26 protein-coding genes (2 of these 26 cut by a window edge) are annotated in these 57,671 nt (G+C 68.6%); 14 read left to right on the top strand and 12 right to left on the bottom strand.

The window, feature by feature from the left end:
* On the top strand, window positions 1-1,282 hold the final stretch of the coding sequence (locus FKR81_RS02130) for an AfsR/SARP family transcriptional regulator (RefSeq protein WP_186762700.1). 1,361 nt of this gene lie to the left of the window's left edge; the window shows 1,282 of its 2,643 coding nt (coding positions 1,362-2,643); its start codon lies beyond the left edge, outside the window; it ends in the stop codon at window positions 1,280-1,282.
* Window positions 1,283-1,728: 446 nt separating this feature from the next.
* The gene (locus FKR81_RS02125) at window positions 1,729-2,829 is read left to right on the top strand and encodes a DUF1835 domain-containing protein (RefSeq protein ID WP_222598139.1); all 1,101 of its coding nucleotides are present in this window, start codon (window positions 1,729-1,731) and stop codon (window positions 2,827-2,829) included.
* 292 nt (window positions 2,830-3,121) lie between these two features.
* Here the strand turns inward: FKR81_RS02125 and FKR81_RS02120 are convergent, their stop codons facing one another.
* Window positions 3,122-3,955: an SCO6745 family protein gene (locus tag FKR81_RS02120; protein WP_146349188.1), complete on the bottom strand. Its 834-nt coding sequence runs from the start codon at window positions 3,953-3,955 to the stop codon at window positions 3,122-3,124.
* Window positions 3,956-4,206: 251 nt separating this feature from the next.
* On the opposite strand from FKR81_RS02120, the gene FKR81_RS02115 reads away from it, so the two are divergent.
* On the top strand, window positions 4,207-5,193 hold the full coding sequence (locus tag FKR81_RS02115; RefSeq protein ID WP_146349147.1) for an amidohydrolase family protein: 987 nt from the start codon (window positions 4,207-4,209) through the stop codon (window positions 5,191-5,193).
* A complete protein-coding gene (locus FKR81_RS02110; protein ID WP_146349146.1) occupies window positions 5,190-5,798 on the top strand; it encodes an acyl-CoA-like ligand-binding transcription factor in 609 nt (202 codons plus the stop codon). The genes FKR81_RS02115 and FKR81_RS02110 overlap by 4 nt, the downstream gene beginning before the upstream one ends.
* A gap of 78 nt (window positions 5,799-5,876) precedes the next feature.
* On the opposite strand, the gene FKR81_RS02105 is transcribed toward FKR81_RS02110, so the two are convergent.
* The gene (locus FKR81_RS02105; RefSeq protein WP_146349145.1) at window positions 5,877-6,350 is read right to left on the bottom strand and encodes an SRPBCC family protein; all 474 of its coding nucleotides are present in this window, start codon (window positions 6,348-6,350) and stop codon (window positions 5,877-5,879) included.
* Entirely contained in the window at window positions 6,347-6,664 is a 318-nt protein-coding gene (locus FKR81_RS02100; RefSeq protein WP_146349144.1) for an ArsR/SmtB family transcription factor, read from the bottom strand. Before FKR81_RS02100 ends, FKR81_RS02105 begins: the two co-directional genes overlap by 4 nt.
* 1,256 nt (window positions 6,665-7,920) lie before the next feature.
* Between FKR81_RS02100 and FKR81_RS02095 the strand changes: the two genes are divergently transcribed.
* Window positions 7,921-9,954: a tetratricopeptide repeat protein gene (locus tag FKR81_RS02095; RefSeq protein ID WP_186762699.1), complete on the top strand. Its 2,034-nt coding sequence runs from the start codon at window positions 7,921-7,923 to the stop codon at window positions 9,952-9,954.
* A gap of 112 nt (window positions 9,955-10,066) precedes the next feature.
* Here FKR81_RS02095 and FKR81_RS02090 read toward each other — a convergent pair whose 3' ends face one another.
* Complete coding sequence (locus tag FKR81_RS02090) at window positions 10,067-11,242, bottom strand: hypothetical protein (protein WP_146349142.1); 1,176 nt, start codon at window positions 11,240-11,242, stop codon at window positions 10,067-10,069.
* A 325-nt stretch (window positions 11,243-11,567) separates the two neighbouring features.
* Between FKR81_RS02090 and FKR81_RS02085 the strand changes: the two genes are divergently transcribed.
* Window positions 11,568-14,438: a BTAD domain-containing putative transcriptional regulator gene (locus FKR81_RS02085; RefSeq protein WP_146349141.1), complete on the top strand. Its 2,871-nt coding sequence runs from the start codon at window positions 11,568-11,570 to the stop codon at window positions 14,436-14,438.
* Window positions 14,439-14,805: 367 nt separating this feature from the next.
* On the opposite strand, the gene FKR81_RS02080 is transcribed toward FKR81_RS02085, so the two are convergent.
* Window positions 14,806-15,009 carry a hypothetical protein gene (locus FKR81_RS02080; RefSeq protein WP_146349140.1) on the bottom strand — a complete coding sequence of 68 codons (204 nt, stop codon included), beginning with the start codon at window positions 15,007-15,009 and terminating at the stop codon, window positions 14,806-14,808.
* 263 nt (window positions 15,010-15,272) lie between these two features.
* Complete coding sequence (locus FKR81_RS02070; RefSeq protein ID WP_146349138.1) at window positions 15,273-15,851, bottom strand: TetR/AcrR family transcriptional regulator; 579 nt, start codon at window positions 15,849-15,851, stop codon at window positions 15,273-15,275.
* A gap of 118 nt (window positions 15,852-15,969) precedes the next feature.
* On the opposite strand from FKR81_RS02070, the gene FKR81_RS02065 reads away from it, so the two are divergent.
* Together FKR81_RS02065 and FKR81_RS02060 are read left to right on the top strand one after the other, a co-directional pair.
* The gene (locus tag FKR81_RS02065) at window positions 15,970-17,628 is read left to right on the top strand and encodes an ABC transporter transmembrane domain-containing protein (protein ID WP_146349137.1); all 1,659 of its coding nucleotides are present in this window, start codon (window positions 15,970-15,972) and stop codon (window positions 17,626-17,628) included.
* On the top strand, window positions 17,625-19,418 hold the full coding sequence (locus FKR81_RS02060) for an ABC transporter ATP-binding protein (RefSeq protein WP_146349136.1): 1,794 nt from the start codon (window positions 17,625-17,627) through the stop codon (window positions 19,416-19,418). Before FKR81_RS02065 ends, FKR81_RS02060 begins: the two co-directional genes overlap by 4 nt.
* A 609-nt stretch (window positions 19,419-20,027) precedes the next feature.
* On the opposite strand, the gene FKR81_RS02055 is transcribed toward FKR81_RS02060, so the two are convergent.
* The gene (locus FKR81_RS02055) at window positions 20,028-21,044 is read right to left on the bottom strand and encodes a YncE family protein (RefSeq protein ID WP_146349135.1); all 1,017 of its coding nucleotides are present in this window, start codon (window positions 21,042-21,044) and stop codon (window positions 20,028-20,030) included.
* 480 nt (window positions 21,045-21,524) lie between these two features.
* Between FKR81_RS02055 and FKR81_RS02050 the strand changes: the two genes are divergently transcribed.
* The 6 genes from FKR81_RS02050 to FKR81_RS02030 all read left to right on the top strand — a co-directional run bounded on the left by FKR81_RS02050 (window position 21,525) and on the right by FKR81_RS02030 (window position 30,836).
* Window positions 21,525-27,302, top strand: coding sequence for a golvesin C-terminal-like domain-containing protein (locus FKR81_RS02050; RefSeq protein ID WP_146349134.1), 5,778 nt, complete (start codon window positions 21,525-21,527; stop codon window positions 27,300-27,302).
* Window positions 27,303-27,311: 9 nt separating this feature from the next.
* Complete coding sequence (locus FKR81_RS02045; protein ID WP_146349133.1) at window positions 27,312-28,118, top strand: hypothetical protein; 807 nt, start codon at window positions 27,312-27,314, stop codon at window positions 28,116-28,118.
* Between the two features lie 633 nt (window positions 28,119-28,751).
* Window positions 28,752-29,756 (top strand): YihY/virulence factor BrkB family protein, encoded by a 1,005-nt coding sequence (locus tag FKR81_RS02040; RefSeq protein WP_235921205.1) that lies wholly within the window; start codon window positions 28,752-28,754, stop codon window positions 29,754-29,756.
* A gap of 89 nt (window positions 29,757-29,845) precedes the next feature.
* Window positions 29,846-29,983 carry a hypothetical protein gene (locus FKR81_RS43210; protein WP_186762698.1) on the top strand — a complete coding sequence of 46 codons (138 nt, stop codon included), beginning with the start codon at window positions 29,846-29,848 and terminating at the stop codon, window positions 29,981-29,983.
* Entirely contained in the window at window positions 29,980-30,519 is a 540-nt protein-coding gene (locus tag FKR81_RS02035) for a DUF3618 domain-containing protein (protein WP_146349131.1), read from the top strand. The genes FKR81_RS43210 and FKR81_RS02035 overlap by 4 nt, the downstream gene beginning before the upstream one ends.
* A gap of 131 nt (window positions 30,520-30,650) precedes the next feature.
* A complete protein-coding gene (locus FKR81_RS02030) occupies window positions 30,651-30,836 on the top strand; it encodes a YegP family protein (RefSeq protein WP_146349130.1) in 186 nt (61 codons plus the stop codon).
* Here FKR81_RS02030 and FKR81_RS02025 read toward each other — a convergent pair.
* The 5 genes from FKR81_RS02025 to FKR81_RS45555 all read right to left on the bottom strand — a co-directional run.
* Entirely contained in the window at window positions 30,787-31,338 is a 552-nt protein-coding gene (locus FKR81_RS02025; RefSeq protein ID WP_186762697.1) for a phosphatase PAP2 family protein, read from the bottom strand. The two genes, FKR81_RS02030 and FKR81_RS02025, sit on opposite strands and share 50 nt — an antisense overlap.
* A 619-nt stretch (window positions 31,339-31,957) precedes the next feature.
* Window positions 31,958-32,158 (bottom strand): MbtH family protein, encoded by a 201-nt coding sequence (locus tag FKR81_RS02015; RefSeq protein WP_146349128.1) that lies wholly within the window; start codon window positions 32,156-32,158, stop codon window positions 31,958-31,960.
* Complete coding sequence (locus FKR81_RS02010; RefSeq protein ID WP_146349127.1) at window positions 32,151-33,392, bottom strand: MFS transporter; 1,242 nt, start codon at window positions 33,390-33,392, stop codon at window positions 32,151-32,153. The genes FKR81_RS02015 and FKR81_RS02010 overlap by 8 nt, the downstream gene beginning before the upstream one ends.
* Window positions 33,389-52,153 (bottom strand): non-ribosomal peptide synthase/polyketide synthase, encoded by an 18,765-nt coding sequence (locus FKR81_RS45560; protein ID WP_146349126.1) that lies wholly within the window; start codon window positions 52,151-52,153, stop codon window positions 33,389-33,391. The genes FKR81_RS02010 and FKR81_RS45560 overlap by 4 nt, the downstream gene beginning before the upstream one ends.
* Window positions 52,154-52,166: 13 nt before the next feature.
* A protein-coding gene (locus tag FKR81_RS45555) for a non-ribosomal peptide synthase/polyketide synthase (RefSeq protein ID WP_268891514.1) crosses the window boundary here: on the bottom strand, window positions 52,167-57,671 show its final stretch. 11,778 nt of this gene lie beyond the right edge of the window; only the last 5,505 of its 17,283 coding nucleotides appear in the window; the start codon falls outside the window, past its right edge; its stop codon occupies window positions 52,167-52,169.

The following is a 57,671-nucleotide window of genomic DNA, read 5'->3' as shown; positions in this document are numbered from 1 at the left end:
GCTGCGCGCGCGGCCCGCGTGGACCATGGCCGATCTGGCGACGCGGCTGCGCGCCACCGGCGAGCTCTCCGTCGGCGGGCGTTCGGTCGACGCCGTTTTCACGCTGTCGTACGAGTCGTTGTGCGAGGTGCGCCGAAGAACCTTCCGGCTGCTGGCGCTGCACCCCGGCGAGGACTTCACCGAGGAGACCGCCGAGGTGCTGACCGGCTCGCCGGACCTCGAGTCCCTTGTGGATGAACACCTGATCGGCCAGACGACGCCGGGGCGGTACCACTTCCACGCGCTGCTGCGTCGGTACGCCCGTGACCTGGCAGGTGACGAGTCCGCGGCGGTGCTGCGCCTCGCCGCCTGGTACCTGGCGAGTGCCGCGGCCGCCGACCGGCTGATCGACCCCCACCACCGCCACCTCCCGGCGTCCGGCGACCGCACGTTCCGCGACCGCGACGACGCGCTGCGCTGGATGAAAGCCGAACAGTCGAACCTGGTCGCGACCGTGCACACCGCCGCGTCGCTCGGCGACCACGGCACGGCGTGGCGGCTGGCGGCGGCGTTGTGGAGCTTCCAGTTCCTCGGCAGGTACTGGGACGAGCTGCGCGACACCCAGCACACGGCACTCACCTCCGCCAGGCGCGCGGGCGACGCGGAGGGGCAGGCGTGGACGTTGAACAACTCCGGTGTCCTGCACTGGCAGCTGCACGAGCACGACAGGGCGCTCGACTGCTACCGCGAGGCGTTGCGGCTGCGCCGTTCGCTCGACGACCACATCGGCCAGGGCGTGGTGCTGGACAACCTCGGCAACGCCTACGACGAGGTCGGCAGGCCCGACGACGCCGTCGAGTGCTACCGCGAGGCGCTGGTACTCGCCGAGCTGACCGGGGATGAGGCAGGCCAGGCGAACGTGCTGAGCAACCTGGGGGAGACCTACCGTCGGACGCGCCGGTTCACCGAGTCGCTGGATCACCTGAACCAGGCGCTGGCGATCCAGAGGCGCATCGGCGACCGGCAGCAGCGCTACACCCTGTGCAGCCTCGGCGAGCTGCACGACGACCTCGGCGACCGGTCCACGGCGGCCGCGTACTACCGCGACGGGCTGGTGCTCGCGGACCAGGTCGGCGACCGCTGGATCTCCGCCGTGCTGCTGGACAAGCTCGGGCACGCGGTGTCGGCGGCGGGGGACCTGGTGGCGGCGCGGGAGCACTGGAAGCAGGCGACTGTCCTGTACGCGCAGGTGGGCGACCTGCAGGCAGCCGCGCGGCTGGGCCCGTTCCTCGACGGCGCCTAGCCGCACTGCGGTCGGTCATGGTCGTGCGGCACGATCGTGCAGCCAGATTGCCGCACATGGTGCGCAATGCATGCACCCGACTGTCCACAACGGACCTTGCGGTGTCCTGCGCCGGTGGCACCGTGCCGGATCCAGCGCTGGCGAAACTTGGCACGAGAGTGGCGAGGAGGAGGCGTCGTTCGCCGACGCGCTCACCGAACGTGCGCGACCTGGTGCTGCAGAGCCCCCATCCACGCCACCCTGCTCGGACTTCCCGCCACGCCAGCCGCGCGGCGTACGATGACGGGCGGCACCCGTCCGTGCCCAACCTCCGGCGATCCGCCCCAGCTGGGTCACCCCAGGAGGCAAAGGGAGGTCCACCTCTCGGCCGGAGCTTCGTCGTCGAGCGTGCGCCCGCCGCACCGGTCGCTGGGGGACACACCGCCGGCGGTGCGCGGGAGACGATCGTGACAAAGCAGGCCGACTTCAAACGACGCGTGCGCGCCCGCATGGCCAAGACAGGCGAGTCGTACGCCGCCGCCCGGCGCCACCTGCTCGGCGAGCCGGACGGCCCCGACCTCGACTGGATGGCCGAGGCGTTGCACGTCAGCAACGGCGACGCCACCGACCTGCCCGGCACCGGGCTCGCACGGCGCCTCATCTACTGGCGCGACGTACTGCACGAGGGGCCGGTGCCCGCGGTGGGTTCGGCGGAGCTGCGGCGGATCCGGGCCGCGTTCCTCATCGGAGCGGGCGCCGACGACCGCCGTGAAGGCGAGCAGATGTTCGCCGAGCGGGACCGCATCCTGGAGGCCAACCGTGAGGGCGAGTACGTCCTCTGGTTCGAGGCCGACCTCTACGACCAGCTGCAGGTCATCCAGGTCCTGTCCCGGCTGGCCGAGTTGGGGGTGCCTGCCGGGCGGATCACGCTGATCTGCATCGGCGAACATCCGGAGATCGCCCGGTTCGGTGGACTCGGCGAGCTGCGCCCCGACCAGTTGCGCGAGCTGCCTGCGACCAAGGCGTGCAAGCGGCTCACACCCGCCGCGCTGGATCTCGCCACCAGGGCGTGGGCCGCGCTGCGGGCACCCGAGCCGAGCCGCCTGGGCACCATCGCCGCCACCCGCTCAACCGATCTGCGTTTCCTCGGCGAGGCGTTCGACCGGCTCAGCAGGAAGTATCCGTCGACGCGCGACGGACTGTCGCTCACCGAACGACGGATCCTGGCCGCGGTGGCCGACGGCGCACCTGACGCGGGCACCGCGTTCACCCGCCTCTGGCGACGAGAGACCCGCCCGTACCTGGGCGACACCTTCTGCTTCGACATGATCCGGCGACTGACCGAGGCGCCAGATCCGCTGCTGCGCGCCGACGCCACCGACGACGGCCACGTCGACCGGCTCACCCGACTGCGGCTCACCGCGACCGGGGCACGAGTGCTGGCCGGCGAGGCCGATCACGTCGCGTTGAACGGTGTCGACCGCTGGATCGGCGGGGTGCACCTGCACGGCCGCCACGTGCGCTGGCGGTGGGACGAGGGCACGGAGGCCGTCACGACCACCACCTGACAGCCGACGCCGCGGTTGGCTTCTGGTCTGCCGAGAACATGCCCGACGCAGGCCGCGTCAGAGATGGCGCTCGACATCGCGCACATCCGCGCGCTGAACCGTGTTGCGACGAGGCACAGGAGGTGACGGCTGCATCCGTGATCCATACGTACTGCCCCACAACGGTCAGCCTGGTGCTGCGGTCGGTGGTCAAGCACGACGGAGGGCGGGCGTTGGACAAGCACTGGCCGGGCACCCCCGACGGGTTGCAGATGGCGTCCGGGTTCTCCCATCCTGTCGACGGTGTAGACCACTACCACGGGAAGACCGTCCGGATGGCAGCTGAGATCGGTTCGAGGTCGGCGACGAGGCGGTCGAGCTCGCTGGGGGACAGGGCGTTGTACGGCGCCTCCGCGAGCCGGTCGGTCAGCGCCTCGACTCGTTCCTTCGTGGCCCGGCCGGCGGGGGTGAGCCAGCCGTCGGTCCCGACGAGACCGCGGGCGCGCATGCCGTCGATGACCGCGGTCAGCTGCGCGGCAGGGAGATGGCCGACTCGGCCGAACTCCTGCGCGGGCATGTCGACGGACAGGGCGTGGAGCACGTGGGCCTCCGTACCGCCGATGCCCTCTGCCATCAAAGCGACGGTGTGGCCGTCGCCGCGGTGCTCGCGGAGCAGGGTGGCCGCGTGCCACAACCGGGCCACGGACTCCTGCGGTACCGGGAGCGCGCGGAGGGCGGCGAAGAGGGCGCGTCCCTCCACAGGCGCGCTGGTCGCCGCCCTCAGCAGCAGGTCGCCGGCGCGCGCGACACCGGGGTCGTCGGCGAGTTCACCGAGAATCCGCCGCATCCCCGCGACGCATCCCCGCTCGCGGGCGGCCAGCGCTGCCTCGGGCGTGGTCAGATCCCAAACCCGCGGGAGGTGGCGTGCCACCTCGCCTGGGGCGAAGTTGTAGAAGACCGCGTGGACCACCTCAGCCGGCACCGCCCGCCCGAACGGCGCCGCCCGTCCGGCGAAGTAGGCGTCCCACTGGTTGCGCAGGCCGAGCGACATCAGGGCCTCGTCCGACTCGTCGGCGAAGTAGGGCACCATGCCGATGGGCTCGACCAGGTCGAACATCCGGCGGGCTACGGGTTCCGGGTGCGACATCTCATCCCCTGTGATCATGGCGGTGCCCTCGTGGCGGGCCGCTCACCTACCCCACGAACAGCCCACACTGGATTCGACACCAAGCTTTGCCAATCTGGTCGAGCAGGGCTCGTGTCACTGCGGCGCGGCGCTGGCAGGGCCCTCCTCAGCGATGGGCTCCGATCTCTCACGACGCGCACAGTCCACCTCGTGCGAATTCTGATAGCTCACTGCATAATGACAGTCGACTGTCAGATTCTTCGGAGGTTGCGATGCGGACAATCGCGCTCGAGGAGCACTACGCGACACGGGCCTTCATGGCGGGTCCCGGACGGCAGCTCATGGCCTTGGCCGAGTCGGCCAAGGCGCATCCGTTGGTGGCTGCGGGGTTGACAACGCTCGTGGAACGGTTGTGCGACATCGGTGTCGACCGCGTGGCCGCGATGGACGCGGCTGGCGTCGACGTGCAGGTCTTGTCACTGACCGCACCGGGGCTGGAGCAGCTCGGCGTGGCCGAGGCGGTACCACTCGCCCTTGAGACGAACGATCTGCTCGCCGCAGCGGTCCGGCGCCACCCGTCCCGGCTGGCGGGGTTCGCCGCGTTGCCGACCGCCGACCCCGAAGCCGCCGCGGACGAACTGGAGCGCACGGTTCGCGAGTACGGCTTCCGTGGCGCGCTGATCAACGGGCACACCCGTGGTCGCTACCTGGACGACGAGTTCTTCTGGCCGATCCTCGAGCGGGCCGAATCGCTGGAAGTTCCGATCTACCTGCACCCCACGCCACCCGCGCGGCAGGAGATGTACGTCGGCAACTACGCACCCGAGGTGGCGGGTGCGCTCGCCACCTCGGCGTGGGGGTGGCACATCGACACCGCGACCCACGTCATCCGCGTCATCCTCAGCGGTGCCTTCGACCGCTATCCAGGCTTGCAGCTCGTGATCGGCCACCTGGGTGAGACGCTGCCGTTCATGCTGCCCAGGCTCGACTTGGCGCTGCCGCCGGAGCTCACGAAGCTGAATCGGCCAGTTGGCGCGTACCTGCGGGAGAACGTGCACTACACGATTGCCGGGTTCAACTGGACGCCGGCGTTCCTGGACCTGTTGCTCCAGGTCGGTGCCGACCGGATCATGTTCGCCACGGACCATCCCTACGGATCGATGGCGGAAGCACGTGCGTTCCTCGAGCAGCTCCCGGTGAGTGCCGGCGACAAGGCGCGGATCGCGCACGGCAATGCGGAACGGTTGCTGCGGCTGTGACGGGACTGCGCGAACGCAAGAAGGCCAAGACACGGGCGACCCTCCAGCAGCACGCGCTGCGGTTGTTCCGCGAGCAGGGCTACGAAGCGACCACGGTGAGCCAGATCGCCGAGGCCGCGGAAGTCTCGGAGAGCACGTTCTTCCGCTACTTCCGGGCCAAGGAGGACGTGGTGTTGTGGGATGACTTCGACGGTCTCATCCTCGACGCCTTTCGCGCGCAGCCTGCCGAGTCCACCCCCGTGCAGGCCATGCGCGGCGCGTTCCGCGACGTGCTCGGCGGTCTACCGGAAGCGGATCGCGGGAAACTGCGCGAGCGGGTGCTGCTCATGTTGTCCGTGCCACCGCTGCGCGCGACACTGCTCGACCAGGTCAGCGGCCCCATGCGGCTGCTGGCCGGTGTCGTCGCCGAACGCACCGGGCGGCGGCCGGATGATCCCGGTGTGCGTGCTCTGGCCGGCGCGGTGATCGGCGTGGGGCTTGCCGCGATGTTCGCCGCGGCAGAGGACCAGGACACCGACGTGGTCTCCCTGATCGACAGCATGATGGCGCGGCTGGAAGCTGGTTTCCCCTGTTTCAGCGGCCGGAGCAACGAATTGCATTCGTGACCAGCAGCACGCCCGCTTGCGCGCTGGTGGTGGTGGTGGTGGGGCCGCCGGTGCTGGACGGCCAGATCGCCGGATCCGCTAGCCGTCCACAGTAGACCGCGTCAGCTGGCGTTCGTGGCAAGACCTTGTGCATGCTGGATGGGGATCTCGCGCCAGCCACTCCGGCAGCCGGTCCAGGCAGTCCGACCATCCCTGCTCGTGAGCGTCACGCACGACGTCGTCCTCGAACCGCTCGTGTCGGATCATCAGCTCGGTTCCGGTGGCCGATGGCACGATGGTCACCGTGACGAGCGTCGTCTCGGTCTCGTTGTCCCATTGCCAGGTGAACACCAGTCGCGAAGGTGGCGTCACCTCGCGATAGACGCCGGACACCGCCATTCCCGCGCCAGGCCCGTCAATCCGGTACGAGCCACCTACGCGCAGATCCACTGACACAACCGGATCGAATCGCTGAGGCCAGAACCATGCGGCCAATGCGGCGGGATCGGTGAACGCCCGCCACACTCGGTCGGCCGGATGTGGCAGGGATCGGCGCACTTCCAGCGAGGTCATCGCTCCTCCTCGGCGAGGAACTGTTCCAGCGAGTCCGCACGAGCGTTCCAGAACGACTCGTAGCGTGACAGCCACGCCGACGCCGATGCCATCGGCTCGGGTGTGAAGGTGCACAGCTGCGCGCGGCCCACGCGCCTGCGCGACAGCAGCCCGGCTCGCTCCAGCACGGAGACGTGCTTGCTCACCGCCACCAGCGACATGGGCAACGGCGCGGCCAAGTCGGCGATCGTGTGCGGAGCGCCTGCGAGCGACGCCACGAGCGAACGTCGTGTCGGGTCGGACAGAGCACCGAACGTCAGGCTAAGGTTAACCATATGGTTTACCTTAGCGTAGAGAGGTCGCGGTGCGACAGATCCTGGTTGCTGATTTTCGGGTTTCAGGTCAGTCGCCGATCACGGTCAGGAGAAGCTCGCCGACTCGCCACGGTCCGGAGTCACGCGCAGGCGGTGAGCGGGCTGACGCGGCCGGCTTCGACTGCGACGGCTCGCAGGCTCTTGCGGCAGGCCGCGATCAGCCGGGATGTGGCAGCGCTGCCACCTCCGCCGCACCGGCGGCACATCATGGCGACGTCGCGAGACAACTCGTCGACAACGACGCTCAGCTCGGGTGAGCACGGCAGAGGAATACCGGTCTGCGGGGCGAGGTGCGCTGGGATGGCGTTGCCCGGTCCAATTGACCTTCAGCTGCCCGCGCCCCGGAACGAGTTGGTCGGCGTGCTCGAGTGTCCGGTCGAGGCTGTGCAGAAGCCGGGGCAGGAGCTGAAGGGTTCGGACTCGTATCGGCTTCGTCTGTGGCTACGGGAGCAGAACGCTCCGCCGCAGCTTCGGAAGACCTGGCCTGCCTGGGACAGCATGATCTGACAGTCGGGCTGGGGACATTTGAGCGTCCCCAGCCCAAGCGGCTACTGGCAGGTGCTCCGGGGCCAAAACAGAGTTCATGCTGGGTAGTCAGGTCTATTCTTATGTGCACTCGTCTCTGGGGTTGATCTTCGGTGATCGTGTTGTGCTTCCCTGGGAGCAGATCTGGTGCAGGGTTTTCGATATGGGTCGAGCAACCGGTCGCGGGCGGAGGCGGTGTGGGTGCGGAGCACCCGCCGCGGCGCCGCCTCCCGCACGTCGTTGGTGAGGTCGTGCAGGGCGGTGGTGGTGTAATCGCAGATCAGGGCTTGTATCGCATATCGGCAGCCCGACTATCGGGTAGGCAGCGATGCCTCCTTCGACGTGCCCAGCACCTTGCTGGTGTGCTGCACAGGTAGGTCGGTGAGACCGGCGGCAGCCGGTGGTCCGATGACGGGGTCGACACCGCCCTGATGAAGCGATTCTCAAAGATGTCCACAATGGACCAAAGGTGATCGAAGGTTCGCCGGTTCGGGTTCGTGTGTCTCACGAAGAGTGACCGTTGTTACGCGCCTCTGGGCCTGCTATGTCCCGGCAATAAGTCGTAGCGTTGTCTTTCGGGGTGATGGCGGGTGGTTGGTGCTGAGAACGAGATGTCGGGGACGGTACGTGGAAACGTGGTGCAGGCGGGCAACATCGGGGAGGTGCACTTCCATTCCAGTCGACTTGGACAGGTGGTGCCGCACCAACTGCCGTCGGCGCCACGGGTGTTCGTCAGCCGGCACGATGAGCTGACAGAGCTCGCGCGGTGGCTCGGCGAGGAGGTCGACCGCCAGTTGTTGGTGGTGGTCAGCGGTCCAGCTGGGGTGGGGAAGACGTCGTTGGCGTTGCGCTGGCTGCACGACGCCAGGACGACCTTTCCCGACGGCCAGCTGTACGTGGATCTCGGCGCCCATTCGCAGGCGGAGGCCGCGCAGCCCAACGAGGTACTGGAGTGGTTCCTCGGCGCGTTGGGTGTTGAGCCTGACCTGATTCCGCCGGGGCTCGCGCAACGCCAGGCGTTGTTCCGCTCGGTCACGGCCGACAAGTCGTTCGCGATCCTGTTCGACGACGCGGCCTCGGCCGGGCAGGTGCGGCCGTTGTTGCCTGCGTCGTCCCGTTGTGTGGTCGTGGTGACGAGCCGATGGCGACTGAGTCCGCTCGGTGTCGACGGGGCTCGGTTTATCGAGGTCGGCCCGATGGGGGTTGCGGCTTCGGTCGAATTGCTGGAGCAGATCGTGGGCGAGCAGCGGCTCTCGGACGAGGCCGAGGCCGCCGAGGAGTTGGCTGCGCTGTGCGGTGGTCTGCCGATCGCGTTGCGCGTGATCGGGGCGCGGCTGTCGCGGCGGCCTCGGCGGTCGTTGTCCCGTGAGGTCGTCGAGCTGAGAACGGAGAGTCGTCGACTGTCCAACATGGACCTCGACGGCTCGACCTCGGTGCGGACCGTGCTCGACATGTCCTATGTAGAGCTAGCGCCTCGGCAGCAGAAGCTCTACCGGCTCACCGCCTGGCATCCGGGGACGTCGTTCGGTGTGGAGGCCGCCGCGGCAATGATGAACGACGACATCGGCGAGGTCGAGGACGAGCTCGACGACCTCATCGAGAAGAACCTGCTCACCGAGCTCGGCGACGACCGGTTCCGGTTCCACGACCTGTTGCGGTTGCACGCGCGCGGACAGGACGACCCCGAACGCGAGGACGCGATCCGCCGCGTTGTCGAGTGGTACCGGGACAGGAGCGTGGCCGCCGACATCGTTGCCATTCCGGGAAGACCCAGGGTTGGGCCGAGATACCATGTCGTGCGGACTGGTGCTTTCGCCACGCGCGCCGAGGCGTTGGGCTGGCTCGAGCACGAACGGGACAACCTCGTCCACGCGCTGCGCGCCGCGCAGGACTTCGGGTGGCTCGACCTGGTGTGGCAGATGTGCGAGGCGATGTGGGCGTTGTTCCAGCGACGTCACCACTACTCGGACTGGGTGCTCACCCACGAGCTGGGCATCCGGGCGGCACAGGAGTGCGGTGAGCCGGTGGCGGAGGCGCGGCTGCGCAACCAGCTCGCCGTCGCGTTGACCAACCTCGGCCGCGTTGACGAGGCCCTTCGAGAACTTCGCGCGGTGCTCGACCACGCGGGCGAACAGGACCTCGGCAGCCGAGCGACCGCCCTCGTTCAGCTCGGGCGCGCGCACCGAACGCGTGGGCAGCTCGACGTCGCGCTCGACTGCTTCCGGCAGGCCGTCGACGTCGAGACGCGGCAGGGGCGCACCCGCGGGATCGGGCTCGCCCGGCGGCGCGTCGGAGAGGTGCTGATCGACATGGGGCGGGCCGACGACGCCGTCTGCGAGCTGCGCGAGTGCGAGGCGCTGCTGGACGACGGCGTCGACAAGGCCCGAGTGTGGATGTTCACGGCACGCGCCCACCTCGCTGCCGGGCGGCATCGCGACGCGGAGGAACTGCTCGATGCCGCCCTCGTGGCGCTGCAGGACTCTGGATCATCCGCACACCTGGCGGACGTCTTCGTGCTCAAGGCCGAGGTCGCCGAGCGGCACGGGACCGTCGAGCAGGCTCGTGACCAGTACCGATCCGCCCTGGCGTGCTACGGCGACTCCGTCGATCCTTCCGTCGAACGGATCCAGACCGCGCTCGCCGCGCTCGACTGGAATCAGGACGAGAGTGCACCCCACGTGCCGGAGCAGCAGGTCTCGGGCACGCGCGAGTGCGAGTGCCGTTGACCGTTCCGGTGAGGCCACCAGCACGTCCGCCAGGGAGTGCCAACGGGGTTCGGCTCGCGCGCAGAGCGCGATCAGCACCCCGTCCGATCTCCTGAGGACACCGGAAGCCTGGTCAGTGAACATCGCCGACCGGCCTCGGCACGGGGACCGGCGACACCGGGACCGCTCGTGCGGGCTCGGACAGTCCCATGAGCTGGTACATGGTCCGGCGCAGGATCTGGCCAGCCTGGTCGAGGCGTGAGCTGATCGCTTGGGCGAACTCCGGTGCACGTGCCGCTGCGGCCAACTGATCAGCGGCCGGGCGAGTGCAGTCCAGGTGTGGCACCGCCTTGGCGAGCGCGTCCGCCAGGCTGCCCTCGCGCACGTCGGGACGGCAGGCGAGAAGTGTCGGCGCGCCAACGGCGGCGGCGTACTGGGTGGTCGAACCGTGGTCTCCGACGACCACGTCGCTGGCGATCATCGTGGCCCGCCAGCCCTCTTCCGGAGGGATCACCAGCAGGCCCCGGCAGTCAGCCAGCCACGACCGCACCTGCCACGCGCTGTGCGTGGACCAGATGTTCGGGTGCAGCACCGCGGCCACTCGGACGTCGTCGATCCCGAGCAGCTCGCGGTAGATGCTGGGCCACGTGGCGAAGGTGGACTCCGGGGTCCACGTCGAGCTCACCGTGACCAGCTGCTCGTCCGGCCGCACGCCGAGTGCGCGGCGGTAGTGCTCGCGGTACGGCAGGCTCGCCCGCATCCGGTCCAAGCAGATGTCTCCGCCGACAACGGCCGCGGGCAGTGCCTCGGGGCAGGTCTCGGCCAACACCGCCAGCTCGTGGTCGTGCGACAAGACGATCGCCGCCGCGCGGACCCGGCCGTCGCGCACGAGCAGCTCCCGGTCCAGCCCGTGCACGGGGGCCGCCGAGCCACCTGCAGCGCGAACCCGCTGCCGGGACTTCATCGTGCTCGCGCCGTGCGGCAGCACGAGAACCGGACCCGACACGAGCTCGATGCAGCGGTAGCTGGCGGCCAGCACCAGGTCGAAGTCGTGCTGCAGCGCTTGGTGCCACGGAACGGCTAGGCCACCGATCGAGCTGATGAACTCAGCTGTCGTGACGCACGGTTCCGGCTGCGTGAAGTAGATCTGGAGCCGGTGGTCGCCGTCGAGCAGCGGAAGCAGGTCGAGCAACCTCGTGGCCGCGACCACGTGCGGCACGACGACCAGCACCCTGTGGCAACCCGGCACGGTGACCCGCCGCGCGCCGCCCACCCCGAGTGGACTGCTGAACCATCCTCGTTCCTGCATCTGCGCCCCTCCATCGACCAATGTGATGAGAAAGACCGTCTCCGCTCGATCGGTCAGCTGGCTTTCACCGATGCGTTCTCCCAGCTCACCGATCGTTTCCCAATGGGGGAGCCAATGGGTTTTGGCCAATTCATGTCCTGTTGTCGCCGGTCTGTCATCGAACTGTCACGTTGTTCGTTCGGGTGAGCGGATTGCGCCTCAGCTGTGATCTGGAGCACACTTCTTGGCAAGGGTGCGAGGGGTGGCGCTGGTGGATGCGCGATTCACTGTTCTTGGGTCGACAGGAATATGTCTCGGCGGTGCGGTCGACACGCGGTGGGGGCCGTTGAAGCAGCGCGCCATGCTCGCTGCACTGCTGGTGCGGCCCGGTCTGGCGGCCACGTCAGCGGAGCTGGTCGACTGGGTCTGGGGTGCTGACGACGATCTTCCGAAAAACCCCAAAGGCGCATTGCACCTTTATTCCTCGCGCCTGCGACAGGTCCTGGAAAACTTGCCCGACCAGGTGGAATTGATTGTCGCCAACGGCACTTATCGCCTGGATGTCGACCGCAAAACGATAGACTATTTTCAGTTCAAGGCCCGGTTGGAACGAGCGCGTGATCTCGCTCGGCGCGGTGACCACCAGCAGGCCCTCGACTCGGTCAGGAACGCGTTCGCCGTATGGCGCCACCAGCGTCCGCTCGATGACCTGCGCAGCGATCTCGCAGAAGCCTGGCGGCGGCGGGCGGTCGTGAACGTGCAGGTTCCTGCGCTCGACCTGTTGTGCGGTGAATACCTGGTGCTGGGGGAGTGCGACGCGGTGCTGGCCGAGCTCGACGACTTCGCGTTCGACCTCTTCGCCCACCCGGCGCTGCTGAAGCGCAGGCTCGAGGCACTGCACCGGCTGTCGCGCACCGGCGAGGCTACAGAGCTGTTCCTCCAGGCGCACAAGGCGTTCCGGTCCGACTTCGACGACGTCTGTGCGCGAGACCTGCGCGAGTTCCACGAGCGACTCTCCGAACACGGCGTCGCTCCGGTCCAGCCGCCAGCCGCACCGGTCGGCGTGCTGATGCCGCGCCAACTTCCGCCCGACGTCCGGAGCTTCGTCGGCCACGACGCCGCCTTCGCGGCGCTGGACGAGGTAGCAGTGCGGCCGTGCGTTGCGCTGATCGACGGCACCGGTGGTGTCGGCAAGACCGCCTTCGTCGTGCACTGGGCGCACACCCGCACTGAGAGGTTTCCCGGCGGCGTGCTCTTCGCCGACATGCAGGGCTTCTCCAACGGGTCCATTGTGGACGCCGGCATCGTCGTCGACGGATTCCTGCAAGCGCTCGGTGTTCCGCCGGACCGGATCGCGAACCTAGAACACCGCGCGGCGCGGCTCCAGTCGCTGCTGTCCGGCCGGGATGTGCTGGCGGTGCTCGACAACGTGCGCAACACGAACCACGTCCAGTCGCTGCTCCCGTTGCTGTCGAGCTGCGTCGTGCTGGTGACGAGCCGGTCACACCTCTCCGGACTCGCGGCACGGCTGGCGGTCCACCGCGTCCCGATCCGTCCACTCGAGTCCAATGACGCGCGTCGGTTGCTGCTGGAGAGCATCGGCGACGGCAGACGTGACCGGCGCGAGCTCACCGAGCTAGCCAACGTCTGCGACGGACTGCCGCTGGTGCTGAAGGTGCTCGCCAACCACATCGCCGCTCGTCCAGCCGTGCTGCTGAGCGCGTTCCTGCGGCAGTTCGAAGATCGCAGCCTGCTGGATCTCGGCGCGTTGGGCGACGCCGGGCCGTACGGCCCCAAGGCGGTGTTCACGCAGTCACTGCGGGCGCTCAACCCCGAGGTGGGGTTCGTGTTCCGGATGATCGGACTGCATCCAGGCCCTGACGTCACAGTCAGCGTCGCGGCGGCGCTCACCGCGCTGCCGCTGCGACGGGTCGAGGCCGCGCTGGACGCGCTCGTCGAGGCCAACCTGCTGCAGCAGTCCGGGGCGCTCGACCGCTTCCGGTTCCACGACCTGCTGCGCGAGTTCGCGGTGGCACTGAACGAGGATCCCGCCGAGCGGGCGGCGGTCGAGCGCCGCATGGTCGACTTCTACCTGCGCACCGCGGAGAACGCCGACGTGCGGGTGTTCTCGACGCTGGTCCGCGTGCCCACGCCGGACGGTGCCGAGAAGGTCGGCGCCCTGCGGTTCTCCGACGAGGAGTCGGCGCAGCGCTGGTGCGTGAGCGAACGACACAACGTGCTCGCGGTGGTCCGGTTCGCGGCCGAGGCGGGTTATGGAAAGCACGCCGCCCAGATACCGCAGCTCGTGGGCCAGACATTGGTGCGCAGGGGCCGCCTTGACGACGCGCTGACCCTGCTCCACGCCGGGCTCGCGGCACAGGACGAGGACGAGATTCCGGTGCTCCAGCACTCGATCGGCTTCACCTACCTGCAGCGCCAGCAGTACGGGCTCGCCGAGCACTTCGTACACGCGGCCCACATCGGGTTCGCTCGGCGGGGGTATGAGAAGGGCATCGCCGGGTGTCTGCACACCGGCGCTCGAATTCTCGTGGAAACCGGCAACCTGGCCCTGGGGATCGACTCGCACGAACGCGCACTGGCGGCCGTCCGCCGCATCGATGAGCCGGGCTTGGAAACCGCGTTCCTCTTCCGGGCAGGCGAGGCCTATCAACGGTCGATGGATTACGCGCGGGCCGCGTCCTACTACGGCCAAGCCCTCGCTCTCGCACGGGAACAGCAGGACGCCGACGCGGAAGCGAAAGTCCTGTACCTGTTCGGTTCGCTGAGTTTCGTTCGAGAACGAACTGCGGAGGCGCGTGATTATGTGACCGCCGCGCTCGCCAAACAAGCTCAGTTGTACTCGATCGGCGACGCTGGAAGGTCGTGTGTACTGCTGGCGGAGATAGAGCTCGACGCCAAACGTTTTCGCGAAGCCAAATGGACCGCACGCACCGCGTTGCGGCTGTGCGTCCGCACCGGCGACTTGCTGGGTGAGGCGACCGCGCTGCACGTGCTCGGCCGCGTGCTGAGGCTGCGCCCGCCGCTCGACGGCGCTATCGAGGCGTTCGAGCGGGCGCGGGCGATCTTCGTCGACCTGCTCAATCGTGAGCGCGCGGCCCGGATCTCCGTCGAGTTGGAGGAGCTTCAAGTCGATCCTGGAATGCCCGGCACGCGGTGTGGCTCGCCTGTCATCGAGCGCGACTGGCGTATTCTTTAGTTCTCTTGGCCTCAGGGCATAGCTCCGTTTGGCCCCTTCTGGCCAGTAGGTACAAGATCGGGGTTTACTCTCACCTGGATTCGGTATTCCAATCGAGTTGAAATCCCCGACACCTGATATCTACTGAACGGAGTTCAGCACGTTGTCGAAGGTGATGGCAGTGCTGCTCGTCGCGGCCGCTCTCGTCCTGAGCAATGCCGGTTCCGCCGCCGCGAGTCAGATCTGGGTGAACAACGGTCCCAAGCACACGGGTCCGCTGCGCTAGTTCGATATTCCGGGTTCCCCCGTCCGCGAATATCTCGAAAGCAGTTCATGTTTTGCCGGTTGTTCCTCGGGTGGGCGCTGCCCGCCTGAGGAACAACCGGTTCTATCGCAGCAGCTTTGTCCGGATGTCTGCGGCGTTGAGGTGGCGCACGAGGTCGTCGCCAGCCGCGTGCAGCTGGTCGAGCGTCATCGGCTCCAGCCGCTCGAACATGAACAGCGCGGTCCGCGTGTGCTCGGGGATCTGCGTCCGGGTGCACTGTTGCCAGTTCCAGCGGCGGCACGTCACCCCGGCGTCGTCACCCCACACGACCTCGCCGGGTTTGGTCTGCGGCGCGCGAAGCGCTCAAGCCGAGGCGGGGATGTCCGGTACGACGACGAGGCTGACTGCGCGACGTCGCGCCGGCATCCCAGACGTTGCCGATCCATGCGACGACCGCGTTCTCGGTTTCCTCGACCAGCGCGGCGAACTCCTCGTCCGTCAGCCACGCCGCTGCCTGTCGGCAGGTCCCGCGGTCGGCGGTGGTGATCGCCGTCGGCCGCATCCGGTTGCTGCAGTACTCGAGTCTGCTGCTAGCTCGACCAGGAAGTCAGCAGGTGTCGCACGTGCTCGCGCAGTTCCTCGTGGGAGAACTCGGCCGGTGCGGTGAGCATCCGGTAGACCACCGGGCCGACGACCTGCGCGGCGGCCAGCTTCGGCGACGGCATGGCTGGCGCGACTGGCCGGACGCGGTCCAGGACGGTCCGTGCGCTGGCGCCCAGCAGGTCCGCGGCGTGCACGAGGTCCCGCACGGCGGGATCGTGCTGTGCTTCGCCGACCAGTGCGCGGTAGGCCAGCCCGGCGGGTGAGGTCATGAGGAACTCGCTCAGCGCGCGCACATAGGTGAGCAGGTCGTCGACGGCGTCCGGAAGCGCGGGCGTGGTGAGTTCCTCCTCGACGTCGTCGATGATCGCTTCGAGGAGGATCTCGGCCTTCGTCGTCCACCACCGGTAAACGGTCTGGCGGCCGACGCCGGCGCGTTCGGCGATGCCCTTCATGGTCATCGCGGCGTAGCCGACGTCGACCAGCAGGTCGTCCGCGGCGTGCAGGACTGCCCGCCGCGCCCGCTCGCTGCGAGGGCGGCCCATCTTGGCAGTCGCATCGGTAGCCATCGGGCGAACTCTACCGAGACACGGTGTCTCACATGTGTTAGCGTACTTACGAGTCAATGTGACTCGTAAGTACGCCGCCACGGCCCTCGGTGCCGTCCAGGCATTGAGGTGTCACCCCTTGCGTCCAGAGAACGCTCTGCTAGCCGACGTGCTGCGCCGCCGAGCCCGTCCTGCCGTGGCCGGCTCCGCGGCCTCCGTGGTTCACCAGGCGTGCGAAGCGCTGGTGCCGCTGGCCATCGGCCTCGCGGTCGATCACGCCGTAGACGGCGCGCCGCCGGTCGCGATCCTGATCGCGGTCGCAGCGGTGCTGCTCCTGTTCACCGTGCTCGGGGCTGGCGGCGGCCTCGCGTCGTGGGTGCTCAGCTCGACCGCCCTGCGCGAGGCGCACGAGCTGCGGGTTCGCGCGGTCGGCCACGTCCTCGTCGACCCGCTCGCGGGCCGCGAGCGCAGGCCGGGAGAGCTGATGAGCATCCTCACCTCCGACACCAGGGCGACCGCCGAGATCGTGCGGGTCCTGGCCTACCTGGCGTCGGGCTGCGCCGGACTGGCGGTCGCGGTCGTCGTGCTGCTGCGCGTCGACGTGTGGCTCGGGCTCGGCGTCGTGCTGGTCCTGCCATTGCTCGTGCTGGGGATCGACCGGCTAGGCCCGTGGGTCGAGCGCAAGGTCCGTGACAGCAGGCAGGCGGGCGGACTGGCGGCGGCGCTGGCCGCCGAACTCGTCCACGCGCTGCGCCCCCTGCGCGGCTTCGGCGGTGTTCCCGAGGCAGTCCAGCGGTACCGCCGCGCCAGCAGGCAGTCGCTCGACACCATGCTCGACACCGCCTCCGCATCGGCCCTCGTGACAGTGGTCGGTCAGCTCGCGACCGGCGTGCTGCTGGTCGGCACGGCCGCGGCGGCGGGCACGATGGCGCTCTCCGGCCGCATCACCGCCGGAGAGTTCGTGACCGTCGTCGTGATGGCCTCCTTCGTCGCGGAACCGGTGCGACGCATCGCGTCCAGCGTGGAGCAGATCGCCGGCTCCCGTGCCGGCGCGGCGCGAGTCGCCGCTCTGCTGACGACTCGCATCCGTCGATCATCTGGGGCGACCGGCCTTGGACCGCTGACCGTGCGGGACGTGGCGATCGGGCCTGTTGTCGGACTCGAATTCACCCTCGCGCCGGGCGAAGTCCTCGGTGTCGCCACCACCGATCCCGCCGCCGCGGACGCGATCGTGGCACTGCTGGCCGGTCGCGCGGCCCCGTCGTCGGGAAGCGTGGGGTTCGGCGACATCGCGGTTGATGACGTGGACGTGCGCAGGCACGTGCTGGTCGAGCCGCACGCGGCCTACCTGCTCGGCGGCACGCTCGATGCCGCCATCGACACCGGCAGGGGCGCCGACCGCGGCGCGGTCGACCGGGCAGTGGCCGCGGCCGGTGTCGTGGACGTGCTCGAATCCCTTGCCCGCCAGGGCGAAGCGCTGCTCGAAGGCGGCGCGAACCTGTCAGGCGGTCAGCGGCAGCGGGTCGCACTCGCCAGGGCGCTCGCCGCCGAACCGCCGGTGCTCGTCCTCCGCGACCCGCTCACCGCGGTCGACGCCGTGACGGAGGACGCGGTCGCCCGAGGACTTCGCTCCCTGCGGCGGAAGGACGCATTGGGCACGGTCGTCGTCACCACCTCTCCGCCGCTGCTGTCCCGGTGCGACAGGGTCGTGTTCCTCGACGGCGACGGTCCGCCCGTCGTCGCGACCCACGCCCGGCTTGCCGAGATCCCCGCGTACGCCGAGGCGGTGCTGCGATGAGCGCGACCCTGGTCGACCGTCCGGTGTGGACGGAATGCGATGCGCCGGTCCTGCCGATCGCCACCAGCGGACAGACCGCCGCGGGGTTGTGGTGGGCGATGCGGAATCATCCCGCCGACTGCGTCGTGGCGCTGCTGCTGACTCTGCTCACCGGTGTCGGAGTTGTCGCCGCGCCGCTGTTCCTGGGGCGACTGGTGGACGCCGTGCGCGCGGCGGGCCGTCCTGATCTGATACCACTCCTCGTGCTCACCGCCGCGAGTGTGGTGTTCGGTGCCGTGTTCGCGTCGCTGGCCCAGCGCGCGACCGAACGGCTGGGTGCGCGGATCGCGGCGGACTTGCGGGAGCAGGTGCTGGCGTGCGCGTTGGGCATCGAGTCGCGGGTGCTGGAACGCGTGGGGAGCGGCGACATCGCGTCGCGCGTCACCGAGGACGTGGAGAACTTCGTGGCCGCGGTTCCGCTGGCCGCCACGGTGTTCAGCGCGGCGACGACGATCGTTGTGTCGGCTGCCGGGTTCGCGACCGTGGACTGGCGGCTCGCGGTCGCGTTCACCGTGGTGTTCCCGGTGTACTGGCTGAGCCTGCGCGCCTACCTGCCCAAGGCGGGCCCGCTGTACGCGGCGGAACGGCGCGCGGCTGCCGGCCGCGGCCAGGTGGTGCTGGAGTCGCTGCACGGTCTGCCCACCGTGCATGCCTACGACATGGCCGAGCCGCAGACCCGGCGGGTGACGGCCGCGTCGGAACGAACATTGACCGCCGCGCTCCGCGCGCAGCGGTTGTTCATCTGGTTCATGAAGTCGATGAACGCAGCCGAAGCTCTTGGCCTGTCGGCGATCCTGCTCGCCGGGTACTGGCTGGTCGACGCCGGCGCGGTGACGGTCGGCGAGGTGACCGCGGCAGCGTTGCTGTTCCACCGCCTGTTCGACCCGCTCGGCACCGTCCTGCTGTCGTTCGACGACGTGCAGCGGGCGGGAGCGGCGCTCGCCCGTATCGTCGGTGTCACCCTCGTGCCACGGCCCGTGCCCACATCGAACCGGCCCCACGACGGGCCGGTCGGGATCGTGGCGCGCGGCATCCGCCACTCCTACGACGAGGGCCACGACGTCGTGCGTGGTATCGACGTCGAGGTTCCCGCCGGGACGTCGCTCGCGGTGGTCGGGGCGAGCGGTGCGGGCAAGACGACGCTGGCGGGGATCCTGGCCGGGGTGTTCCCGTCGACGTCCGGGCGGATCCTGCTGGTGGACACGCGGGGGAGCGTCGACATCGGCGACCTGGATCCGGGCCAGGTCCGGGATTGGATCGGCATGGTGTCCCAGGAGACGCACGTGTTCGCGGGCACGCTGCGCGACGACGTGGTGTTCGCCGCGCCGGACAGCACCGACGAACAGGTTCACGCCGCGTTGCACGCGGTCGGAGCGGGCCCGTGGGTCGTGGCGTTGCCCGATGGCCTGGACACCGTGGTCGGGACAGGAGGGCATGCGCTGACCGCGGCGCAGGTCCAGCAACTTGCGCTGGCCCGCCTGCTGTTGCGCGACCCGCCCGTGGTCGTGCTGGACGAGGCCACGGCCGAAGCGGGCAGTTCCGGTGCCCGCGACCTGGAGCAGGCCGCCGCGGCACTCCTCGCGGGCCGGACCGCGGTCGTGGTGGCGCACCGGCTCACCCAGGCGCGGGCATGCGACCGCATCGCGGTCATGGCGGACGGCCTCGTGGTCGAGCTCGGCACGCACGACCAGTTGGTCGCACAGGGCGGGCGGTACGCCGACCTGTGGAGCGCGTGGTCGCGCCGCTACTGAAGGGCGGTGGTGTTTCTCCATCTGAAACGGCCTATGCCCCAACAAGGAGCGCACCTACGGCGTCTCTGTCTGCACTTCGCGGGCGATGAACTTCTTGTTGCAGAAGGCTCCCCGGTGCCCAGGACACCTGTCCTTGTGGTGGAAGTAGCCGTTGCGTGTGGCACGGCCATACGCCCACCGTGTGGTCGGGCCGAAGTCACGCGCGATCCTCGGGTAGACCGGCGTCGCTGTGCACCACATGAAATGCTCACGGGATCCAGGAGCGAGTACGGGACCAGGCAGTTCACCGCTCGTCCTCCTTCTGGTGTGGCTGAGCTCTACGGGCTCGTGCGGTCTCGCCACGCCCGTCACCCGACCACGGTCGGAGGACCTGAGGTGATGACCGCGCCGAGAATGATCAGGACGAGGGAGGACGTCGACACCCTTGCCACGATGGTCATCAAGCCGATCGCATACTCCGCGACCACACCCGCAACGATCAGGCGCGCGACAGGCGCAGGACCTGGCACACCTGGTTGGAGGAGGCGCCTCACGGCCGTGGTGACGTCGTAGCCTCTGCGTGGGCAAGATCGTCCATATCGGACAGTGACGAGCAATCTCCTGTCGTGATCAGTCCAAGGGACGGCTGAGGACTGTGAGTCGTGGCCGTGGGTCGTTGGCCCCTTGCAGCACCGCGTAGAGGTACTTGTTGTCATCGGACCACGCGAGTCCGCGGTTGGCCAGAACGTCGCCGTCGAGCCCGAACGATCGGGTCGGGTTGGTCTGTCCCGTGCGGAAGATGTTGATCGCCTTGTTGCGCGTCGTGTAGGCGCCGGTGGCGAGGTGGATGCCGTCCTCGGAGGCGACGATCGCGGCGGGGTGCGGGCCGGTGGCGTACGAGCCTCGTCCTGACAGGTCGGCGGTTGCGAACGCCTGCACGGCTGTGCGTGACCCGGCCGCGGTGAACAGTGTTGCGGCATCCGGGCTCAGTGCGACATCGGTCAGGTTGCTACCGGCCACCCCGCCCGCCGCGCCCGGCGTCAAGGCTCCGTTCTCGGCTCGGTAGATCTGCAGGTGCGAGAGGCTCGTGGCGGGCTGTCCGGCGACGACGGTGTTGTTCGCCGCGGTGACGAAAGGCGCGTGCTGGAACAGGGTGTCGCCGTGCTGGGCGAGGCTGACCGGCGGTGTCGCGGCCGGGTCGAGCTTGCCGATGCCGCCGTCCCACGAGTTCGTGCACCCGTAGCCGAACCAGATCTGACCGCCTGCACGGGCGAGGTGGGTCGGGCACGTCTGCGATCCGGTGGGGTAGCGCGCGATCTCCTCGTACGTGTGAGTGCTGATCGCGCTGATCGCGTCACCGGCGGCCTGCGCCACGTACAGCGTTGTGCCGTCCTCGCTCAGCAGCAGTCCTGTTGCGCCGTACTGGTTCTCGATCTTCTTGTTGACGTGGCCGTGCCGGTCGACGACAACAACGCCGTTCGACGAAGTGCCGCCGCTGATGAAGACTCGTCGTTCGGCGTTGTCGACGACGAGATCGCCGAAACCCGGCAGTGGCAAGACTTCGGGCTCGCTCGCCTGAGTCGGCGACACCATCGCCACCGTGAACAACAGCGCGCAACCGACTACGTACAGTCTGTGAATCATCATGTCGAACCCCCGGACCCCAGATGTCCACAAAGGACACATCCCCCTTGCGGTTCGATAGTCCACCCTGCCGCTTGGTCAACACAACGTCTTGCCTCTGGATTGAGCTGAATGGTGGATAGCGCCGGTCCGGAGCAGTTCTATCGTCGATAGTTGCCGACTTGGGGGATTGTGCGCGGCCCGGCAGAGGGAGCCGGGCTCGGGTTCTTGATTTCGTTGTCACACCAGGGTTGTGATGACGTTCCTCGGCTGCTCTCCCATGTTCGCAGGGGGAGGACAGCTGTGCGGAACCTACGGAATCTCCGTGTACTGGCGACAGCGACCGCGTTGCTGCTCGGCGCAGTTGTACCGGCACAGACGACTACCGTCCCGGCCGCTGCCGCGACACGGGCTCCTGAGCCTCGTGTCACTGAGCGATGCACGCCGCTTCCCCTTGCGGGGACACGTGAACAGACGCCCGTCGGGGCGCCTGCACCCAGGCCGGTGCGGTCGGCCAGTGAGACGTCGGCCACCTACTCGGCTCTCTTGACGCCGCAGCGGATGATTCCCGGCGAGGAGTACTCGGTCGACGTCGTGTTGACGAACACGACCGCCAAACCGTGGCCGAAGGCCGACTTCGTCCTGTCCTACCACTGGCGGTTGCCGGACGGCACCGATGTCACGAAGCCGTCCAACCGTGCGGAAACGGCTCTGCCCGGCGACATCGCACCGGGGCAGTCCGTGACGGTCAGGGCGAAGGTCAAGAGCCCGATCCAGGCCGACCTCGGCAACCAGCGGGAGTCCTTCGTTCTCGCCTGGGACCTGCGCAACAAGCGCAGCGGCAAGTTCCTGTCGGAGACCGACGGCGTGCCGCCGCTGACCCAGCCCGTGACAGCGGAGTTCCCCACCTCCAACCAGTTGGGGCTGGAGAAGTTCTACCAGTACACGGGCTTCGGTGCGGGTGCCGGCTGGACCGCCACGGTCAACCAGTACTCCGGCAACGCGGTCATCGGCTACAACGCCTACGCGAACCCAGGGCGTGGTCTCAACACGTTCGTCCGGCTGACCTACAACAGCAGGGACAACTCGAACTCCTACGCCGGGACCGGGTGGTCGTTGACCACGTCGACACTGCACCGTCTCGGTTCCCCGTTGCAGTTCCACGGGCAGCTGCTCTCCGGCGACCACCCGGCGAAGGTCACCCTCGTCGACGGCGACGGCACGAGCCACCTGTTCGAGCTGAACAAGAACGGCAGCTCCGACAAGCGGCGGTGGACCTATGACAGCCCCGCCGGCGTCCACCTCTACCTGCAGCGCACCGGAAGCCAGGACAAGAGCCGCACCTGGGTCATGACCCGGCCGGACCGCACACGCGTGTTCTTCGACGCCGACGGCTACCAGACCGCCTTGGCGGACAAGAACTCCAACGAGCTGAAGTTCACCTATGTGCGCACCAACCACGGAAACCGCAACACGGGAGTGCTGACCGAGGTCACCGACGCAACCGGGCGCCGGGTGCTCAGCCTGGACTACTACCAGCACGGCGACGACTTCTTCTCGTTCGTCGACGACCGCAAGGTGTTCGGGCGCAACCTGACCAACACCTCCATCGAGCACCAGCTCCGCTCCATCACCGACATCAGCGGTCGCAAGATGACCTTCGCGTACAGCGATCGGGGCCAGCTCCAGGAAGTCGTCGACGGCGCCGACACGCCGGACCAGAAGATCTTCTCGTACTTCTACGCCGACCCGAGGGACCCGGACTCGCGGATGGTGCGGATCAACGACCCGCTGGGCAACGGAACCCAGTTGAAGTACCAGGACGGTCAGATCAAGGAGCTGGTCAACCGCCGCGGGCACGCTGCCACGTTCGACTACGCCGATGCCGACGGCGACGATGGTTCGGCGATCTTCTCCGATGTCACGGACGCGAACGGCAATCGCACGACCGTGCTGATGGACGGTTACGGCAGGCCGACCCAGCACAAGAACGCCAAGGCCGAGGTCACCGATCTCGCCTGGGATGACGACAACAACGTCCGCGTCCTGCGCGAGCCCAACGGCGCGACCACGACCTTCCGCTACGACCCCAAGACCGGTTACCCGCTGGAGATCACCGACGCCGAGGCGCACGTCCACAAGACCGCGCCCACGAAGCTCGGCTATCGGACCGGGCTCGACGGGTACACCGCCGACCTGGTCGACAAGACCACGCCAGAAGGTCGCAAGTGGACGTTCGACCACGATGACCGGGGCAACCTCACGTCGGTCACGGACCCGAAGAACTTCACGACCAGGTACGGGTACGACGACTTCGGACAGCTGGCCTCGGCGACCGATGCGAACAACCACACGACGCGGTACGAGGACTTCGACCCGGTCGGCTATCCGCGCAGGACGATCGACGCGCTCGACTGCGCCATGACCGCGGTGTACGACGTCGTCGGCAACGTCGTGGCCGCCACCGACGCCAAGCAGAAGACGGGCATCTACACCTACGACGTCTTCAAACGCCCCGCGGGATCGAAGGTGCCGAAGGACACCGGCCGATTCATCATCACCCCTGGACCGCAGTACGACCTGAACGACAACGTGCTGAGCAGCACGGCGCCGAACGGCGCGGTGACCGCGGCGGTCTACAACCAGATGGACCAGCGGGTCTCGGTCACAGCTCCGAAGGACGACGCGACGAGCCAGGTCAAGATCAGCACGTTCGAGTACGACGCGGTCGGCAACCTGGTGAAGAGCGTCGCACCTGAAGGCACTCTGACCAAGGACAAGCCGAACGATCACGTCACCACCTTCGGCTTCGACGAGCTGAACCGTCTGACCTCCACCACGAACGCGATCGGCGACGTCGCGACCGTCGGCTACGACGTCGTGGGCAACGCGGTGGAGACGATCAGCCCGCTGGGCAAGAAGACGAAGTCCGACTACGACCTCAACCACCGGTTGACCAAGGTCACCGACCCCGACAACCACAGCAAGGCCTCGCAGTACGACCGCGACGGCAACGTCGTCGCGTCGATCGACCAGAAGCAGACGAAGACCGTGCTGGTACTGGACGAACGTGCGGCCGTGCGCGAGGTCAGGGTGCCGCACAAGGCAGGCGTCGACCGCGTCACCCGGTACGAGTACGACCCGGTGGGCAATCGCACCAGGACCATCACGCCGAAGGGCGTGGAGACCGAGGACGACCCCGACGACTTCGTCGAAGAGATCATCTACGACGAGCTCAACCGCACCAAGGAAAAGCGTGCTCCGTTCGACAAGGACGACGCTCGGGTCAAGACACCTGACAGCACCTTCTTCTCGTTCGACGCGGTCGGCAACCTCGTGGAGACCAGTGCTCCGCCCTCGGGTGACCAGGCCGGTCGCAACGTCAGCAGGAACACCTACTTCGACAACGGGTGGCTGCGCAGCACCACGGATCCGTGGGGCATCCGGACCGAGTACGAGTACGACCAGCTCGGCAAGCAGACCAAGCGCACGGTGACGGCAGCTGGTGGTTCGTCCACCCGGTCGATGGAGTGGGAGTACTTCCAGGACGGCAAGCTCAAGTCCCGCAAGGACGATGGCGTCCCGGTGGGCAAGGACGTGCTGGTCGTCGACAACTCCGACCCGGTGACCGAGGCCAAGGGTGACTGGGGGATCGCGGGATCCGGCGAGGGACACGAGGGCTTCGACTACCGCACGCACAACGCGGGCAGCGGGAACGACACGTTCAGCTGGTCCGTCGACGTGCCGCGCACCGGCAAGTACGAGGTCTTCGTCCGCTTCGCGGCCGAGGCGAAGGCCACCAACGCGACCTATGCGGTCGAACACGACGGCGGCGTCGAGAACAAGACGGTCGATCAGACGCAGCAGGCCGGTCAGTGGGTGTCGCTCGGCAGCTTCGGCTACACCGAGGACGCGATCAAGAAGATCACGTTGTCGGACAAGGCCGACGGCACGGTCGTGGCGGACGCGGTCAAGCTCGTGCGGGATGGCACCGGGGAGGTCGATGACGAGCAGAAGCGGTTCACCTTCGCCTACGACGCCAACGACAACCTCCGTGAGATGACCGACACGAGTTCGGGCGCGAAGGTCACGCGGTATCTGGTCGAGTACACCCAGCTGAACCAGGTGAAGAAGGTCGACGAGGTCGGTGCTGCCACGAAGAGCACCACCTACGTCTACGACCCCGACGGCAACCTCAAGACCCGCGAGCACCCGGCGCAGTCCTCCGCGTTCGACTACGACAACAGGGGCTTCCTGGCGAAGGTCACCACCACCGACAAGACGCCCAGCGCCAAGCCGCAGGTGGTGACGTTCGACTACACCGAGCGCGGGCAGTCCCTCTCCGAGACGAAGGCCAACGGCAACAAGGTCGTCAACGACTACTACCTCGACGGGCAGCGCAAGCACACGATCGAGCGCAAGTCCGACGGCGCCGTCGTCAACGAACACACCCTCGAGTACGACGCGAACGGTCAGCGCACCAAGGACATCGCGAAGACGATGAACGCCGACAACCACTCGGCGTACCTCGATCGCGTGCACACCTACGAGTTCGACCCGGTCAGCCGGTTGCGGAAGTCGGTGAAGTCCAACCTGGCCGGCAAGGAGCTCGAGACCGAGTCGTACGTGCACGACGCCAACGGCAACGTCGTCGAGCAGACGGTCGACAACAAGAAGACCACGTTCTCCTACGACCGGAACCGGCTGCTGTCGTCGACGATCGAAGGCGTCAAGTCGACGAGTTCCTACGATCCGTTCGGGCGGCTGGACAAGGTGACCGCGCAAGGCAAGGTCATCGAGAAGTACCGCTACGACGGGTTCGACCGGATCACCGAGCAGCAGAAGCTCAAGGGCGGCACCGCCGACCGGGCCACGATCCGGTTCAGCTACGACCCCCTCGACCGCACCACAACGCGGGTCGAAGGCGGCAAGAGCACCGACTACACCTACCTCGGCCTCACCTCGGACGTGCTGACCGAGGAGCTCGCGGGAAAGCTGCGAAAGTCCTACCAGTACAGCCCGAACGGCAAGCGGCTGTCCCAGGTGTCGCACGCCGATGACGGCACGACGGAGACGGCGCAGTACGGGTACAACCCGCACACCGACGTCGAAGTGCTGACCGACGACAAGGGCGACACCAAAGCGACGTACGGCTACACCGCGTACGGCAAGGACGACGAGGAGTCGTTCACCGGTATCGACAAGCCCGACGTGCAACAGCCCGGCAAGGAGCCCTACAACTTCTACCGGTTCAACGGCAAGCGCTGGGACAGCACGACCGGCACCTACGACATGGGCTTCCGGGACTACAACCCCGGCCTGAACCGCTTCGTCAGCCGCGACAACTACAACGGTGCGTTGTCCGACCTCAACCTGGGGCTGGATCCGTGGACCGGCAACCGCTACGCGTTCGCGGGCGGCAACCCGATCACCGGTGTCGAGGTCGACGGCCACGGCATCTGCGCGGACGACGCGTGCAACTACGTCTGTTCCGCTGAGTGCTCCAACGAGGAGGCACAAACACTCTCCGACCGGATGGCCGCCGACCGGGAAGCCGCGGAGCTGGCGGAGGACCAGCGCGAGTGGACCGAGAACAACGCACCGAAGACCAACGACCGCTCCCGGCTCCTCAGCTGGTTCTACGCGTTCCCGACGAACTCGTTGCTCGCCGTCGACGGCTCACCGGGGAACTTCTGGTCGCCACAGGTCGGTGAGGACGGCAAGGCCTCGAACGTCTGCTTCGGCCGCACCGGCTGTCAGAAGGCGTACATCCACCTGCTCAAGAACCCGGACGACATCGCTGGCGCCAAGGACATCGCCGCGAACTACTGCGTCCGCAACTTCGACGAGTGCAACTCGGACGCGGCCGCTTACTCGGCGGGTGAGCACTTCAAGGAAGTTGCCCTGCTCGGCTTGGGCGGGGGAGCGATCCGCAGCTTCGCCAGGGGACTGGGCGTCACCGCCAAGGGATTCGGTGGGCTGAGCAGGGCGCAGGAGTTCGGCCTCAAGCCCTACAAGGGGTTGCGCACCGATCTGTCCGGCACCGGACTGCAGGCACATCACCTGTTGGAGAAACGATTCGCGAGCGTGCTGGGACAGAAACAGGGGGACATGCTGTCCGTGGCCGTGACACCCGCTGAACACCAGGTGTTCACCAATGCCTGGCGGCAGGCCATTCCGTACGGCGCGGGCACTGCCAGCGCGACACGACAGCAGATCATGGACGCGGCCAGAGTCATCTACAAGGACTATCCAGAGATATTGAAAGCACTGGGTTTGTAGGATGCACTCATGAAGATCGAGCATCGGGTGTCGCTCAACTCGACGCCGGAGATTCGTGCGGAGCTGGCCGAACTCGGCGTTCCCGCCGGCCCGGAGAACGAGCCCGCCAGCCGCATGATCACCTTCACCGTGGAGGAGACGGCACCTCACTGGCCGGAGATCGCTGAGCTGATCGATCGGTCCGGTGCGCTGGACGTCGTCAGCACCAAGTTCACGAAGAAGGAGATCGAGCAGGCCGGCCACGTCCAACTCGAGCCGTCGTGGCATCACGGATACCCGCAGCCCGAGGACGACTACCTGAGCGCCACCTACGACCTCTCCGACTACTGCGAGGAGTGCGGGATCGGCGCGAGGCAGAAGGCTCCATTCCGGATGAAGGGAGAGCCGAAGTGGGGTAAGAAGTCCCTGCTGCAGCTCAACTGGATCTTCGACGAGTTCTTCGTGACACCCGCGCTGTGGGAGGCGGTGTTCCGCCCGCTCGGTGTCCCGCGCCAACCCGTGCTGGGCAAGAACGACGTGGAGCTGGCCACGGTTGTGCAGCTTGTCGTCGTAGACGAGGTCCAGATCGACTCGAGTGGGCTCGCAGCAACACGTTGCCCCTCCTGCGGCCGGGTGAAATACCTACCGGTGACCCGAGGGTTCTTCCCGGCGCCTGTGGGTGATCCCGGCGCGCCTCTGGTGCGGACCATCCAGTACTTCGGCAGTGGCGCTTCTGCCTTTCGCCCGGTCGTCGCCGAACAGCGCGTCGCGCGTGCGCTGTCGGACCACAAGGCCCAGGGAGCCTCACTCCGTCCAATCAGCTTCACGAACGCCTGACCCTACGAACCTTGATGACGTCACGCCAACGGTTCGCTAGTGGCGAGGCCAGCGTTGACGGACGCAGCGGGGCGGGTTGCCGCTGACGATCTTCTCGAACAGTCCGCCACGTGCGCGTACCACGTCGAGTAGCCGGTGGCGGCGTTCAGCACGTGTGCGTCGGTGCGGCCGAGCCCGTTGGCCCGGTGCCGACGATGCCACCATCCACCAGACAGTGGTGCTGGTGGCAGGGCACCGGCGGGACGCTCGAGTGCTGCCGGTGGGTATCGAGGTTTTTCGCCGCCGGTGCCCGCCTGTAGGTCAGGTACCCGTGTCGCGCGTGGTGTCACGCGAGCGCCGTCGATCGCCCCGTGATCAATGTGGACGGCGGGAGGTGTAGACGGTGGGCTCCAGGGGTACCTCGTCGAATGCAGGGTGCAGGGCTGTGGGAGCACAGGACCTGTCGGCGCCTTGCCGGTGGTGCGGCGCGCTCGGGGCGCGTACGGGGGCACTATCGGCGAGGCGCCGACCTCTGTTCACGGTGCGCCGATCACCGCCGGGACTTCGATGCCGTCGTCCGCAAGTCCGTCTGGAGGGGAGAGCGGGCGGTCGAGCGGGTACGCCTGTCGTGACTCGATCACGGAGGTGTGCACGGTGGCGAAGCACGATCAGCGAGACACGCGCGACGCGCGCGTTGCGGAAACCAATGATCGGCCGGACAAGCCGACGGAGTTGTCCAAGCATTCGTGGTGGCAGGTGCTCAGGCGCACCGTGAAGGAGTTCCAGCGGGACAACCTGACCGACTGGGCCGCGGCCTTGACCTACTACGGCGTTCTGTCGATCTTCCCCGGTCTGGTGGTGCTGACCGCTGTGCTGGGCCTACTGGGACCGTCGGCGACGCAGACGGTGATCGACAACATCAACACGGTCGTGCCCGGCGAGGGCAAGAACGTTCTGATCAACGCGATCCGCGAGCTGCAGCAGTCCAGCGGGGCGGCCGGGCCGCTGGCGATCCTGGGGCTTGTTGGCGCGCTGTGGTCGGCGTCGGGCTATGTGGCGGCGTTCATGCGGGCGTCGAACTCGATCTACGAGATGCCTGAGGGCAGGCCGGTGTGGAAGACCTGGCCGCTGCGGCTGCTGCTCACTGTGGCGGTGGTGGTGCTGCTGGCGGTGTGCGCGCTAGGTGTTGTCGCCACCGGGACACTCGCGGAACGGATCGGGCAACTGCTCGGCATCGGTTCGACCGGGGTGCTGGTGTGGGACATCGCCAAGTGGCCGGTGATCGCGGCGTTGGTGGCGCTGGCGTTCGCCCTGTTGTACTGGGCCGCGCCGAACGTCAAGCATCCCGGCTTCCGGTGGTTGAGCCCAGGAGGCGCGCTGGCGGTGCTGGTGTGGGCGCTGGCCTCGGTGGGGTTCGCGATCTACGTGGCCAACTTCGGCTCCTACAACAAGACCTACGGCTCACTGGCCGGCGTGATCGTCTTCCTGGTGTGGCTGTGGATCTCCAACATCGCCGTGCTGCTCGGCGCCGAATTCGACGCCGAGCTCGCCCGCGGTCAGCAGATCGAGTCCGGTCAGCCGCCTGAGCAGGAGCCGTTCCTGCCTGCGCGTGACACCCGCGCCATGGACGAGGACCCGCCACCCGCTACCGACGGTTGACCATCGACCGACCGGGGTAGGCGTTAGTCGAGCACCGAGTGAAGTGAAGGGACACCTGTCATGACGAGCGAGCCCGGCGCGGGACCGGTGTGGCGGTGCTGCTGGTCGCCGGTGTGCTGGCGCTCGTGGCGAACAAGCAGGTCCGGGCCGCTGTTCCGCGTGTTCCGGAGGACGCCATCACCAGCGTGAAGGACCTCGAAGCCGTCAAGGAAGGACTGCACCGATGACCAGCACACCCCGCAAACCGACCGGCACCGCCGTACCGGGCGCGACCACGCCGAGGACCACCGGCAAAACCACGAGGCCCACCGCGGCGTCCGCCGCGAAGCCGACCACGACGCCGACGGAGTCGGCCGAGCCGGCGGAGATCCAGCGCGACATCGAGCAGACCCGTGAGGAGCTCGGTGAGACGGTGGAAGCCTTGGCGGACAAGGTGGATGTGCCGGCGCGGGGAAGCGACAAGGCGCAGGATGCGGCCGACACGGCGCACGCCAAGGCCGACGCGGTGAAGCAGCAGGCGCAGGCCACGGCCCAGCGAGTCACCCACCAGGTCCACGACGGAGCTCACGCGGTGGCAACCAAGGCCGAGTACGTCGCGGGTCGAGCTAAGACTCTGACCAATCAGGCCCTGGACCAGCTTCCGCCTGCGGTGCGCGAGCGCGTCGATCGGGTGGCCACCACGGCACGGCAGCGACCGGTACCGGTCGCACTGGCGGTGGTCGTGATGGCACTGGTGCTGCGCCGGCTGCTGCGCCGCACCTGAGAGCACGCCCAGCCAGACCCAGGAAGGCCGCACCGGCCAAACCGCGAGCACACCGCCAGCACCGCACCCCCGCAGCAATGACCGCACGGTCCAGTCGTGCGGCACCGCCCTACTCGGTGAGAGGAACCAACATGGCAGCGAAGTTCGAGATCTACACCGACGGACACGGCAAGTTCCGGTTCCGGCTCAAGGCCGGCAACGGCGAGGTCATCGCTGTCGGCGAAGCCTACGAATCCAAGTCCAGTGCGCTCAAGGGCATCGACTCGATCAAAACCAACGCCGCCGCAGCCGAGATCGTCGACCAGACCCAGAGCTGAACACCAGCGGCAGCCGTCTCGTCAGCGTGGCGACGATGCCGCCCAGCACGACTCCAGCGAGCACATCGGTGGGCCAGTGCACCCTGGTACGCACCCGCGAGTACGCCACCACCACGGCCACCGGTGCCACCACGACTCCCAGCACCGGCTTCTCCAACCCCAGTGCCGTGGTGAACGCGGCGGCCGACGTGGCATGCGCCGACGGAAACGACGACGAGTCCGGCCGCTCGGGCAACGCCTGGCGGGCCGGCAGATGCCCCGCACGAGGCCGCGGCCTATACGGCAGCAACCAGCCCAGCAGATGACTGGCCACCGACGCCACCGCCACCGCGGTCACACCCCGCACCGCCGCACGCCGGCTGACCCCGGCCCGCACGGCCAACCCCGCCGCGATCACCAGCCACAGCACACTGCCCCGAGCGGCCGTACTCGTCGCGATCACCCACCAGCAGGGAGCACGTCCCGAAGGCGCGCCGCTCTCCCGCACCACCGCACTCTCCACCCGATTGACCTGCTCCGCACCACCCGCCACAGCACCTCCACACCCAGCACAACCCGCCACGTCGGCGTCGTCGTCGCTCATATCCGTGTGGCCAGGTCGATGGTGAGTGCCACGAGCGCACATTCTCCCGTTCCTGGCGGTGGCCGGTACCGATCGGCTGGCAAGTCGAAGCCCCAATCCGACCGTCCTACGGCAGAGTTGGGCTACCTCCGTGCCCGCGCAAAGCACAAGGGCGCCGAGCTGCCCGATCTGTGGCTCGCCGACCGCGGCGGCCGGCCACTGAGGCCCAACGGCATCAAAATAATGATCAAGCGCCGCGGACTCTCCGCTGGGCTGACCGGTGTACACGCGCACCGGTGGCGGCACAACTTGCGCACGAGTGGCACGTAATCGGTGCGGCCTGGTCAGCGGGTCGCCAGGCCTTCCCTTGCGGGGCATCAGGTTCAGCGGCCCGAACTCGTCCACGCAGATCACCCGCCCGTCGTCGGGTGGCACGTGACGGCGTACTCGTCGTCGGCGAGCGTGGGGCTGAGCATCTCGCGTACATCGGCACTGCGGGAGGCATGTTCCGTCCCGCAGTGCCGCCGGCGTCATCGCTATGGCTGGTGAACGTGTGGTGTCAGGACTGCTCGGCCATCGCTTCGCGAAGGCTGCGCGGGCGCATGTCGGTCCACACCTCGTCGACGTGCGCCGAGCATTCCTCCTTGGTGCCCGTGAATCCGTCCGTCCGCCAGCCTGCCGGTACCTCGCGGTCCGCAGGCCACAGGGAATACTGCTCCTCGTCGTTGAGCAGCACCTGGTACTGGGTGTCCTCAGTCATCTGCGTGCATCCTCTCTGGTTCGTCGATCTCTTCGTGATGCGGAAAGCTCCGCAGGCTCGGGCTGACGGTCGCCAGCACCGTCAGCACTCCGATGCAGGCGCTGATCAGCAGGATCGTCCGGCCGCCAGGCAGCAGTTCCATGAGCAGGCCGCCGAGTGCGGGACCCGCCACTGCGGCGACACCGAGAACCACGTTCATCACGCTGCTCACCCGGCCGCGCAGCTCATCGGGGGCCAGCAGCAGCTGGTACGTGTTGATCGTGATGTTGGCCGTCGGCGCGAGGAAGGCCATGGCTGCGAAGACGGCGCCCAGGAGGTAACCGTTGTGCGTGAAGACCGCGAGCGGGCTGAGCAGGGCGAGTGTCCAGAACACCCCGATGATCGACCGGTACGGCCCGAGCACGCGGTGCAGCCGCGGAGCGGCCAAGGCGCCCAGGATGCCGCCCGCTCCGAACATCGCGGCCATGATCCCTATTTCGCCCGATGGCACGCCGCGTTGCTGCGCCAGGGCGATGATCACGATGTAGAACGCCTGGAAGAACAGGTTCAGGCCTACCGCGCAGAACGCGACGACCCGCACGAGACGGTGGCGCCACATCCAGCGCAGTCCTTCCGCGATGTCGGTGCGCAAGCTCGATCGCGACGCGGGTTGTTCGCGGCGCCCCGGTATCCGGATGAACAGCAACAGCCCGAACGAGGCCACGTGGGTCAACGCCTGAAGCCCGAACGGGAACCAGTTCCGCAGTGCGAACAGCAAACCACCGAGCGCCGTGCCGGAGAGCTGGGCGATGGAGCTGCGCGCGGAGTTCAGCGCGAGTGCTGTCGGCAACTGCTGGTCGGTCACCAGGCGGGGCAGGCTCGCCTCTTCAGCCGGTTCGAACAGCGCCGTGCAGACACCGGTGGCGACGGCCACGGCCATCAGGTGTGGGATGCTGGGTGCGTCCCACCACAGGGCGAGCACGACGCTGCCGATCGCGACCGCCTGCACGGCCTCGCAGCACAGCATCATCTTCCGGCGGTCCCACCGGTCGACCAGTGCGCCCGCGGGCAGGCCGGCGACGAGCTGTGCGGCCGCGTCCACACCCAGTACCAGACCCGACAGGCCGGGTGACCCGGTGAAGGCGAGCACCAGCAGCGGCAGGGCGATGGTGGTGGCGCTGATGCCGACCTCGGAGAGTGCCTGGCCGGTCCACAGCAGCTGGTAGTCCCGGTTGCGGAACAACGGCCGGGTCATCCGGATCCCTCCCTCCGCCTGGCACGGCAGTCCTGCGCGATGGCGCACAGCGCGTCGGCGAAGTCGCGCGCGACACGCTCCACGGTGGACCGATCGTGCACGTCGGGCTGGAAGTACCAGGAGAAGCCGAGCTGTCCTGACTCGACGCTGCCGACGATCTCCAGCAGGTGCGATCCGCGGTTCGCCGGGTCGGCGTCCTGCCCGATCGAGCCGTGCACGGTGCCGAGGAGACCGTCCTCGGCACCTTCGTCCCACTGGCCGAGGTAGTTGAAGGCGACCTGCGGTTCCTGGCCGGCCGGGAGCTTCCGGCCGAGGTGACGGAGTGCACCGAAGCCGAATCCATTGCCCGGCACGGTCCGCAGCTGCCTGCGCACCGACTTCACGAGATCACGCCAGCCTGCCTGGTCGGGAACGTCGACGGCCACCGGGAACACCGTGGTGAACCACCCGACCGTCCGGGACACGTCGACGCCGTCGAGCACGTCCTCGCGTCCGTGGCCCTCGAGGTCCACGGACACCGTGCGGTGCCCGGTCCAGCGCGACAGGCTCCACGCGAGCGCGGTGAGCAGGACGTCGTTGATCCTCGTGCGGTAGGCGGCAGGGGCGTGCCGCAGCAGGGCCTCGGTGTCGTCTGCGGACAGTTGCACGGGAACCGACTCGCCCGGCGTGCCCGGTTGTGGCCGCGGGTGGTCCACGGGCAGAGTGCAGCCGCGCAAGGCCTGCGACCAGTGGTCCAGCTCGTGATCGAGTGCACCGCGCGCGACGTGCTCGGTGAGCTTCGTGGCCCAGTCCCGGAACGACGTCGTCTTCGGCCCGAGATCGATCGGCACGCCGCGGACCGCCTGACCGTGCGCGGTCTCGAGGTCCTCGAGCAGAATCCGCCACGACACGCCGTCCACCACGAGGTGGTGTGCGGTCAGGAACAGGTGCTGTGTTCCACCTGTGAACAGCACTGCCTTCAGCAACGGCCCCGTCGTCAGGTCGAAGCTCGCGTGGACGTCGTCGGCGATCTTCTCCATCGCGGCCCAGCGATCTGCTGCGTCCACATCGGACAGATCGCGCCGCTCGAGCACGTCGTGCTGTTCGATCGGGGCGTTGTGTTGACGCCATCCCTCGTCGCATCGCTGGAACCGCATGCGCAAGGCGTCGTGGTGAGCCAGAAGCGCGTCCAATGAGGTGCGCAGTGCTTCGACGTCCAGGTCGCCGGTCAGTTCGACCAGCATGGACTGGTTGAAGTGATGCGGGCTGACGTGATGCGTGTCGAAGAACCAGCGCTGGATCGGCGTCAGCGGAGCGTCGCCGGCCACCGGCCCGAGATCGGCGCCGGACGTGTCGTCGAGGGTGACGACCGGTGCCAGAGCGGCGATCGTCTGGTGGACGAAGAGGTCCTTGGTGCTCACCCGCAGACCGGCTCGGCGGGCGCGGGCGGTGACCTGGATGCTGAGGATGGAGTCCCCGCCGAGTTCGAAGAAGTTGTCGTCGATGCCGACTCGTTCGACGCCGAGGACGTCGCTCCAGACCTGGGTGAGCTGCTCCTCTATTTCGTTGCGTGGCGCGGTGTAGGAGTGCCGATGCAACTCGGGTTCGGGCAGTGCTCGCCGGTCGATCTTGCCGTTGGGGGTGAGCGGCATCGCGTCCAGTGCGACGAACGCCGAAGGAATCATGTAGTCGGGCAAGGTGTTCTTGAGCCAAGCCCGGTGCTCGACGGAATCGGTCTGCACGGTGTAGGCGATGAGTCGGTTGTCGCGGGCGATGACGATGGCGTCGGTGATGTGCTGGTGTTGGCGCAACGCGGTTTCGATTTCGCCGGGTTCGATGCGGAATCCGCGGATCTTGACTTGTTCGTCGATGCGGCCGAGGTAGTCGACGCTGCCGTCCCGTGTCCAGCGGGCGTGGTCGCCGGTGGCGTACATGCGGCTGCCGGGTGGGCCGTAGGGGTTGGCGGTGAATCGGTCGGCGGTGAGGCCGGGTCGGTTGAGGTAGCCGCGGGCGAGTTGGTCTCCGGCGAGGTGGAGCTGGCCGGGCACGCCGACGGGGACCGGGTTGAGGCCGTCGTCGAGGATGTAGGCGTCCAGGTTGGCGAGCGGCGTGCCGATGGTCGTCTTGGTACCGGTGACGCGGCATGAGAGTGCGTCGATGGTGCATTCTGTGGGGCCGTAGAAGTTGTAGCTCGCTGTGTCTGAGGCGGCGAGTTCCTGCCATAGGTTCTTGGGGAGTGCTTCGCCGCCGAGCAGGATGATCTGGGGCCGGTGGTCGAGCAGTCCGGCCGGGATGAGTTGTTGCAGCCAGGACGGGGTGAGGTTGAGGAAGTCGATCCGGTGCGTGCCGATGTAGTGGACCAATGCGTCGGCGTCGCGGCGGGTGTCGTCGTCGATGATGTGTAGTTCGTGGCCGTCTGCCATGAGCAGTGGGCCTTCGAGTGAGGTGTCGAAGGAGAACACGGCGGTGGTGGCGACCCGCAGTCGGCCGCGATCAGCGAGGAAGTCGTTGCGGTGGTTGGCAAGCAGGTTGACCAGATTGCGGTGCTGGACCAGCACGCCCTTGGGGGTGCCGGTGGAGCCTGAGGTGTAGATGGCGTAGGCGGTGTTGTCCGGCCGCAACTCCACCTCGGGGTTGGTGTCCGGCTGGTCGTCGTGCTGGATGTTGTGCAGGACGACGACCGGGTCGGCGTCCTTCAGCAGGAATCGGATCCGGTCGGCTGGCAGGGTGGGGTCGACGGGCAGGTAGATGCCGCCGGCCTTGAGCACGGCGAGGAACGCGATGACCATCTCGTGCGTGCGCGGCAGTACGAGGGCGACGAGCTTCTCCGGACCGACGCCGTGGGTGATGAGGTGGTGGGCGAGCCGGTTGGCGCGGGTGTTGAGCTCGGCGTAGGTGAACCGCGTGTCGCGGAACACCAATGCGATCTCGTCCGGTGTGCGCGCGGCCTGCTCCTCGAACAACTGCGGATATGTCGTCGCGGGAACGTTCAGTGCGACGCCGTGTGCTGCGACGAGATCAGTCGGCAGTGACAGCTCGGCCAGTGTCCGATCGGGATGCGCGGCCAGCGATCCGAGCAACGTGACCAGGTGTTCGGCCATTCTCTCGATCGTGACGGCGTCGAACAGGTCGGTGCTGTACTCGAACGCTCCGGCCAGCACGCCCTCGTGCTCCTGGAACTCGACCGTGATGTCGCAGGTCGCCGTCGACACCGGCAGTTCGACGTCCTCGATCTCCAGCACGCCGAGCGTCGCCGCGTCGGTGGGCACGTTCTGCAGCAGCACCATCACGTCGAACAGGGGGTTGCGGCTCGTGTCGCGGTCCAGGCGCAGTTCGTCCACGACGCGCTCGAACGGCACGTCCTGGCGCGCGAAGGCCTCCAGAGCGGTCGCCCGGACGCGACCGAGGAAGTCCTCGCCGGTCAACGTGTGGTCCACGGTGCTGCGCAGCACCAGCGTGTTCACGAAGAACCCGATCAGCCCGGCCAGCTCGGCTCGCTCGCGGCCGGAGGTGACCGTGCCGACGGCGACGTCGTCCTGGCCCGCGTACCGCGCGAACAGCAGTTGACACGCGGCCAGCAGCGTCATGAACAGCGTGCTGTCGTGCCGCTGTCCCAGCTCCTTGAGCGCGGTGGTGACATCCGCCGGGACGGCGAACTCGTGCACGGCGCCGGCGGAGGTGCGCACCGCGGGCCGCGGCCGGTCCGCGGGCAGCTCCAGCGGGGGCGTGCCTGCCAGCTGCCGCGTCCAGTAGCCGAGTTGATCGGCCAGCTCGAGGTGCTCCCGCTGCCAGACCGCGTAGTCGGCGTACTGCACCGCCAGCGGCGGCAGCTCGGCTCCCTCGTACAGCGCGCCGAGTTCGCTCGTGAGCACACCGGTCGACCAGCCGTCGGTGACGATGTGGTGCAGCACGAGGATCAGCACGTGGTCCTCGGCGTCGAGCCGGACGAGACACGCGCGCAGCAGCGGACCACGGCGCAGGTCGAACGGGCGGGTGGTCTCCTCCGCGAGCACGCGGCCGAGGTCTCCGTCGATCACCGGAAGACGGACGTCGTACGGCGGGTGCACGACCTGCACGCCGAGCCCGTCGACGGAGTCGAACGTCGTGCGCAGCGACTCGTGCCGCGCCACCAGCGCGGTGAGTGCGTCGCTCAACGCATCGATGTCCAGCGGTCCGCGCAGCCGGACCGCGGACGGCGCCAGGTACTCGGTGCTACCGGGCTCGAACTCGTTGAGGAACCACAGCCGTTGCTGTGCGTGGGACAGCGGCAGCGCGCGGTCGCGAGGCACGGCTGGAATGGTGTCCAGCTCGGTCGGCCCGGACGGGAGCGCGGCTGCCATCCGCGCGACGGTCGGGTGGGTGAACAGCTCGCGCGGGGACAGCTCGACCCCGAGTGCCGCTCGCAACCCGGACACCACGCGGATGCTCAGGATCGAGTCACCGCCCAGCTCGAAGAAGTTGTCCTCGATGCCAACGCGTTCGACGCCCAGCGCCCCGGCCCAGACCCGCGCCACGACGCGCTCGGTCTCGGTGCGCGGCGCGACGTGACCGCCGGTGAACTGCGGCGCGGGCAACGCGCGCCGGTCCAGCTTTCCGTTGGTGGTCAACGGAAGCCGGTCGAGCACCATGAACGCCGACGGCACCATGTACTCGGGCAGCGACTTGCTCAGCGCGGCGCGCAGCTGAGCCGGGTCGAGTTCGTCACCCACGAGGTAGGCGATCAACCGCGTGATGCCGAGTTGGTCGTCCCGTGCCACCACGGCGGCCTCGTTGACATGCACGAGCAGCGCCGCCTCGATCTCACCGGGCTCGATGCGGTGACCGCGGATCTTCACCTGCTCGTCGGTGCGTCCCAGGTACTCGATCATGCCGTCGGTGTTCCAGCGGACCTGGTCACCGGTCGCGTACATCCGGGTTCCCGGTGGGCCGAAGGGGTTGGCGATGAACCGTTCCGCCGTCAGGCCGGCACGGCCCAGGTAGCCGCGGGCGACCTGGGCGCCCGCGAGGTGCAGCTCGCCGGGGACACCGACCGCCACCGGGCGCAGCCCGTCATCGAGGACGTAGGCCCGCAGGTTGTGCAGCGGCCTGCCGATCACCGGTGTGGCGCTGTCGTCGACTCGGCACGACAAGGCGTCGATCGTGCATTCGGTGGGGCCGTAGAAGTTGTAGCTCGTGGTGGCGGGTGCGGCAGCGAGCTCTCGCCACAGCGTCTCGCTCAACGCCTCGCCGCCGAGCATGAGCAGCGGGGCGTGGTCGAGCAGGCCGGCGGGCACGAGCTGCTGGGCCCAGGACGGCGTCAGGTCGAGGAAGTCGATGCCGTGGCGTGCGACGTACCCGACGAGCGCCGCCGGGTCCAGCCGCACCTTGTCGTCGATCAGGTGCAGCTCGTTGCCCGCGGCCATCAGCACCGGGCCTTCCAGCGACGTGTCGAACGAGAACGCCGCGGACAGCGCGACCCGCAGGCGGCGGCACGGTTTGAGCAGGTCGTTGCGGTGGTGGAAGAGCAGGTTCACCAGGTTGCGGTGCTCCACCAGCACGCCCTTGGGTTTCCCGGTGGATCCGGATGTGTAGATGACGTAGGCGGAGTTGCCGGGGCACACCGCGGTGACCGGATCGGTGTCCGGCTCATCCGCGGCGTCGGTGAGCAGGTCGTGCGTGACCACGACCGCAGGGCGTGCGTCGCTGATCAAGTACTCGATGCGGTCCTGCGGCAGGGTGGGATCCACCGGCAGGTAGACACCGCCCGCCTTGAACACGGCGAGCATCGCGATCACCAGCTCGGCCGACCGCGGCAGCTCCAGCGCCACGAGCCGTTCCGGTCCCACGCCCTTGCGGATCAGCAGGTGCGCCAGGCGGTTCGCCGCTGCGTTGAGCTCGGCGTAGCTGAACGAGGTGTCGCGGAACACCAGTGCGGTCGCCTCCGGCGTGCGCGCCACCTGTTCCTCGAACACCTGCGGGAACGTCACGTCCGGCACGTCGAGCTCGGTCCGGTTCCAGTCCTCCAGCACCTGGCGTCGCTCGCGCTCGGACATCCGGGGCAGCTCACCGAGCGTGCCACGAGGGTCGTCCGCCATGCCGACCAGCAGCAGGCGCAGTCGATCCGCGAGACGGCGTGCGGTGCTCGGGTCGAACAACGCGGGATCGAAGGCGAGCTCGAAGCGCAACCGTTCGTCGAGGTAGGCGCTCAGCGCCAGCGGGAAGTTGGTGGTGTCCACCGCGTCCACCGCGGTCACCCGCAGGTCGCTGTCCTCGGCGGCTTCGTCGAGCGGGTAGTTCTCGAACACCACAGCGGTGTCGAACAACGGGGTTCCGGCGGGCAGGTCGCTCCAGTTCCGCAGCTGTGGCAACGACACGAAGTCGAAGCGCCGTGACTCCGTCTGCTGCAACTGGAGCTCTTGCAGCCACGGCAGCAGCGGCTCGCCGTCCTTCGCCCGGACACGTGTCGGCACGGTGTTGATGAACATGCCGACCATCGAGTCGACACCGGGCAGGTCGTCCGGGCGACCGGAGACGGTGGTGCCGAAGACCACGTCCTGCTCGCCCGCGTGCCGGGCGAGCAGCAGCCCCCAGGCGCCCTGGATGATCGTGTTCACGGTGAGACCGTTCTGCCCAGCCATCAGGTTCAGGCGAGTCGACTCCCCGGCGGTGAGCTCGATCCGCACCGACTCAGCCGACTCGGTCTGGTGGGCCTGCACCTGCCGGTGGTCGAGCGGCAGGGGAGTGGGGGCCTCGAACCCGGCGAGCACGCCACGCCAGTACTCCTCGGCCTGCCGCTGATCCTGGCGGTGCAGCCAGGCCAGGTACTCGCGGAACGGCCTGCCGTTGGTCAGCGCGGGCCGCCTGCCGCGTACCTCGGCCGCGTACAGCTCGCACACGTCGGCGAACACCTGGCCGGTGCTCCAGCCGTCCAGCACCACGTGGTGCGACGTCCAGATCAGCAGCACCTCGTCGCCACCCAGTTGGATGATCGTCACGCGCATCAGGGGGGCCGAGGTGAGATCGATGCCCGCCGCACGATCCTCGGCGACGATCCGGTCGACGTCGTCGGGCCGGTCGTGGTGGTGCACTGGCAGCGTGACGTGCTGGTGGACGAGTTGCAGCGGCTCGTCGACTCCGTCCCACACCAGGCTCGTGCGCAACACCGGGGTGCGGTCCACCACTCGTTGCCACGCCCGACCGAACGCTTCGGGATCGGCCACTCCGGACAGACGCAGCCGGAGCTGGTTGAAGTACGCGTCGCGGTCCACGAGGCTGTGGAACAGCATTCCGGCCTGCAGCGGGGTGAGCGGGTAGACGTCCTCGACCGTGCGGTCGGTGATGCGGTCGACCTGCTCCTGGGTGAGGCGAGCCAGTGGGAAGTCGGACGGCGTGCGGCCGCCCGCGTCCGGCTGGGCGCAGTGGTGGACGATCTCCCGCAGGCACCGCATCGTCTGTTCGGCGAGATCCCGCACCGTGCTCTCGTCGTGGACGTTCGCCGAGTACGTCCAGCCCAGCTCGAGCCGGCCGTCGTTGACGACACCGATGACGTCGATCAGGCACGTGCGGGTGCTCAGCGCGTCGACGTCCTCGCCGGCAGGGTCGTGCCACCCGCGGTAGAAGCCGTCGTCCTGCCCACCCTCCCACTGGCCGTGGTAGTTGAAGCTGATCTGCGGCATGGGCGCGTCACGCAGTTCTCCTGCCAGGTAACGGAGTGCGCCGAAGCTCATGCCGCGGTGGGGAACCGCGCGGAGCTGTTCCTTGACCGACTTGAGCGCGCTGCCCCAGTTGTCACCGGAGATGGTGAGCGCGAGCGGGTACTCGCTGGTGAACCAGCCGACGGTGCGGGTGAGGTCGACGCCGTCGATGATCTCCTCGCGGCCGTGGCCCTCCACGCCGATGAGGACACGGCTGTCGCCGGTCCACCGGCTCAGCGTGCCTCCGAGTGCGCTGAGCAGCACGTCGTTGATCTGCGTGCGGTAGACGTCCGGGACCCGGTGCAGCAGTGCGTCGGTGTCGGAGGCGCAGAGCTCGACCGAGATCGTCCGGGTCGAGTCGGCGGTGTTCGCGCCCATGCGATCGACGGGCAGGTCGGCGGGTGCGCCGACGGCCTGCCAGTACGGCAGATCGGCCGAGAAGTCGTGCTGCGCCAGCTGGTGCGCCCAGTCCCGGAACGCGGTGGTCGTCGGCGTCAGCGAACGACCGTGGTAGGCGGCCTCCAGGTCGTCGAGCAGAATGCGCCACGACACGCCGTCGATCACCAGGTGGTGCGCCGTCAGGAACAACTGCCCGCGGCGCCGGAACAACACGGCCTGCAGCACGGGGCCGTTCGCGATGTCGATCGCCGCGCGCGGGTCCACATCGGACTCGTCGGTCACGCGGAAGATCTCCGCGGTCTCGACCGGGACGACGTCCTGCTGCCCGTCGCGGAACCGCGTCCGCAGCGCCTCGTGGTGCGCCACGACGCGCTGCACGGCGTTGCGCAGCGCGTCCGCGTCCACGTTCGGTGGCAGTTGCGCGCAGACGGACATGGTGAAGTTCCCGGTGATGCCGGAGTCCTCGAAGAACCAGCGCTGGATCGGGGTGAGCGGCGCCGGTCCGGTGACGGCCCGGTGCTCGACCGGCGCCGCCTCGGTGATCTCGAGCTCGGCGATGGTCTGGTGCAGGAAGATGTCCTTGGAGGTCAGCTTCAAGCCGGCCTGACGGGCGCGGGACACCACCTGGATGCTCAGGATCGAATCGCCGCCGAGTGCGAAGAAGTTGTCGTCGACGCCGACCTGCTCGACGCCGAGGACGTCGCTCCAGATCTGGGCGAGCACGCGCTCGGCCTCGGTGCGCGGCGCGGTGTGGGTGCTCTCCTGGTGCACCTCGGGTTGCGGCAACGCCCGGCGGTCGATCTTGCCGCTCGGCGTGAGCGGCAGGGCGTCGATCACGACGAACGCCGAGGGGATCATGTAGTCGGGCAGGGTGTTCTTGAGCCACGCCCGGTGGTCGAGGGATCCGGTCTGCACGGTGTAGGCGACGAGTCGCTTGTGCCCGTTGTCAGTGCGCGCGACCACGACGGCGTCGGTGATGTCCTCGTGCCGGCGGAGTGCGGTCTCGATCTCGCAGGGTTCGATGCGGAACCCGCGGATCTTGACCTGTTCGTCGGCACGCCCCAGGTAGTCGACGCTGCCGTCGGGGAGCCAGCGGGCGCGGTCGCCGGTGGCGTACATGCGGCTGCCAGGCAGGCCGTAGGGGTTGGCGATGAACCGGTCCGCGGTCAGGCCCGGCCGGTTGAGGTAGCCGCGGGCGAGCTGGTCTCCGGCCAGGTGGAGCTGGCCGGGCACGCCGACCGGCACCGGGTTGAGGCTGTCGTCGAGGATGCAGGCCTGGAGGTTGGCCAGCGGCGTGCCGATGACCGGCCGGGACCCGGTGACGCGGCAGGACAGGGCGTCGACGGTGCACTCGGTGGGGCCGTACAGGTTGTAGCTGTCGACGGCCGGGTTCGCGGCCACCTCGCGCCACAGGTTCTCCGGCAGCGCTTCGCCCCCGAGCAGCAGCACCCGCGGCTGCTGGGTGAGCAGCCCGGCCGGGATCAGCTGCTGCAGCCACGAGGGCGTCAGGTCGAGCACGTCGATGCCGTGCGTCCCGATGTAGCCGACGAGGGCGTCGGCGTCGAGCCGGGTGTCCTCGTCGATCAGGTGCAGCTCGTGCCCGTCGGCCATCGCCAGCAGTCCCTCGAGCGAGGTGTCGAAGGAGAACACGGCGGTGAGCGCCATGCGCAGCCTGCCGCGGCCGTGGAGGTAGCCGTTGCGGTGGTTGTGCAACAGGTTGACCAGGCCGCGGTGGTCGATCAGCACGCCCTTGGGATGGCCGGTGGAGCCGGAGGTGTAGATCGCGTACGCGGCGTTGTCCGGCCGCACCTCGGTGGCGGGGTTGGTGTCCGGCTGTTCGTCGTGGTCGATGTTCGTGAGCACCACGGCGGGGTCGGCGTCGTCGAGCAGGAGCTGGACGCGGTCCGGCGGCAGGCCGGGATCGATCGGCAGGTACACCGCACCCGCTTTGAGCACCGCGAGGAACGCGATGATCATCTCGTGCGTCCGCGGCAGGACGAGAGCGACGATCTTCTCCGGGCCGGCACCGCGTTCGACGAGGTGGTGCGCGAGACGGTTGGCGCGGCGGTTGAGCTCCGCGAACGTGAGCCGTGTGTCGCGGAACACCAGCGCGGTCTCGTCCGGTGTGCGGGCGGCCTGCCGCTCGAACCACCGGGGGTAGGTCAGCGTCGGCACGTCGAGCTGGACGCCTTGTGCCGCAACGAGTTCGGCGGGCAGCGTGAAGTCGGCGAGCGCTCGGCCGGGCTGCGCCGCGATCTGACCGAGCAACGCGACCAGATGTGTCGCCATGCGCCGCATCGTCGTGGCGTCGAACAGGTCGGTGTTGTACTCCAGCGCTCCGCGCAGCCCGCCCGCGTGCTCCTGGAACTCCACGGTGATGTCGCAGGTCGCCGTGTCCGTCGGCAGCGGCTGCTCGGTGACGTCCAGGCCGCGCAGCGAGGGCAGCCGGATCTGGTTGTTCTGCAACATCACCATGACGTCGAACAACGGGTTGCGGCTGGTGTCGCGCTCCGGCTGCACCTCGTCGACGATCCGTTCGAACGGCACGTCCTGGTGTGCGAACGCGTCCAGCACCGTGCCGCGGACGTCGCCCAGGAAGTCGGTGAAGCCGCGCCGTCCGTCGATGTGCGCGCGCAGCACCAGGGTGTTCACGAAGAACCCGACCACCCGCTCCAGCTGCGGGTGCTCGCGGCCGGACACGACGGTGCCGACGGCGATGTCGTCCTGGCCCGTGTACCTCGCGAACAACAGCTGGCACGCGGCCACGAGCGTGGTGAACAGCGTGGTGTCGGCACGGAGGCGTTTGAGCGCCGCGGTGACCTCGGCGGACACCTCGAACTCGTGCGCCGCGCCCGCCGCCGTGCGGACCGCCGGTCGCGACCGGTCGGTGGGCAGCTCCAACGTCGGCAGGCTCGCGAGCTGCCGCGTCCAGTAGCCGAGCTGGTCGGCCAGCTCGAGCTCTTCCCGTTGCCACACCGCGTAGTCCGCGTACTGCAGCTCGACCGGAGGCAGGTCGCATCCGTTGTAGAGCGCGGACAGCTCCTCGACCAGCACGCCCAGCGACCAGCCGTCGGTGATGATGTGGTGCATGTCCGCGGTGAACACGTGGTCGTCCGCGGCGAGTCGCACCAATCGCGGCCGGAACAACGGTCCGGCGCTCAGGTCGAACGGCCGCACACCGTCGTCATCGGGAACGACCGGCACGCGCACCTCTTGTGGCGGGTGCACGACCTGAACCCCTTGGCCGTCCACGGAGTCGAACGTCGTGCGCAGCGACTCGTGCCGAGCAACCAACTCAGTCAGCGCCCGGTTCAGCCCGTCGACGTCCAGCTCGCCGCGCAACCGCACGGCGAAGCGCGTCGTGTACTCGGTGCTGTCCGGCTCGAAGTCGTGCAGGAACCACAACCTCTGCTGGGCGAACGACAGCGGCAGCGCACGGCCGCGCGGCGCGGAACGGATCGCGGAGACCGGCGCGGCACCGTTCGCGGTGATCGCGGCGGCGAGCGCGGCGACCGTCGGGAAGGAGAACACCAGACGGGGCGACACGTTCAACCGAGACGCCACCCGGATGCTGACGATCGAGTCACCGCCCAGGGAGAAGAAGTTGTCCTCCGCGCCGACCCCGTCCACGTCCAGGACCTCCGACCACACCTGGGCCACCTGGCGTTCGGCCTCGGTCCGGGGCGCGACCCGGCCGCCGGTGAACTCCGGTGCGGGCAACGCCGTGCGGTCGAGCTTTCCGTTGCGGGTCAACGGGAGCTCATCCAGCACCACGAACGCCGACGGCACCATGTGGTCCGGTAGAGATGTGGCCGCGAACGCCCGCAGCTCCGCGGGATCGGGATCATCGCCGACGACGTACGCGACGAGCCGCTTGGCTCCCGGCTGGTCCTCCCGTGCGATGACGGCGACGTGCGCGACCCGCGGATGCGCCGCGAGCACGGCCTCGATCTCGCCGAGCTCGACGCGGAACCCGCGGATCTTCACCTGCTGGTCGGTCCGGCCGAGGTACTCGAGCCGTCCCTCGCGCCACCGCACGAGGTCGCCCGTCCGGTACATCCGCTCACCCGGAGCTCCGAACGGATTCGCGACGAACCGGTCCGCGGTCAGACCCGGCCGGTGGAGGTACCCGCGAGCGAGTCCGGCGCCCGCCACGTGCAGCTCGCCGGTGACACCGGGTGGCACGAGCCTCAGGTCGCCGTCCAGGACGTAGGTGCGCAGGTCGGGAATCGCGACACCGATCGTGCTGCCGGTGGCCTGCGCGGCGGACCGGGCGTCGAGCGCGAGGTGGGAGACGTGCACGGTCGTCTCGGTGATCCCGTACATGTTGACCAGCACCGGACGGTTGTCCGCGTGGACCGCGTACCAGTCGGAGAGCCGCCACAGGTCGAGCGCTTCGCCGCCGAAGATCACATGGCGGAGGTCGAGTTCACTGGTGTCTTCGCGCTGCAGTTGGTAGAACGCCGACGGAGTCTGGTTCAGCACGGTCACACGTTCCTCGGCGAGCAGTCGCACGAAGTCACGTGGCGAGCGGGACACCTCGTGCGGCACGACCACCAGGCGGCCGCCGTGCAGCAGCGGTCCCCAGATCTCCCAGACGGAGAAGTCGAAGGCGTACGAGTGGAACAGCGTCCACACGTCGTGCTCGTCGAAACCGAACCACTGCCGAGTCGACGTGAACAGGCGGACGACGTTCTCGTGCGGGATCACGACGCCCTTGGGACGGCCGGTGGAGCCCGAGGTGTAGATGACGTATGCGGGGTTCGCTGGTACCGCGGAGACGTCCGGCGCCGTGGCCGGCTGCCGGTCCACACCGGGTCCGTCCACATCGGACAGCACTACGACCGGTGCGGTGTCGGCCAGCATCGCGGCGATCCGATCGGCGGGGTGGTCCGGGTCGATCGGCAGGTACGCCGCCCCGGACTTCAGCACACCGAGGATCGCCACGACCATGTCCGGCGATCGGGGCAGCATCAGCGCGACGAACCGTTCGGGCCCGGCGCCGAGCTCGATCAGCCGGTGCGCCAGGCGGTTCGCCCGAGCGTCCAGTTCGCCGTAGGTGAGGCTGCGGCCCTCGCACGTCACCGCGACGGCATCGGGCGTCCGGGCGGCCTGCGCCGCGAAGAGCTCCGGGATGGTCGCCTCCACGTGCGCGGACCCGGAGCCGTTCCACTCCACCAGCAGTCGGTGCCGCTCGGCGCCGGACAACAGCGGCAGCTCGTCGAGCGGGCGGTCCGGCGTGGTGACGATGCCGGTCAGCAGCACTTCCAGGTGTCGCGTGAGCTGCTCGGCCGTGCGGGCGTCGAACAGCCGCGGGTCGTACGCGACCTCGATGTGGAGCCGGTCGGCGAGGTGGGCACGCACGCCGAGCGCGAAGTTCGTCGTCTCCAGCGCCTGCACCTCGGTCACCCGGACGCCGGCCTCGGTGGTCGCCGCCTCGTCGAACGGGTAGTTCTCGAACACGACAGCGCTGTCGAACAGCTTTCGGCCGTTCTGCAGCTGTGCCAGCGAGACGAAGTCGAACTGCCGCGCCTCGGTCTGCCGCACCTGGAGCTCTCGCAGCCACTCCAGGACCGTGCCGGAGATCCGCGTGCGGGTGGGCACGGTGTTGATGAACATGCCGACCATCGACTCGACGCCGGGCAGGTCGGCGGGACGGCCGGACACCGTGGTGCCGAAGACGACGTCGCGCTCGCTGCTGTACCGCGATAGCAGTAGTGCCCACGCTCCCTGCACGACGGTGTTCACGGTCAGGCCGTGCTGCTTGACCATCGCGTTCAACGCCGTGGCGTCGACGGAGATCTTCACCGACTCGGACGACTCCGTGCGGTGCGCCTCGGCCGGTGGGCGGTCGTAGGGCAGGGGAGTGGGCTCCGCGACGTCGTCCAGCACGCCGTGCCAGTACGCCTCGGCCCGTGCGTGGTCCTGACCGTCCAGCCAGCGCAGGTACTCGCGGAACGGACGGCGAGCCGCCAGCCGCGGCGGGCGCTGCCGCACGATCGCGGCGTACTGCTCGCAAATCTCCTCGAAGACCTGCCCGAGACTCCAGCCGTCGAACAGGATGTGGTGCGTCGTCCACACCAGCACGACCTCGTCGGCGGACACCCGGACGATCGTGGCGCGCATGAGCGGCGCACTGGACAGATCGATGTCGTCATCGTCCTCCGGGACGTCGCCGTCGACGTACCGCACCGGCACGGTGGCGTGGGAGTGCACCACCTGCAACGGCCGGTCGACCCCATCCCACACCGGCACGCTGCGCAACGCCGGCGTGCGGTCGACGACGCGCTGCAACGCGGCTCCCAGCGCGTGCGGGTCGGTCACGCCGGACAGCCGCAGACACGCACGATTGAGGTAGGCATCGCTGTCCACGAGGCTGTGGAACAGCATTCCGGCCTGGAGCGGGGTGAGTGGGTAGATGTCCTCGACGGTCGGGGTGGCGATGCGGTCGACCTGCTCTTGGGTGAGGCGGGCGAGTGGGAAGTCGGACGGTGTGCGGCCACCCGAGTCCGGTGCGGCGCAGTGCTCGACGATTTCGCGCAACGCCACCGTCATCCGCTCGGCGAGCCGCCGGACGGTCTGCTCGTCGTGGACGTTGTCGCTGTAGTGCCAGGTGAGCTCCAGTTCGCCGTCCGCGACGAGGCCGGTGACGTCGATCAGGTACGTGCGCGGCGATTCCGGCGCGACGTCCTGGCCCGTGTCTTCGCGCTGTGCGCCGCTGTCCCATTGACCGTGGTAGTTGAAACTGAGCCGTGGCTGCGGTGTGCCGCGCAGTTCTCCTGCCAGGTAACGGAGTGCGCCGTAGCTCAGACCGCGATGCGGGACCGCGCGGAGCTGTTCCTTGACGGACTTGATGGTGGTGGCCCAGTCGCCGGGAACGGTGAGGGCGAGCGGGTACTCGCTGGTGAACCAGCCGACGGTGCGGGTGAGGTCGACGCCGTCGATGATCTCCTCACGGCCGTGACCTTCCACGCCGATCAGGACCCGCTCCCGTCCGGTCCAGTCGCGCAACGTCCGGCCGAGTGCGCTGAGCAGCACGTCGTTGATCTGGGTGCGGTAGACGTCCGGAACGCGGTGCAGCAACGCATCCGTGTCCTCGGCGCCCAGCTTCGCGGAGAGTGTGCGCGTTGAGCCCGCGGTGTTCGGTCCCGTCCGGTCTACGGGCAGGTCGCCCGGTGCGTCGACGGACTGCCAGTAGGGCAGATCGGCGGAGAAGTCGTGCTCTGCCAACAGGTGTGCCCACTGCCGGAACGAGGTGCTCGTGGGCGGCAGCGCTCGTCCGGTGTACGCGGCCTCGACGTCCTCGATGAGGATGCGCCACGACACGCTGTCGATCACCAGGTGGTGCGCCACGAGGGTCAGCCGGTTGTCGTGCAGTGCGGCGCGCAGCAGTGGCCCGTTGGCGATGTCGATCGTGGTCGCGCGGAAGACGTCGGCGTCCTCGGCCGGAACGACGTCCTGCGCGCCGTCGCGGAACCTCGTCCGCAGCGCCTCGTGGTGCGCGACGACCGCGTGCACGGCACGGCGCAGTCTGTCCTCGTCCACGTTCTCCGGCAGGTCCACGCACACGGACATGGTGAAGTTCCCCGGGATGCCGGAGTCCTCGAAGAACCAGCGCTGGATCGGGGTGAGCGGTGCCGGTCCGCTGATCGCGCGGTGTTCGACCGACGCGGCGACGCCGGTGGGCAGATCGGCGATCGTCTGATGGAGAAAGATGTCCTTGGAGGTCAGGTGAAGGCTGGCCTGGCGCGCCCGCGACACGACCTGGATGCTGAGGATCGAGTCGCCGCCCAGTGCGAAGAAGTTGTCCTCGATCCCGACCCGTTCGACGCCGAGGACGTCGCCCCAGATCTGGGCGAGCGTCTCTTCTACCTCGTTGCGTGGCGCGGTGTAGGAGTGCCGATGCAACTCGGGTTCGGGCAGTGCTCGCCGGTCGATCTTGCCGTTGGGGGTGAGCGGCATCGCGTCCAGTGCGACGAACGCCGAGGGGATCATGTAGTCCGGCAGCAGGGGTTTGAGCCACGTGCGGCAGTCGACCGGTGCGGTGTGGACGGTGTAGGCGATGAGTCGGTTGTCGCGGGCGATGACGATGGCGTCGGTGATGTGCTGGTGCTGGCGGAGTGTGGTTTCGATTTCGCCGGGTTCGATGCGGAATCCGCGGATCTTGACTTGTTCGTCGATGCGGCCGAGGTAGTCGACGCTGCCGTCGGGGAGCCAGCGAGCGTGGTCGCCGGTGGCGTACATGCGGCTGCCGGGTGGGCCGTAGGGGTTGGCGGTGAATCGGTCGGCGGTGAGGCCGGGTCGGTTGAGGTAGCCGCGGGCGAGTTGGTCTCCGGCGAGGTGGAGCTGGCCGGGCACGCCGACGGGGACCGGGTTGAGGCCGTCGTCGAGGATGTAGGCGTCCAGGTTGGCGAGCGGCGTGCCGATGGTCGTCTTGGTACCGGTGACGCGGCATGAGAGTGCGTCGATGGTGCATTCTGTGGGGCCGTAGAAGTTGTAGCTCGCTGTGTCTGAGGCGGCGAGTTCCTGCCATAGGTTCTTGGGGAGTGCTTCGCCGCCGAGCAGGATGATCTGGGGCCGGTGGTCGAGCAGTCCGGCCGGGATGAGTTGTTGCAGCCAGGACGGGGTGAGGTTGAGGAAGTCGATCCGGTGCGTGCCGATGTAGTGGACCAATGCGTCGGCGTCGCGGCGGGTGTCGTCGTCGATGACATGCAGTTCGTGGCCGTCTGCCATCAGCAACGGGCCTTCGAGTGAGGTGTCGAACGAGAACACAGCCGTGGTGGCGACCCGCAGTCGGCCGCGATCAGCGAGGAAGTCGTTGCGGTGGTTGACGAGCAGGTTGACCAGATTGCGGTGCTGGACCAGCACGCCCTTCGGTGTTCCGGTGGAGCCTGAGGTGTAGATGGCGTAGGCCGAGTTGTCCGGCCGCAACTCCACCTCGGGGTTGGTGTCCGGCTGGTCGTCGTGCTGGATGTTGTCCAGCACGACGACCGGGTCGGCGTCCTCCAGCAAGAACCGGATCCGGTCGGCTGGCAGGGTGGGGTCGACGGGCAGGTAGACGCCGCCGGCCTTGAGCACGGCGAGGAACGCGATGACCATCTCGTGCGTGCGCGGCAGCACGAGAGCGACGAGCTTCTCCGGACCGACGCCGTGGGTGATGAGGTGGTGGGCGAGCCGGTTGGCCCGTGAGTTGAGCTCCGCGTAGGTCAGCTCGACGTCGCGGAACACCAACGCAGTGTCGTCGGGCGTGCGTGCGGCCTGGTCCTCGAACAGCTGTGGATACGTCATGGCGGGCACGTCGAGCCGCACACCCCGTGCCGCAACGACATCTGTGGGGAGGACGACGTCGCCCAGCGCGTGGTCGGGCTGATCGGTGACGGCGGCGAGCAGCGCGACGAGATGGCAGGCCATCCGTTCGGCCGTGCTCGCGTCGAACAGGTCGGTGTTGTACTCCAGCGCACCCGACAGGCGCCCGTCCTGCTCCTGGAACTCCCACGACAGGTCGAACGTCGCGGACTCGCTGGTCAGGCTCACCGGTTCGGTGCAGAGCCCGGTGAACCGCGGCGGCTCGGGGGAAGCGTTGTGCAGCAACACCATGACGTCGAACAGGGGGTTGCGGCTCGGGTCGCGGTCGCGTTGTACCGCGTCGACCAGCCGGTCCAGCGGCGTCTCGTCGCGTGCGAAGGCGTCCAGCACGGTGTCGTTCACGCGGTCCAGGAACTCGCGGAACGTCAGCCGGTCGTCCACCTGGGAGCGCAGGACCACTGTGTTGACGAAGAAGCCGACCATCCTGGTCACCTCGGGCCGGTTGCGGCCCGAGGTGACGGTGCCGATCGCGACGTCGTCCTGCCCGGCGTACCGGGCGAGCAGCACCTGGCACACGGCCACCAGACCGGCGAACAACGTCGTGTCGGCTGATCGCGCCAGCCCGCTCAGGCGGGACGAGATCTCCACGGGCACCGTGAACTCGTGGGTCGCGCCACGCGTCGTGCGCACCGCCGGGCGGGGCCGGTCGGTCGGAATCTCCAGCGGCGCGATCCCGGAGAGCTGCCGGACCCAGTGCTCCAGCGCCGCGTCGGACCCGCGTTCGCGTTGCCACGTCGCGAAATCGGGGTACTGCAGGTTGAGCGGTGCGAGTGCGGAACCGTTGTAGACCGCGGCCAACTCGTCCACGAGCACACCCATCGACCAGCCGTCCGTGACGATGTGGTGGGCGGTCAGCAGGAGGACGTGCTCGTCGGGAGTGAGCCGCACGAGCAGGGCCCGGAACAACGGGCCACGCCGCAGGTCGAACGGTCGCGCGTACTCCTCCCGCAGCACCTCGTCCAGGTCACCGGTCAGCTCGACCACCGGCACCGGCACCACGCCGTCCGGGTGGACGAGCTGCACCGGCTTGCCGTCGACCTCGTCGAACGTCGTGCGCAACGATTCGTGGCGCACGCAGAGGGATTGCACGGCTTCGGTCAGCGCCGGGACGTCGAGCGGTCCTGACAGCCGCAGCGCCAGCGCGCTGTTGTAGTCCGACCCGCTGGGCTGGAACTCGTTGAGGAACCACAGGCGCTGTTGCGAGAACGACAACGGCAGCTGCCCCGTCCGTTCGGCGGGCGGGATCGTGTCGGACTGTGTCGCCTGCCCGGCCAGTCTGCGCCGCAGCTGCTCCCTCAAGTCCTCGGGCAATGCGGAGATGCGGCTCTGCTTCGATGACGGCATTGTCGTTGTCTCCTCAGAGTTCCCGTGTGTTGCCGTCACCGAAGGCAACTCGTTCCAGCTCCAGCAGGATCTTCTCCTCGACGAGGTCGGCGAGCGCCGAGACGGTGCGCGTGGTCAGCACGTCCCGCGGCGTCAGCGACACGTCGAACCTCTCCTTCGTCCGCGCCGCGACGTGCAGGCTGCGGATCGAGTCGCCGCCGAGTGCGACGAAGCTGTCCTCCACGCCGACGCGGGGCACGTCGAGTGCCTCCGCCCAGATGTCGGCGAGCACGCGCTCGGTGTCCGTGCGCGGTGCCACGTGACCGTCAGCGGTGAACTCGGGTGCGGGCAGGGCGGCGCGGTCGAGCTTTCCGTTGAGGCTCAACGGGAACCTGTCGAGCAGCACGAACGCCGACGGCACCATGAAGTCCGGCAGCGACCGTTCGAGGAACGACCGCAGCTCCGCAGTGGACGGAGAACCCTGAGCCGGCACCAGGTAGGCGACGAGGCGGTCGTCGCGGGCCACCACGACCGCGTCGCCGAAGCGACGCAGCAGGGTCTCGATCTCGCCGAGCTCCACCCGGAACCCGCGGACCTTGACCTGGTGGTCGGTCCGGCCGACGAACACCAGCTCGCCGTCCGGGGTCCAGCGGACGAGGTCGCCGGTCCGGTACACGCGTTCGCCGGGGGCTCCGAACGGGTCGGGCACGAAGCGTTCCGCGGTGAGACCCGGCCGGTTCAGGTAGCCGCGAGCGAGCCCGGCACCCGCCACGCACAGCTCACCGGGCACACCGACGGGCACGGGCCGGAAGTCCGCGTCGACCACGTACACCCTGGTGTTGCGGATCGGCCCGCCGATCGGTGGTGTGCCGTCCGGTGACAGCGGTTCGCTCCAGGTGGTGACCACGGTGGACTCGGTCGGTCCGTAGGCGTTGATCATGCGACGACCCGGTGCCCAGCGTTCGACCAGTTCGGCCGAGCAGGCGTCCCCGCCGACGACCAGCGTGCGGAAGCGGGGCAGTTCGGTGTCGGGCACGGTCGCGAGGGCGACCGGTGGGATCAACGCGTGTGTGATCCCGTGCCGCTCCACCACGTCGGCCAACTGCGTGCCGAGCAGGGCACCCGGCGGCGGAACCACCAGTGCGGCCCCGGCGGGAAGCGACATGCACAGTTCGAGCACGGATGCGTCGAAGCTGGGGGAGGAGAACTGCAGGACCCGGTCTCCGGGCCCCACCTGGAAGTGCTCGATCTCGGCCGAGGAGAAGCTCGCGATGCCGTGGTGCGTCACGACGACACCCTTCGGCTTGCCGGTCGAGCCCGACGTGTAGATCACGTAGGCCGGGTGCGCGGGCAGTGGCCGGACACCGGTCGCTACGTCCACTGTGGACAGATTGGCGTCGGCGAGCAGTTCCGGTGTGAGCACCAGCACGGGGTCGGCGTCGTCGAGCATGAACGCGATGCGCTCCGCCGGGTAGTCCGGGTCGACCGGCAGGTACGCCGCGCCCGCCTTCAGCACCGCGAGCTGCGCCACCACGATCTCCACCGAACGCGGCAGCACCAGCGCCACGATCTGTTCCGGCCCCGCGCCGCGGCTGATCAGCCAGTGCGCCAACCGGTTCGCCCGCCGGTCCAGCTCGGTGAAGCTGAGCTCGGTGTCCCCGGCGATCACTGCAGGCATGTCTGGTGTGCGCGCGACCTGTGCCTCGAACAGCTCGGCCAGGGTGGCCTGCCGGACGTCGGCGGCGGTGTCGTTCCACGCCACCAGCTGTCGTGTGCGGTCGGTCTCGGTCAGCAGGTCGACCTGCTCGATCCGCGGGTCGTCGGTGACGATGCGCAGCAGGTGCACGAGATGATTGGCGAGCCGCTCGGCCGTGGCCGAGTCGAACAGGTCCGGGTCGTAGCCGAGCTCGATCGACAGCCGTTCGCCGGGGCTGACCACCACGCTGAGCGGGTAGTTCGTCGTCTCGAGCGCCTGCAGCTCGCGCAACCGCAGGCCGTGCGTCTGCGCGGCCTCGTCGTTGATCGGGTAGTTCTCGAACACGACGATGCTGTCGAACAGGGTGAAACCCGCCCGGCTCTGCAGGCCGGCGAGCGGGACGAAGTCGAACCGGCGTGCCTCGGCCTGCGCGTCCTGCAGCTCGCGCAACCAGTCCACGACGTTCGCGGCGGCGTCGACCTCGACGCGCACCGGCAGCGTGTTGATGAGGATGCCGGTGATGTCGTCGACGCCGGGCAGGTCGGCCGGACGGCCGGACACCGTGGCGCCGAAGCAGACGTCGCGCTGTCCGCTGCACCGGGACAGCAGCAGCGCCCACGCACCCTGCACCACGGCGTTCAGCGTGAGCCTGCGCTGTTTCGCGAACTCGTAGAGGCGGGCCGACTCGGCAGCGCCGAGATCACACGCCGTCCACTCGGACGACCGGCTGGCGTGCGTCGTGGCCGGCATCCGGTCGTACGGCAGGGCCGTCGGCACCTCGAAGCCCGCCAGCACGTCCCGCCAGTGGTTCTCGGCCCGCCGCCGGTCCTGTCCGCTCAACCACTCGAGGTAGTCGCGGAACGGCCTGCGGGGCGGCAGTTCCGGCTCCGCTCCGCGTCGTAGCGCGGCGTGCGCCGCGAAGACGTCGGTCAATACCTGGAAGACGCTCCAGCCGTCCAGCAGCACGTGGTGGAACGTCCACAGCACCTGGACCTCGTCGCCCGGCAACCGGGCCAGCGTCACCCGCAGCAGAGGTGGGCAGCCCAGGTCGATGCCCTCGGCGAGGTCGGTTTCGAGCAGTGCGCGCAGCTCGTCGTCACGGTTCGCCGTGGTCCAGTCGAGGTGGCGGATCGGCACGGTCACCACCCGGCGCACCAGCTGCACCGGCTCCTGCACGCCCTCCCAGACGATCTGGCTGCGCAGCACCGGCGTCCGGTCCACGACGTGCTGCCACGCGGCCGCGAGCACCTGTGGGTCGTCGACCCCGCCCAGCACGAACGTCGCCTGCTCGCAGTACACGCCCTGGTCGCCCTGCGACAGGCCGTGGAACACCATCCCGGCCTGCATCGGGGTGAGCGCGTAGATGTCCTCGACGTCCCTGCCGTCGCCCGTGATCCGGTCGACCTGCTCCTGACCCAGCCGCGCGAGCGGGAAGTCCGACGGCGTGCACCCGCTCGACGTGGGCAGCGCGCAGTGCCGGATGATCTCGCGCAGGGCGCCGAGCACGTCCTCGGCGAGCGCGGTGATCGTTTCCGCGCGGTGCACGTTCCCGGAGTACGACCAGGTGAACCGCAGGCACCCGTCCTCGACGGCCCCCACCACGTCGAGCAGGTGGTCGCGGTGCGCTTCCGGGCTGATGTCGGACGCCAGCGGACTCGCCGACAGGTACAGGTCGGTGCCCGCGGCGCCTGTGTCGAACCGGCCGAGGTAGTTGAAGCTGATCTGCGCGGTCCGGGGGAGCGGCGTGCGGGTCAGGTACCGGAGCGCGCCGAAGCCGAGACCGTGATGAGGAACGGCCCGGAGCAGCTCTTTGGTGGCCTTCAGCGTCGTCGCCCAGTCGCCGGTCGTGCCGAGGACGACCGGGAACATCGTGGTGAACCAGCCGACCGTGCGGGATAGGTCGACACCATCGAGCAGGTCCTCGCGTCCGTGGCCTTCGAGGTCGACGAGCACGCGGTCGTGTCCGGTCCAGCCGGTCAGCGCGCGGCCGAGCGCGGCGAGCAGGGCGTCGTTGATCCGCGTGCGGTAGACGCCCGGCACGTCCTGCAGCAGTGCCCTGGTCTCATCCGGTCCGAGCCGCACGCTCACGTCCCGGGTCGACTCGAGGTCGTTGGTGCCAGGTAGGTCGACCGGCAGTTCGGCGTGTCCCGTGACCGCCTGCCAGTAGCCGACCTCGCCGCGCAGACCGCCACGCCGCACGTGGTCGGCGAGCCGGTGCGCCCACTCCCGGAACGACGTGGTCTTGGCGCCCAGCTCGACGGGTTCGCCGCGGACGGCCTGCCGGTAGGCGGTGACGAGGTCCTCCAGCAGGATCCGCCAGGACACGCCGTCGACCACCAGGTGGTGCACCGACAGACGGAGCTCGTCGCCGCACCGCACGGCGTTGAGCAGCGGGCCGGTGCCCAGGTCGAACCGGTGTTGCCGCAGCACGTCCGCGGGTTCGACCGGCGCGTTGTACTGCTCCCAGCCGTCGTCGGTGTGCTGGAACCGCATCCGCAACGCGTCGTGGTGCGCCAGCAGCGCGTCCAGCGCGGTGCGCAACGCGGACTCATCCACCTCCGGCACCAGCGTGAGCGTGACCGACTGGTCGAACCGATCCGGCTGTGCCGGGTTCGTCTCGAAGTACCAGCGCTGGATCGGTGTCAACGGCACCTCACCGACGACCGGTCCCTCGTCGAACGGGGTCACCTCGGCGGGGGCCGCGTGTGCCGCCAGTGCGGCCACCGTCCCGTGGCGGAACAGATCCCGCGGGGTGAGGGCGAGACCGGCCTGCCGCGCGCGCGACACCACCTGGATGCTCAGGATGGAGTCGCCGCCCAGCTCGAAGAAGTTGTCCTCGACCCCGACCCGTTCGAGGCTGAGGACCTCGGTCCAGATCCGCGCCAGCACCGTCTCGGTCTCGGTGCGCGGTGCGACGTAGCCCGCGCCGCTGTCCCAGGCCGGCTCGGGCAGTGCACGGCGGTCCAGCTTCCCGTTGCGGCTCAACGGCAGTTCGTCCAACGCCAGGAACGCCGACGGCACCATGTAGTCGGGCAACGCCGCCGCGGCGTGGTCACGCAGCTCGGCCGTGTCCGTGTCGGTGACGACGTAGGCGATCAGTCGCTTGTGGACACCGTCAGCAACCACGACGGCCTCGCGGACGGCCGGGTGCGCGCACAGCACCGTCTCGATCTCACCGAGCTCGATGCGGAAGCCGCGGATCTTGACCTGGTCGTCCGCGCGTCCCACGAACTCCACCACGCCGTCCGGTTGCCAGCGCACGACGTCGCCGGTCGCGTACATGCGTGAGCCCGGCTCGCCGAACGGGTCGGCGATGAACCGTTGCGCGGTGAGGCCGGGCCGGTTGAGGTACCCGCGCGCGACGCCGGCTCCCGCGATGTGCAGTTCACCCGCGATGCCCGGCGGCACCGGCCGCAGGCGCTCGTCGAGCACGAGGACCCGCATGTTGTCCTGCGGGCGTCCGATGGGGATGACGTCGGGCACCGGCTCGCTGATGACGTGGTGCGTGGCGAACGTGGTGGTCTCGGTGGGGCCGTAGCCGTCGACGACCGTCGTGCCGGGGCACGCTTCGAGCACCCGCCGTGCCGCCGCTGCGGGCACGACGTCGCCGCCGGTCCACACCTCGCGCACACCCCGCAGGCAGTTCGGCGCGTCCTGCGCGATCATCCGGAACAGTCCCGCGGTGAGCCACAGGCTGGTGACGTCGTGCGTCGTGATGGCCGCGCGCAGGGAGTGCACGTCGAGATCGGCGTCCGGCGCCACCACCACCGTGCCACCGGCGAGAAGCGGCACCCACAGCTCGTAGGTGGACGCGTCGAACGCCGGCGGCGAGTGCAGCAGCAC

The sequence above is a fragment of the Lentzea tibetensis genome, from assembly GCF_007845675.1.
GTDB classification, from domain to species: Bacteria; Actinomycetota; Actinomycetes; order Mycobacteriales; family Pseudonocardiaceae; genus Lentzea; species Lentzea tibetensis.
This window is presented reverse-complemented; position numbering and strand designations above follow the sequence as displayed.

What these genes read in the sequence shown, in the direction of transcription:
- FKR81_RS02105 (WP_146349145.1), bottom strand. Translation starts at nt 6,350, where the DNA reads ATGACCTCGCTGGAAGTGCGCCGATCCCTGCCACATCCGGCCGACCGA.
- FKR81_RS02100 (WP_146349144.1), bottom strand. Translation starts at nt 6,664, where the DNA reads ATGGTTAACCTTAGCCTGACGTTCGGTGCTCTGTCCGACCCGACACGA.
- FKR81_RS02055 (WP_146349135.1), bottom strand. Translation starts at nt 21,044, where the DNA reads ATGATGATTCACAGACTGTACGTAGTCGGTTGCGCGCTGTTGTTCACG.
- FKR81_RS02120 (WP_146349188.1), bottom strand. Translation starts at nt 3,955, where the DNA reads ATGTCGCACCCGGAACCCGTAGCCCGCCGGATGTTCGACCTGGTCGAG.
- FKR81_RS02030 (WP_146349130.1), top strand. Translation starts at nt 30,651, where the DNA reads ATGGCAGCGAAGTTCGAGATCTACACCGACGGACACGGCAAGTTCCGG.
- FKR81_RS45560 (WP_146349126.1), bottom strand. Translation starts at nt 52,153, where the DNA reads ATGCCGTCATCGAAGCAGAGCCGCATCTCCGCATTGCCCGAGGACTTG.
- FKR81_RS02015 (WP_146349128.1), bottom strand. Translation starts at nt 32,158, where the DNA reads ATGACTGAGGACACCCAGTACCAGGTGCTGCTCAACGACGAGGAGCAG.
- FKR81_RS02045 (WP_146349133.1), top strand. Translation starts at nt 27,312, where the DNA reads ATGAAGATCGAGCATCGGGTGTCGCTCAACTCGACGCCGGAGATTCGT.
- FKR81_RS02070 (WP_146349138.1), bottom strand. Translation starts at nt 15,851, where the DNA reads ATGGCTACCGATGCGACTGCCAAGATGGGCCGCCCTCGCAGCGAGCGG.
- FKR81_RS02060 (WP_146349136.1), top strand. Translation starts at nt 17,625, where the DNA reads ATGAGCGCGACCCTGGTCGACCGTCCGGTGTGGACGGAATGCGATGCG.
- FKR81_RS02010 (WP_146349127.1), bottom strand. Translation starts at nt 33,392, where the DNA reads ATGACCCGGCCGTTGTTCCGCAACCGGGACTACCAGCTGCTGTGGACC.
- FKR81_RS02035 (WP_146349131.1), top strand. Translation starts at nt 29,980, where the DNA reads ATGACCAGCACACCCCGCAAACCGACCGGCACCGCCGTACCGGGCGCG.
- FKR81_RS02090 (WP_146349142.1), bottom strand. Translation starts at nt 11,242, where the DNA reads ATGCAGGAACGAGGATGGTTCAGCAGTCCACTCGGGGTGGGCGGCGCG.
- FKR81_RS02115 (WP_146349147.1), top strand. Translation starts at nt 4,207, where the DNA reads ATGCGGACAATCGCGCTCGAGGAGCACTACGCGACACGGGCCTTCATG.